Source organism: Acinetobacter sp. GD03645 (assembly GCF_029845285.1).
Lineage (GTDB): Bacteria > Pseudomonadota > Gammaproteobacteria > Pseudomonadales > Moraxellaceae > Acinetobacter > Acinetobacter corruptisaponis.
Genome location: NZ_JAOCLL010000002.1, coordinates 1 through 54,826, shown reverse-complemented (window position 1 = coordinate 54,826; position 54,826 = coordinate 1). Strand labels below are relative to the sequence as shown.

General features: G+C 44.6%; 68 protein-coding genes and 1 pseudogene (1 of these 69 cut by a window edge). 53 read left to right on the top strand and 16 right to left on the bottom strand.

The genetic code is table 11. The features are described from left to right. From N5J47_RS01780 to N5J47_RS01745, 8 genes are all read left to right on the top strand, one after another. Positions 1 to 26, top strand: the final stretch of a protein-coding gene (locus N5J47_RS01780) for an inositol monophosphatase family protein (RefSeq protein WP_279958623.1). It extends 805 nt beyond the left edge of the window; the window shows 26 of its 831 coding nt (coding positions 806–831); its start codon lies beyond the left edge, outside the window; its stop codon occupies positions 24 to 26. A 65-nt stretch (positions 27 to 91) separates the two neighbouring features. Next, positions 92 to 424 (top strand): hypothetical protein, encoded by a 333-nt coding sequence (locus N5J47_RS01775; RefSeq protein ID WP_279958622.1) that lies wholly within the window; start codon positions 92 to 94, stop codon positions 422 to 424. A 372-nt stretch (positions 425 to 796) separates the two neighbouring features. Continuing rightward, positions 797 to 2,719, top strand: a complete 1,923-nt coding sequence (locus N5J47_RS01770; protein ID WP_279958621.1) for a DEAD/DEAH box helicase — start codon at positions 797 to 799, stop codon at positions 2,717 to 2,719. A gap of 417 nt (positions 2,720 to 3,136) precedes the next feature. Then, the gene (locus N5J47_RS01765) at positions 3,137 to 3,955 is read left to right on the top strand and encodes an ABC transporter ATP-binding protein (protein ID WP_279958620.1); all 819 of its coding nucleotides are present in this window, start codon (positions 3,137 to 3,139) and stop codon (positions 3,953 to 3,955) included. Continuing rightward, positions 3,952 to 4,731, top strand: coding sequence for a lipid asymmetry maintenance ABC transporter permease subunit MlaE (gene mlaE / locus N5J47_RS01760; protein ID WP_004678635.1), 780 nt, complete (start codon positions 3,952 to 3,954; stop codon positions 4,729 to 4,731). The genes N5J47_RS01765 and mlaE overlap by 4 nt, the downstream gene beginning before the upstream one ends. Next, positions 4,731 to 5,408: an outer membrane lipid asymmetry maintenance protein MlaD gene (locus N5J47_RS01755; protein WP_279958619.1), complete on the top strand. Its 678-nt coding sequence runs from the start codon at positions 4,731 to 4,733 to the stop codon at positions 5,406 to 5,408. The genes mlaE and N5J47_RS01755 overlap by 1 nt, the downstream gene beginning before the upstream one ends. Before the next feature lie 20 nt (positions 5,409 to 5,428). Continuing rightward, positions 5,429 to 6,061, top strand: coding sequence for an ABC transporter substrate-binding protein (locus tag N5J47_RS01750; protein WP_279958618.1), 633 nt, complete (start codon positions 5,429 to 5,431; stop codon positions 6,059 to 6,061). Between the two features lie 11 nt (positions 6,062 to 6,072). Next, complete coding sequence (locus tag N5J47_RS01745) at positions 6,073 to 6,360, top strand: STAS domain-containing protein (protein WP_267980686.1); 288 nt, start codon at positions 6,073 to 6,075, stop codon at positions 6,358 to 6,360. A gap of 45 nt (positions 6,361 to 6,405) precedes the next feature. On the opposite strand, the gene N5J47_RS01740 is transcribed toward N5J47_RS01745, so the two are convergent. Then, positions 6,406 to 7,419 carry a CorA family divalent cation transporter gene (locus tag N5J47_RS01740; protein WP_267980685.1) on the bottom strand — a complete coding sequence of 338 codons (1,014 nt, stop codon included), beginning with the start codon at positions 7,417 to 7,419 and terminating at the stop codon, positions 6,406 to 6,408. A gap of 611 nt (positions 7,420 to 8,030) precedes the next feature. On the opposite strand from N5J47_RS01740, the gene N5J47_RS01735 reads away from it, so the two are divergent. Beyond that, a complete protein-coding gene (locus tag N5J47_RS01735) occupies positions 8,031 to 8,426 on the top strand; it encodes an NUDIX domain-containing protein (RefSeq protein WP_279958617.1) in 396 nt (131 codons plus the stop codon). Here the strand turns inward: N5J47_RS01735 and N5J47_RS01730 are convergent. Next, positions 8,380 to 9,063: a phosphoribosyltransferase family protein gene (locus N5J47_RS01730; RefSeq protein ID WP_279958616.1), complete on the bottom strand. Its 684-nt coding sequence runs from the start codon at positions 9,061 to 9,063 to the stop codon at positions 8,380 to 8,382. The two genes, N5J47_RS01735 and N5J47_RS01730, sit on opposite strands and share 47 nt — an antisense overlap. Further along, positions 9,056 to 11,101: an ATP-dependent DNA helicase RecG gene (gene recG / locus N5J47_RS01725; protein WP_279958615.1), complete on the bottom strand. Its 2,046-nt coding sequence runs from the start codon at positions 11,099 to 11,101 to the stop codon at positions 9,056 to 9,058. The genes N5J47_RS01730 and recG overlap by 8 nt, the downstream gene beginning before the upstream one ends. A gap of 18 nt (positions 11,102 to 11,119) precedes the next feature. Between recG and N5J47_RS01720 the strand changes: the two genes are divergently transcribed. Together N5J47_RS01720 and N5J47_RS01715 are read left to right on the top strand one after the other, a co-directional pair. Continuing rightward, positions 11,120 to 11,938: an NAD-dependent epimerase/dehydratase family protein gene (locus N5J47_RS01720; RefSeq protein WP_279958614.1), complete on the top strand. Its 819-nt coding sequence runs from the start codon at positions 11,120 to 11,122 to the stop codon at positions 11,936 to 11,938. Positions 11,939 to 12,060: 122 nt separating this feature from the next. After that, positions 12,061 to 13,041, top strand: coding sequence for a putative solute-binding protein (locus N5J47_RS01715; protein WP_279958778.1), 981 nt, complete (start codon positions 12,061 to 12,063; stop codon positions 13,039 to 13,041). 43 nt (positions 13,042 to 13,084) lie between these two features. On the opposite strand, the gene plsB is transcribed toward N5J47_RS01715, so the two are convergent. Next, positions 13,085 to 15,640, bottom strand: coding sequence for a glycerol-3-phosphate 1-O-acyltransferase PlsB (plsB, locus tag N5J47_RS01710; RefSeq protein ID WP_279958613.1), 2,556 nt, complete (start codon positions 15,638 to 15,640; stop codon positions 13,085 to 13,087). 357 nt (positions 15,641 to 15,997) lie between these two features. Between plsB and N5J47_RS01705 the strand changes: the two genes are divergently transcribed. Both N5J47_RS01705 and N5J47_RS01700 read left to right on the top strand, forming a co-directional pair. Further along, complete coding sequence (locus N5J47_RS01705; RefSeq protein ID WP_267980678.1) at positions 15,998 to 16,870, top strand: acyl-CoA thioesterase II; 873 nt, start codon at positions 15,998 to 16,000, stop codon at positions 16,868 to 16,870. Positions 16,871 to 17,002: 132 nt separating this feature from the next. Then, the gene (locus tag N5J47_RS01700; protein WP_279958612.1) at positions 17,003 to 18,244 is read left to right on the top strand and encodes a dicarboxylate/amino acid:cation symporter; all 1,242 of its coding nucleotides are present in this window, start codon (positions 17,003 to 17,005) and stop codon (positions 18,242 to 18,244) included. 52 nt (positions 18,245 to 18,296) lie between these two features. Here the strand turns inward: N5J47_RS01700 and N5J47_RS01695 are convergent, their stop codons facing one another. The 6 genes from N5J47_RS01695 to N5J47_RS01670 form a co-directional block, all read right to left on the bottom strand. After that, a complete protein-coding gene (locus tag N5J47_RS01695; RefSeq protein ID WP_279958611.1) occupies positions 18,297 to 19,241 on the bottom strand; it encodes a metal-dependent hydrolase in 945 nt (314 codons plus the stop codon). Between the two features lie 128 nt (positions 19,242 to 19,369). Further along, positions 19,370 to 20,146: a ribosome biogenesis GTP-binding protein YihA/YsxC gene (gene yihA / locus N5J47_RS01690; protein ID WP_279958610.1), complete on the bottom strand. Its 777-nt coding sequence runs from the start codon at positions 20,144 to 20,146 to the stop codon at positions 19,370 to 19,372. Between the two features lie 83 nt (positions 20,147 to 20,229). After that, entirely contained in the window at positions 20,230 to 20,682 is a 453-nt protein-coding gene (locus N5J47_RS01685; protein WP_279958609.1) for an Rrf2 family transcriptional regulator, read from the bottom strand. Between the two features lie 77 nt (positions 20,683 to 20,759). Next, entirely contained in the window at positions 20,760 to 21,971 is a 1,212-nt protein-coding gene (gene hmpA / locus N5J47_RS01680; RefSeq protein ID WP_279958608.1) for an NO-inducible flavohemoprotein, read from the bottom strand. Between the two features lie 502 nt (positions 21,972 to 22,473). Then, complete coding sequence (locus N5J47_RS01675) at positions 22,474 to 24,024, bottom strand: helicase HerA-like domain-containing protein (RefSeq protein WP_279958607.1); 1,551 nt, start codon at positions 24,022 to 24,024, stop codon at positions 22,474 to 22,476. Positions 24,025 to 24,043: 19 nt separating this feature from the next. Then, positions 24,044 to 25,237 carry a PLP-dependent transferase gene (locus N5J47_RS01670; protein WP_279958606.1) on the bottom strand — a complete coding sequence of 398 codons (1,194 nt, stop codon included), beginning with the start codon at positions 25,235 to 25,237 and terminating at the stop codon, positions 24,044 to 24,046. A gap of 167 nt (positions 25,238 to 25,404) precedes the next feature. On the opposite strand from N5J47_RS01670, the gene N5J47_RS01665 reads away from it, so the two are divergent. The 31 genes and pseudogenes from N5J47_RS01665 (at position 25,405) to N5J47_RS01515 (ending at position 42,506) form a co-directional block, all read left to right on the top strand. Beyond that, positions 25,405 to 26,133, top strand: coding sequence for a type 1 glutamine amidotransferase (locus tag N5J47_RS01665; RefSeq protein ID WP_279958605.1), 729 nt, complete (start codon positions 25,405 to 25,407; stop codon positions 26,131 to 26,133). Between the two features lie 226 nt (positions 26,134 to 26,359). Then, positions 26,360 to 26,671: a 30S ribosomal protein S10 gene (gene rpsJ / locus N5J47_RS01660; RefSeq protein WP_000070912.1), complete on the top strand. Its 312-nt coding sequence runs from the start codon at positions 26,360 to 26,362 to the stop codon at positions 26,669 to 26,671. A 57-nt stretch (positions 26,672 to 26,728) separates the two neighbouring features. After that, entirely contained in the window at positions 26,729 to 27,367 is a 639-nt protein-coding gene (gene rplC, locus N5J47_RS01655; protein ID WP_267980873.1) for a 50S ribosomal protein L3, read from the top strand. An 11-nt stretch (positions 27,368 to 27,378) separates the two neighbouring features. Continuing rightward, positions 27,379 to 27,981, top strand: a complete 603-nt coding sequence (gene rplD, locus N5J47_RS01650; protein ID WP_004683274.1) for a 50S ribosomal protein L4 — start codon at positions 27,379 to 27,381, stop codon at positions 27,979 to 27,981. After that, positions 27,978 to 28,298, top strand: a complete 321-nt coding sequence (gene rplW, locus N5J47_RS01645; RefSeq protein WP_004777441.1) for a 50S ribosomal protein L23 — start codon at positions 27,978 to 27,980, stop codon at positions 28,296 to 28,298. Before rplD ends, rplW begins: the two co-directional genes overlap by 4 nt. Positions 28,299 to 28,309: 11 nt before the next feature. Next, on the top strand, positions 28,310 to 29,134 hold the full coding sequence (gene rplB / locus N5J47_RS01640; protein WP_004678591.1) for a 50S ribosomal protein L2: 825 nt from the start codon (positions 28,310 to 28,312) through the stop codon (positions 29,132 to 29,134). 13 nt (positions 29,135 to 29,147) lie between these two features. Further along, positions 29,148 to 29,423 carry a 30S ribosomal protein S19 gene (rpsS, locus tag N5J47_RS01635; RefSeq protein WP_004678590.1) on the top strand — a complete coding sequence of 92 codons (276 nt, stop codon included), beginning with the start codon at positions 29,148 to 29,150 and terminating at the stop codon, positions 29,421 to 29,423. A gap of 11 nt (positions 29,424 to 29,434) precedes the next feature. Continuing rightward, positions 29,435 to 29,764 carry a 50S ribosomal protein L22 gene (gene rplV / locus N5J47_RS01630; protein ID WP_004683272.1) on the top strand — a complete coding sequence of 110 codons (330 nt, stop codon included), beginning with the start codon at positions 29,435 to 29,437 and terminating at the stop codon, positions 29,762 to 29,764. A 1-nt stretch (position 29,765) separates the two neighbouring features. Further along, positions 29,766 to 30,585 (top strand): annotated as a pseudogene (gene rpsC / locus N5J47_RS01625) (30S ribosomal protein S3). Beyond that, entirely contained in the window at positions 30,525 to 30,938 is a 414-nt protein-coding gene (rplP, locus tag N5J47_RS01620; RefSeq protein WP_004678587.1) for a 50S ribosomal protein L16, read from the top strand. Before rpsC ends, rplP begins: the two are co-directional and overlap by 61 nt. Then, positions 30,938 to 31,135, top strand: coding sequence for a 50S ribosomal protein L29 (gene rpmC, locus N5J47_RS01615; RefSeq protein ID WP_000849927.1), 198 nt, complete (start codon positions 30,938 to 30,940; stop codon positions 31,133 to 31,135). The genes rplP and rpmC overlap by 1 nt, the downstream gene beginning before the upstream one ends. After that, positions 31,132 to 31,389 carry a 30S ribosomal protein S17 gene (gene rpsQ / locus N5J47_RS01610; RefSeq protein ID WP_004760649.1) on the top strand — a complete coding sequence of 86 codons (258 nt, stop codon included), beginning with the start codon at positions 31,132 to 31,134 and terminating at the stop codon, positions 31,387 to 31,389. Before rpmC ends, rpsQ begins: the two co-directional genes overlap by 4 nt. Positions 31,390 to 31,481: 92 nt before the next feature. After that, positions 31,482 to 31,850: a 50S ribosomal protein L14 gene (rplN, locus tag N5J47_RS01605; RefSeq protein ID WP_004657680.1), complete on the top strand. Its 369-nt coding sequence runs from the start codon at positions 31,482 to 31,484 to the stop codon at positions 31,848 to 31,850. A 9-nt stretch (positions 31,851 to 31,859) separates the two neighbouring features. Beyond that, the gene (gene rplX / locus N5J47_RS01600; protein WP_004760650.1) at positions 31,860 to 32,177 is read left to right on the top strand and encodes a 50S ribosomal protein L24; all 318 of its coding nucleotides are present in this window, start codon (positions 31,860 to 31,862) and stop codon (positions 32,175 to 32,177) included. Between the two features lie 15 nt (positions 32,178 to 32,192). Beyond that, positions 32,193 to 32,729 carry a 50S ribosomal protein L5 gene (gene rplE / locus N5J47_RS01595; protein WP_004678582.1) on the top strand — a complete coding sequence of 179 codons (537 nt, stop codon included), beginning with the start codon at positions 32,193 to 32,195 and terminating at the stop codon, positions 32,727 to 32,729. A 9-nt stretch (positions 32,730 to 32,738) separates the two neighbouring features. Then, complete coding sequence (gene rpsN, locus N5J47_RS01590; protein WP_001074624.1) at positions 32,739 to 33,044, top strand: 30S ribosomal protein S14; 306 nt, start codon at positions 32,739 to 32,741, stop codon at positions 33,042 to 33,044. An 11-nt stretch (positions 33,045 to 33,055) separates the two neighbouring features. Next, positions 33,056 to 33,451, top strand: a complete 396-nt coding sequence (rpsH, locus tag N5J47_RS01585; protein ID WP_002049732.1) for a 30S ribosomal protein S8 — start codon at positions 33,056 to 33,058, stop codon at positions 33,449 to 33,451. Between the two features lie 13 nt (positions 33,452 to 33,464). After that, the gene (rplF, locus tag N5J47_RS01580) at positions 33,465 to 33,998 is read left to right on the top strand and encodes a 50S ribosomal protein L6 (RefSeq protein WP_267980670.1); all 534 of its coding nucleotides are present in this window, start codon (positions 33,465 to 33,467) and stop codon (positions 33,996 to 33,998) included. A 14-nt stretch (positions 33,999 to 34,012) separates the two neighbouring features. Next, entirely contained in the window at positions 34,013 to 34,363 is a 351-nt protein-coding gene (rplR, locus tag N5J47_RS01575; RefSeq protein WP_004678578.1) for a 50S ribosomal protein L18, read from the top strand. 2 nt (positions 34,364 to 34,365) lie between these two features. Continuing rightward, positions 34,366 to 34,863: a 30S ribosomal protein S5 gene (gene rpsE / locus N5J47_RS01570; RefSeq protein WP_001141025.1), complete on the top strand. Its 498-nt coding sequence runs from the start codon at positions 34,366 to 34,368 to the stop codon at positions 34,861 to 34,863. A 6-nt stretch (positions 34,864 to 34,869) separates the two neighbouring features. Beyond that, the gene (gene rpmD, locus N5J47_RS01565; protein ID WP_000849088.1) at positions 34,870 to 35,046 is read left to right on the top strand and encodes a 50S ribosomal protein L30; all 177 of its coding nucleotides are present in this window, start codon (positions 34,870 to 34,872) and stop codon (positions 35,044 to 35,046) included. Positions 35,047 to 35,049: 3 nt separating this feature from the next. Continuing rightward, positions 35,050 to 35,490: a 50S ribosomal protein L15 gene (gene rplO, locus N5J47_RS01560; RefSeq protein WP_267980668.1), complete on the top strand. Its 441-nt coding sequence runs from the start codon at positions 35,050 to 35,052 to the stop codon at positions 35,488 to 35,490. 45 nt (positions 35,491 to 35,535) lie between these two features. Further along, the gene (gene secY / locus N5J47_RS01555; RefSeq protein ID WP_267980872.1) at positions 35,536 to 36,855 is read left to right on the top strand and encodes a preprotein translocase subunit SecY; all 1,320 of its coding nucleotides are present in this window, start codon (positions 35,536 to 35,538) and stop codon (positions 36,853 to 36,855) included. Between the two features lie 20 nt (positions 36,856 to 36,875). Further along, on the top strand, positions 36,876 to 36,992 hold the full coding sequence (gene rpmJ / locus N5J47_RS01550; RefSeq protein ID WP_000867907.1) for a 50S ribosomal protein L36: 117 nt from the start codon (positions 36,876 to 36,878) through the stop codon (positions 36,990 to 36,992). 107 nt (positions 36,993 to 37,099) lie between these two features. Next, complete coding sequence (gene rpsM / locus N5J47_RS01545) at positions 37,100 to 37,456, top strand: 30S ribosomal protein S13 (RefSeq protein WP_000090815.1); 357 nt, start codon at positions 37,100 to 37,102, stop codon at positions 37,454 to 37,456. Between the two features lie 19 nt (positions 37,457 to 37,475). Continuing rightward, positions 37,476 to 37,862 (top strand): 30S ribosomal protein S11, encoded by a 387-nt coding sequence (gene rpsK, locus N5J47_RS01540; protein ID WP_001040166.1) that lies wholly within the window; start codon positions 37,476 to 37,478, stop codon positions 37,860 to 37,862. Between the two features lie 12 nt (positions 37,863 to 37,874). Next, positions 37,875 to 38,501 carry a 30S ribosomal protein S4 gene (rpsD, locus tag N5J47_RS01535; protein WP_004678568.1) on the top strand — a complete coding sequence of 209 codons (627 nt, stop codon included), beginning with the start codon at positions 37,875 to 37,877 and terminating at the stop codon, positions 38,499 to 38,501. A gap of 18 nt (positions 38,502 to 38,519) precedes the next feature. Beyond that, positions 38,520 to 39,527, top strand: coding sequence for a DNA-directed RNA polymerase subunit alpha (gene rpoA / locus N5J47_RS01530; RefSeq protein WP_004660372.1), 1,008 nt, complete (start codon positions 38,520 to 38,522; stop codon positions 39,525 to 39,527). An 18-nt stretch (positions 39,528 to 39,545) separates the two neighbouring features. Next, the gene (gene rplQ, locus N5J47_RS01525; protein ID WP_004641032.1) at positions 39,546 to 39,911 is read left to right on the top strand and encodes a 50S ribosomal protein L17; all 366 of its coding nucleotides are present in this window, start codon (positions 39,546 to 39,548) and stop codon (positions 39,909 to 39,911) included. A gap of 466 nt (positions 39,912 to 40,377) precedes the next feature. Further along, entirely contained in the window at positions 40,378 to 41,868 is a 1,491-nt protein-coding gene (locus N5J47_RS01520) for an NAD(P)/FAD-dependent oxidoreductase (protein ID WP_279958603.1), read from the top strand. 137 nt (positions 41,869 to 42,005) lie between these two features. Continuing rightward, on the top strand, positions 42,006 to 42,506 hold the full coding sequence (locus N5J47_RS01515) for a DUF2059 domain-containing protein (RefSeq protein WP_279958602.1): 501 nt from the start codon (positions 42,006 to 42,008) through the stop codon (positions 42,504 to 42,506). A gap of 51 nt (positions 42,507 to 42,557) precedes the next feature. Here N5J47_RS01515 and N5J47_RS01510 read toward each other — a convergent pair whose 3' ends face one another. Next, positions 42,558 to 43,730, bottom strand: a complete 1,173-nt coding sequence (locus N5J47_RS01510) for an acyl-CoA dehydrogenase family protein (protein ID WP_279958601.1) — start codon at positions 43,728 to 43,730, stop codon at positions 42,558 to 42,560. Between the two features lie 187 nt (positions 43,731 to 43,917). Between N5J47_RS01510 and N5J47_RS01505 the strand changes: the two genes are divergently transcribed. The 8 genes from N5J47_RS01505 to N5J47_RS01470 all read left to right on the top strand — a co-directional run bounded on the left by N5J47_RS01505 (position 43,918) and on the right by N5J47_RS01470 (position 49,828). After that, positions 43,918 to 44,175, top strand: a complete 258-nt coding sequence (locus N5J47_RS01505) for a succinate dehydrogenase assembly factor 2 (RefSeq protein ID WP_279958600.1) — start codon at positions 43,918 to 43,920, stop codon at positions 44,173 to 44,175. Further along, positions 44,162 to 44,557, top strand: coding sequence for a hypothetical protein (locus N5J47_RS01500; RefSeq protein ID WP_279958599.1), 396 nt, complete (start codon positions 44,162 to 44,164; stop codon positions 44,555 to 44,557). The genes N5J47_RS01505 and N5J47_RS01500 overlap by 14 nt, the downstream gene beginning before the upstream one ends. A 207-nt stretch (positions 44,558 to 44,764) precedes the next feature. Continuing rightward, complete coding sequence (locus N5J47_RS01495; RefSeq protein ID WP_279958598.1) at positions 44,765 to 44,989, top strand: hypothetical protein; 225 nt, start codon at positions 44,765 to 44,767, stop codon at positions 44,987 to 44,989. A gap of 344 nt (positions 44,990 to 45,333) precedes the next feature. Next, positions 45,334 to 46,410, top strand: a complete 1,077-nt coding sequence (locus N5J47_RS01490; RefSeq protein ID WP_267980660.1) for a hypothetical protein — start codon at positions 45,334 to 45,336, stop codon at positions 46,408 to 46,410. Positions 46,411 to 46,485: 75 nt separating this feature from the next. Then, the gene (gene rrtA, locus N5J47_RS01485; protein WP_279958596.1) at positions 46,486 to 47,067 is read left to right on the top strand and encodes a rhombosortase; all 582 of its coding nucleotides are present in this window, start codon (positions 46,486 to 46,488) and stop codon (positions 47,065 to 47,067) included. Between the two features lie 180 nt (positions 47,068 to 47,247). Beyond that, positions 47,248 to 49,452 carry a TRAP transporter large permease subunit gene (locus N5J47_RS01480; RefSeq protein ID WP_267980658.1) on the top strand — a complete coding sequence of 735 codons (2,205 nt, stop codon included), beginning with the start codon at positions 47,248 to 47,250 and terminating at the stop codon, positions 49,450 to 49,452. Between the two features lie 67 nt (positions 49,453 to 49,519). Continuing rightward, entirely contained in the window at positions 49,520 to 49,669 is a 150-nt protein-coding gene (locus N5J47_RS01475; RefSeq protein ID WP_279958595.1) for a hypothetical protein, read from the top strand. A gap of 3 nt (positions 49,670 to 49,672) precedes the next feature. Further along, positions 49,673 to 49,828 carry a hypothetical protein gene (locus N5J47_RS01470; RefSeq protein WP_279958594.1) on the top strand — a complete coding sequence of 52 codons (156 nt, stop codon included), beginning with the start codon at positions 49,673 to 49,675 and terminating at the stop codon, positions 49,826 to 49,828. A 2-nt stretch (positions 49,829 to 49,830) separates the two neighbouring features. Here the strand turns inward: N5J47_RS01470 and N5J47_RS01465 are convergent, their stop codons facing one another. Both N5J47_RS01465 and N5J47_RS01460 read right to left on the bottom strand, forming a co-directional pair. Then, positions 49,831 to 50,712, bottom strand: coding sequence for a DMT family transporter (locus N5J47_RS01465; protein WP_279958593.1), 882 nt, complete (start codon positions 50,710 to 50,712; stop codon positions 49,831 to 49,833). A gap of 126 nt (positions 50,713 to 50,838) precedes the next feature. Then, on the bottom strand, positions 50,839 to 51,615 hold the full coding sequence (locus N5J47_RS01460; protein WP_279958592.1) for a helix-turn-helix transcriptional regulator: 777 nt from the start codon (positions 51,613 to 51,615) through the stop codon (positions 50,839 to 50,841). 117 nt (positions 51,616 to 51,732) lie between these two features. Here N5J47_RS01460 and N5J47_RS01455 point away from each other — a divergent pair, with 117 nt between their 5' ends. Continuing rightward, a complete protein-coding gene (locus tag N5J47_RS01455; protein ID WP_267980654.1) occupies positions 51,733 to 52,647 on the top strand; it encodes an EamA family transporter in 915 nt (304 codons plus the stop codon). 58 nt (positions 52,648 to 52,705) lie between these two features. Here the strand turns inward: N5J47_RS01455 and N5J47_RS01450 are convergent, their stop codons facing one another. From N5J47_RS01450 to N5J47_RS01440, 3 genes are all read right to left on the bottom strand, one after another. Further along, positions 52,706 to 53,149 (bottom strand): hypothetical protein, encoded by a 444-nt coding sequence (locus N5J47_RS01450; RefSeq protein WP_279958591.1) that lies wholly within the window; start codon positions 53,147 to 53,149, stop codon positions 52,706 to 52,708. 10 nt (positions 53,150 to 53,159) lie between these two features. Beyond that, entirely contained in the window at positions 53,160 to 53,366 is a 207-nt protein-coding gene (locus N5J47_RS01445; protein ID WP_279958590.1) for a YheV family putative metal-binding protein, read from the bottom strand. A 38-nt stretch (positions 53,367 to 53,404) separates the two neighbouring features. After that, positions 53,405 to 54,826, bottom strand: a 1,422-nt coding sequence (locus N5J47_RS01440; protein WP_279969909.1) for a M3 family metallopeptidase, incomplete at its 5' end; no start/stop codon positions are given.

Sequence of the window (54,826 nt, the reverse complement as noted above, 5' to 3'; positions counted from 1 at the left end):
CTGCTTGGGGCGATGCTGCAAAATAATTTGCTGAACTCTAAAAAAGCCCTCAATATTTGAGGGTTTTTTTATTTTCGAATAAGGATAAGTTGTGAAGATCATTTATGAGGATGAGCAGTTTTATATAGAAACCCATCATGAGATACAGGTGGATAAAATTGAAGAGCAAAATATTGATTTTTGGTTAACTGTTAATAGTAAGACATTTTCTGGAAGTGCTTTCACATTAGCAAATATTCAATATTTAATGACTAAAGATAATAGAATGGGTGAGTCTGCTTTTGGTTCCTATTTTGGGTGTGTAGATATGCTTATCCTTAAAGAAATGACTGTGAAATGTTTGGGAAAGGCGATTAAAGATATATTAAGTGATCAATCTTTAGATATAGAGAAGATATTTACTCAAGTAGTCAATAATCCTTAATTTTTTCTTGAGTTGTAATTAATATACAAAGAATAAAAGTGATCGAATAGAAAAAACCTATTAAAAAAGGTGACTTTTAAAATTATTCTGCTATAATCCGCCCACGCACTTAAATTCCAGTTCATTACCTGAACATTCAGTTCTATTCATATTAGCGCACGCTGTCCATAGAGAGGACCACATCTTGCGCCCAAATCGCTTAGCGATTCTTCAGGTTGAGGCAGTAATCAAGCGTGCGTTTAGTCCACATCGTCGTTATTCGGATTGCCACTGAATTGTACTTATATTCAGCTTGAGTCGCTTTGCCGCTTGTTGCCGATGTCTATTTTTTGTATTTATTAAAATGGAGCACCCATTAGGGTGAAACTCTCTATGAGCAAAACTTTTGCCGAATTTTCCTTACATGAAACCCTACAACAAGCACTTGAAGGTTTAGGCTTTACTAGCCCGACACCTGTACAGGAACAAGCGATTCCAGCTGCTTTAGCAGGTAAAGATTTATTAGTTTCAAGCCAGACTGGTTCTGGTAAAACAGCCGCATTCCTACTCCCTACATTAAATGCTTTAGCGGGTCAGGAAACTTTTGTGCCATTTAAAGAGCGCATGAAAGCAGTGACTCAACCAAGCATCTTGGTTTTATGCCCGACACGTGAATTGGCTCAACAGGTTAGCCAGGACGCGATTGCATTTGTACGTCACATGAAAGGTGTTCGTATTGCCGCAATCATGGGTGGTATGCCTTTTGGTAAGCAAATTCAACAGCTTAAAGGTGCACAAGTCATTGTTGCAACCCCAGGCCGTTTACTTGACTTGGTTAATCGTCGTCAGTTGAAACTTGATAAAGTTGAATCATTGATCGTTGACGAAGCTGACCGTATGTTAGACCTTGGCTTCTCTGAAGATTTGGAAGCGATCAGTGATCTGGCTGCAAACCGTAATCAAACACTCATGTTCTCTGCAACATTTGCGGACCGTATTATCCGTTTAGCAGAACGCATGATGAACGATCCTGAGCGTATTGCGATTGAGACAGGCCATAGTACCAATACCGATGTAACTCAAACATTGCATTGGACAGATGGTTTTGAGCACAAGAAAAAATTGCTGACTCACTGGTTGTCTGACGAATCAGTTGATCAGGCGGTTGTTTTTGCAAGCACGCAAGAAGATACCGACATGCTGGCTGAAGAATTGGCTGAAGCAGGTCACTCGGTTGTTGCGCTACATGGTGCGATGCCACAAACCGTTCGTAACCGTCGTTTACGCAGCATCCGTGAAGGTCGTGCAAAAATTCTGGTGGCAACTGACGTTGCAGCACGTGGTTTAGATGTACCAACCATTTCTCACGTGATTAACTTCGGCTTGCCAATGAAGAATGAAGACTATGTACACCGTATTGGCCGTACAGGCCGTGCGGGCCGTTCAGGTCAGGCGATTACCTTGGCGACTTACCGTGAACGCGGCAAAATTCGTGCCTTGGAAGATTATTTAGATGCGCGTTTAAATGTATCTGAAATCGAAGGTCTAGAGCCATCTCCACCTCCTGCACGTTCAGGTCGTGATGGTGGTGGTCGTGGCCGCGGTGGTAATGGCGGTGGCCGTGATGGTGGCGGTCGTGGCCGTGGTGGTTTCGGCGGTGGTCGTCGTTTTGAAGGTGAAAGTAACTTCAAACGTCGTGAAGGCGGTGATGATCGTCCACGTCGTAGCTTTGATGATAAACCTCGTGGTGAGCGTCCAGCGTTTGGTGGTGAAGACCGTCCACGTCGCGAATTCAATTCAGATCGCCCACGTCGTGAGGGTGGCTTTGAAGACCGTCCACGTCGCGAGTTTAATTCTGATCGCCCACGTCGTGAGGGTGGTTTTGATGATCGTCCAAAGCGTAGTTTTGGTGGTGAAGACCGTCCACGTCGTGAGTTCAATTCTGATCGTCCACGTCGTGAGGGTGGTTTCAATGATAAGCCACGTTTTGACGCGAATGATGACAACCGTGGCAATCGCGTAGACTATAAACCACGTCGTGAGGGTGGCTTCGGTGACCGTCCAAAACGTGATTTTGGTGATCGTCCACAACGTGAGGGTGGCTTCGGTGACCGTCCAAAGCGCGATTTTGGTGATCGTCCACAACGCGAGGGCGGTTTCGGTGACCGTCCAAAACGTAGTTTCGGTGATGACCGTCCAAAGCGCAGTTTTGGCGATGATCGTCCAAAACGTAAGTTTGGTGGTGAAGATCGTCCAGCGCGCGGCACTCGTGAGGAAACTTTCGGTGGTGACCGTCGTCGCAAAAATGACTTTTAATCGATAAAAACCGATGAAAAAACTAAGCCAGTTGTAAAACTGGCTTTTTTATTTGGGATTAGTCAGGTAAAATTGTTAAAATGTGTGCTAATTCAAATTTTGTATAAGAAATGAAAAGGGTTAATCAAAACAAAAGTCTTTTGAGTCAAATGTGGTCTTTCATATGCAATGATGGACTGCCATGCCTTTTTGTCATTTTGATGCTGTGTAATGGTCTGTTTTTCGCCTATGCACTTTTTGATGCCAATCACGCCGATTCCCTAAATGTCAATTCCAGCCAAACCACCAGTCAGGTCGTCTCAAAAAATAACTACATAAATTAATAATCTTCATACGTCGCTTATCAAAATAAAAACAACGATTTAATCTTTCAGTGTATAGTATGCGTGCATAAAAAGTGCAGGAATGAATGCCATTATGAATAACAAATCTCCTCTCGATAGCGAAGCCCTAATTGAAGTTAAAAACCTGAGCTTTAATCGAGGAGAACGCGTCATTTATGACGATATCAGCCTTAAAATTCGACGTGGTCAAATTACTGCCATTATGGGACCATCAGGTACAGGTAAGACCACTCTATTGCGTTTGATTGGCGGACAACTAAGTCCCGATCAGGGCGAAGTTTTACTGGATGGTAAAAATATTGCATCCATGTCACGCAATGAGTTGTTTGCTGCGCGTGCCCGTATGGGTATGTTATTCCAGAGTGGTGCGCTGTTTACCGATATGTCAGTGTATGAAAATGTGGCATTCCCGATTCGTGCACATACCAAATTGCCAGAACACCTCATCGCAGAACTGGTGGCATTAAAACTTGAATCAGTTGGTTTACGTGGTGCTGAGCAGTTGATGCCAACTGAGCTTTCGGGTGGTATGAACCGCCGTGTGGCCTTGGCACGTGCCATTGCACTTGATCCTGAACTGATCATGTATGATGAGCCGTTCGCAGGACAGGACCCGATTGTGATGGGAGTGCTTACCCGTTTAATCCGTTCCCTGCGTGAAGCGTTGGATTTAACAACCATTGTTGTCTCACATGATGTCTCAGAGACATTATCGATTGCTGACTATATTTATGTGGTGGCGGAAGGCAAAATTCAGGGTGAAGGTTCACCTGAACAATTAAAAAATCACGCATCGCCATTTGTGCGCCAGTTTTTAACAGGTTCGGTTGAGGGACCTGTGGAATATCAATTTACTCACCAAGCATATTTAGATAACGAGGTTCGTCCATGAATGCGATTGCCTGGCTAGGTAGACTCGTTATTGAGCGAATAAAGGGAATTGGTGCTGCGGCACTGATGCTCCTGCAAGTTTTATTTTCCATGCCATCTAAAGGTGGCTTTCAGCGTTTTGTGTACCAGATGTATCGTGTTGGGGTGATGTCCCTGCTGATTATCGCAGTTTCAGGCTTGTTTATTGGCGCTGTTCTTGGCTTGCAGATGTATAGCATTCTGGTCACCTTTGGCAGTGAGGCGATGCTGGGTACAGCAATTTCACTGACATTACTGCGTGAACTGGCATCTGTGGTGGCTGCTTTGCTGTTCGCAGGCCGTGCAGGTTCAGCACTGACCGCTGAAATTGGTTCCATGAAGCAGAGTGAACAGCTTGCCAGTATGGAAATGATTGGGGTTGATCCACTTCGTCAAATTGTTTCCCCACGTTTATGGGCAGGGATTGTCAGCTTGCCAATGCTCACCGTGATTTTTGCAACCATTGGCATTATTGGCGGCAAGATGGTGGGTGTTGATTTCTTGGGTGCTGATGAAGGTTCATTCTGGAGTGGCATGCAAAGCAGCGTGCAGTTCTGGCATGACATTTTCAATGGCACCATTATTAAAAGCATTGTATTTGCCCTGATTTGTACATGGGTAGCGGTCTATCAGGGCTATGCCTGTGACCCGACACCTGAAGGTATCGCGACTGCAATGACCAGAACGGTCGTATATTCTTCACTTTGTGTATTAGGTTTTGATTTCGTGTTGACTGCGGTCATGTTCGGAGGGATTTAATGAAATCACGTACTAGTGAGCTGGCCGTAGGTATTTTTGTCATTATCTTCGGTATCGCTCTATTTTTTCTTGCGATGAAGGTCAGTGGCTTAGTTGGTACCAATTTACGTGACAGCTACAGCATGACAGCGCAGTTTGATAATGTGAATGGTTTAAAACCACGCGCCAAAGTCACCATGAGTGGTGTCACCATTGGCCGTGTAGAATCCATTACCCTTGATCCAGTGTCACGTCTGGCAACAGTCAAATTTGACCTTGATGGTAAGTTGACCAGCTTTAATGCAGAGCAATTAAAAGAAGTGCAGAAGAACGCACTTGAAGAATTGCGCTACAGCGCTGACTATGAGCAGGCCGATGTCGCGAAACAAAAAGAAATGGAACAGCAACTCATCCGCAACATGACCTCCATCACCAGTCTGGATGAGGATGCTTATATTATGGTTGCAACCAATGGTCTTCTGGGTGAGAAATATTTGAAAGTGGTGCCAGGTGGTGGTGTGAACTACCTTAAACGTGGTGACGTGGTTTCAAATACCCAGGGTACAATGGATTTAGAAGATTTAATTAGCAAATTTATTACAGGTGGTGCTGGTAAAGCCACAACTGGTTCAACCGCAACAGAGGGTTCAACTTCGCAGCCAGCCGCCGCTGAAGCAGAACCATCTTTCGCTGAGTAATTTAGGTTAGGAGATTGTCCGTGAACACATTATTGAAACAAACGCTAACAGCAAGCGTATTATCGGCTATGCTTGCAACCACAGCATTTGCAGCGCCAACAGAAACTCCACCTGATTTTGTCAAGCGTGTCGCTGATGGGCTGATTACCCGTTTAAAGGCAGATAATGCGAAATTACAGAATAACCCAGCTTTGGTAAGAACGATTATTCGTCAAAATCTTGACCCATATGTAGATTCACAGGCGTTTACACGTATTGTGTTGGGTACTTATGCCAATAACCAATATACCAATGCTGCACAGCGCGCCCAGTTTGAGAAAAACTTCCGTGAAGTAATCATCGAAAACTATGGTGGTGCTTTCGCGAAATACACCAACGAAAGCTACACCATGCGTCCTTATAAAGCGTCGAACAGTAAAAACCCTGTGGTGACGCTGGATTTCCTGCACAATGGTGAAAAGATTCCTGTGTCGTTCCAGTTAACCGACAAGGGTGATCAGTGGAAAGTACGTAATATCAATGTGTCTGGTATTGACCTTGGTTTACAGTTCCGTAACCAGTTTGCGGCAACTGTTCAGCGTAATGGTGGTGATATCAATAAAGCGATTGCAACCTTTAAACCAGATGCAGATGCTGCCGTAAGCAAAAAATAAGGTGGTGACGGGTGATTCAGTATATTGACCAGCAGTTAGTTGTTTCCAAGACGATTAACTTTGAAAATGCGGAACAGGTTTATCAGGCTGGATTAAAGCATATTCAACAGCACAAGGCTTTCCCCTTGGTTGTTGATTTGGCTCAGCTTGAAAATGGTAATACCTTGTCTTTGGCGGTATTGGTGCAATGGTTGCGCCAAACACCTGAGAACAAAGGCCTGCATTTTAAAAATGTCTCTGAGAAGATGCTGAAAATCATCCAGGCCAGCCATCTACAGGATGACTTGAAGTTAATTTGATCAAAATCTTGTCGAAATAAAAAAGCACCGTCAGGTGCTTTTTTATTAAATCCATTTTTTCCAGCGGAAATACACCATCGGCAACACCAGAAATGCCATCAGAATACCTGTGACTATCCAGAAACTGAGATTGCCATGTGCAAAGGGAAGCACGTCAGTGTTCATACCATAAATACTGGCGATCAGCATCGGAGGGGCAAGCATACTGGGTAAAATCGAGAATCGACGAATCGTGTCGTTCTGTTCGGTGTTAATGAACCCAGAGGTGGTATCCAGCAAGAAGCGTACTTTCTGGAACAGGAAAGCGTCATGTTCAACCAGCGAGCGAACATCCTCACTTAACTCGCGAATATCGGCATCATAAATATGACTGCCCAAGGCACGTGGACGAGATAAAAAGGTCAGTACCCGACGTAGGTCAATCAAACACAGCTGGGCTTTTCCGAGCATGTCTTCCTGCTGTGCCAGACGCGTAATCATGTCATCCAGATCCAGTACCTTTTCACGGTGATGGTTATTCAACACTTCGGTTGAGTATCTTTCCAAGTCTTTGTGGATATCTTCGAGGATATCCGCAAGTTCATCCAGCTTTGCCTCAAGCAGGCCCAATAAAATCCAGGTCGGATCTTTATAGTCCATGTCATAGTCATTGCGCCGCGCACGCGCACGGAACGCACGGAACGCCACCAGCTTTTCACCACGCAGGGTAAACAGGCGGTCTTTATGCAAAATGAACGCAACCGTTTGCACCATTGCCAGCATGTGGGATGATTCTTCCGCATCTCCATCCACCTGATAGTTTTTATTCTTTGTTAAAAAATAGGTGCTGATATGTAAAATACCATCGTCATCACGGTAAAATCGCGCCGATGAGGAAATGTCTTCAAGTGACTTTAAGGTGGGCAGGTTACGGTCATAGGCATCCAGCACCCATTGTTGTTCTTCCTGCGAGGGGGCGATGAGGTCAATCCACACCAGTTCAGGGTGCAGATCAAAGCTGCCGTTGATGGTTGCATCTTCTAGACTACCGCGCTCTGTGGCATAAAAGGCTTCAAGCATGTCTTTTTTCCTTGCGCAGTCAATATCAGACTTTCTGCTTTCATAGAAAGTCAGCGTGTATTTTAGACAAGGATCGGCTGAAAAACACTTGCCTAAACGTTATTTTGTTAAAAATCTTGTTACATAGTCTACTTTAGCAGCATGACAGTTATATAAAACGGTTTTAATTGTATGAAATCTAGGGTCTGTTGACATTTCAGCCATGCCTTGAGTTATCGGCTAAAACGACATAAACAAGGCATGAAACGCAGGCAATGGCGACCCCCTTGTCAAGTTTCATAACGCAGTTTAGGGAAGTTTTAGCCATAACCCTACGGGACAGGGACATTTTTTGCCGCTACTGCGTTATGTCTTGCTCACTTAGAGTCACTAAGTTTCGCAAAACATGCCTTGTATCGTCTAAAAAATGTCCTCTGTCGCAAGCATCTGTGAAATTTCAACAGACCCTATATATGTTTTCTGTGTGAGGCTGCCAAATTACGGTCCTATTGATCTAAAGAATTATCGTTGTCCAGATGAGTCATGGCTGAGCAGGACAATACCGAATCTATGGTTCTTTAGTTCGATTGTAATGAATGCATCAGTTGAAATTTAAGTGTGAGGAAAGGGTATTGAAAACGATTACTGTGGCTGCCGCTGTCATTTTAAATGAGCAGAATCAACTGCTTTTAGTGCGTAAACAGAATACGCAGGCGTTTATGCAGGTGGGTGGAAAACTGGAACTGAACGAAGCACCTGAACTGACCATCCAGCGTGAGATTTTGGAGGAGATTGGCTGTGAATGTAAGATTAAACAGTTTATTGGACAGTTTGAAACCGCGGCGGCAAATGAACCGGATCATGTTCTGGTGAGCTATGTTTATTCAGTTGAATTAAAGCAGGTTCCACAAATTGCGGCTGAAATTGCTGAGATGAAGTGGATCAATTTGGATGATCAGTCCACAGTATTGGCACCACTGACTAAAGAGGTGGTGATTCCATGGTGTCAGCAAAACCTTGTAAGCTAGACTCGCGATGTTGTGCGGCTGCCAAACATACACTATGGATCTGTTGGCAGCCGAGCTGTTCCAGCACTTTCGACAAGGCGGTAATGGAACTTCCTGTAGTCACCACATCATCCACAATCAGCACCTTTCGATAGCGGACTTTTCCTGATGGGTCGGCAATAAATTGCTGCTCAATATCTTCCAATCTCTCTAGACGTGAAAAGCCTTTTTGTGAGTGTTGTGCCAGACGTTGTACAGGCTGCCAGACAGGAACATTCAGGTTATGTGCCAGCACTCTCGCCAATAGTAGGCTCTGGTTAAAACCGCGTTCTACCAAGCGATCTGTGGAAATTGGCATTGGCACTATGGCCTGGACTTTGGGAAGCTTGAGCTGTAGCAGCAGGCCATTCAATAAACGTTGATGATGCAATTTTTGCTCATATTTAAACTGTTGAATCATGCGGTCAATTGGATATTGATAATGGCAGGCAACAAATACCTGCTGCTGATTACGGGTAATGTGCTGTCTCAACCACGGCAGTTGTTGCCAGCAACTTTGGCAGACACCGAAATGCTGTTTTACACCAATGTCACACAGGCTGCATGGAGTGAAATAATCAAAAACCTGTTGGGCTGATGTGCCAAGTAATTTAAACATAAGCGTATCTTGGTGCTTCAGGCAGCCAGCGTTTGAGCAGGCCGTCAGCATGTTGTGGGTAATCCTTGAGGATTTGTGCCGCCACATAGTGGGCCTGATTAAGCAAATGGTCATCACGTTCTAAACGGGCCACGCGAAAGCCCATCTCACCTGTCTGTTTGGTACCCAGTAATTCACCTGGGCCACGAATTTCAAGGTCCTTTTCAGCAATCACAAAGCCGTCATTGCTTTCCCGTAAAATGGAAAGGCGTTCCTGTCCATTCTGTGACAACGGGGTTTTATAGAGCAGGGCGCAGAAACTTGCAGTTGCGCCACGACCCACCCGACCGCGGAGCTGATGCAGTTGAGACAGCCCCAGCCGTTCTGCATTTTCAATCACCATGATGGATGCATTGGGTACATCCACGCCGACCTCAATCACTGTGGTGGCAATCAGCAGTTGCAATTCATTGTCCTTAAAGGCCTGCATAACGGTCTGTTTTTCATCCGCTTTCATTTTGCCATGCACCAGCCCAATATTGAGCTCAGGAAAACGTTGCTTAAATTCCTGATAGGTGGCCTCGGCCGCCTGGGCATCCAGCGTTTCAGACTGTTCAACCAGCGTGCAGACCCAGTAGGCCTGCTTACCCTCACGACAATTTTTTGCAATACGTTGCAGAACCTCTTCGCGCCGATCCAGTGGAATGGTCACGGTTTGGATGGGGGTACGTCCTGGTGGAAGTTCATCAATCATGGAGGTGTCCAGATCACCATAGGCACTCATGGCCAGCGTGCGGGGGATTGGGGTTGCAGTCATCACCAACTGATGGGGTGTGAACTGGTCTGCACCTTTGTTGCGTAAGGCAAGCCGTTGATCAACCCCAAAACGGTGCTGTTCATCAATAATCACCAAACCGAGTTTGGAAAACTCCACATTGTCCTGAAATAAAGCATGGGTTCCCACAATCAGCTGGGCATGACCCTGCTTGATCTGTTGTTCGGCCTGGGCGCGTGCCTTGCCTTTCTGCTTGCCTGATAGCCATGCCACCTGAATGCCTAACGGTTCAAACCAGCGTTTAAAGTTTAAGTAGTGCTGCTCGGCAAGAATTTCTGTTGGTGCCATCAAGGCCACCTGCCAGTCCGCTTCCAGCGCATGACAGGCAGCGACCGCGGCAACCAGCGTTTTACCTGCCCCCACATCACCCTGTACCAGACGCAACATTGGCTGATCCTGTTTGAGGTCGTGCAATATTTCCTTGGAAACCCGTTTCTGGGCATTGGTCATCTGGAATGGCAGGCCATCCAGTAATTGCTTTGCCAAAATCTTGCTGCTGTTAAAACGGGGGGCGGCAATCTGGCGGATATAGGCACGGCGCGTCAACAAACTGACCTGATGGGCAACCAGCTCCTCAAAAATCAGACGTTGCTGTGCAGGATGGGAACCCTGATTAAGCTGCAACATATTGGCATCGGTTGGCGGTTCATGGATGTAATGCAGGGCCTCTTTCAACTCATAGCCGTTACTGTATTTTTTAGGCAGCAGTTCAGGCAGGTCATCACTATGGTACTGTAAAGCCTGACGTACATATTCCCGTAGTTTGGGCTGGGTCAGGCCCTCGGTACTTGGGTAGATTGCGGTAAGCTGGGTTTTGGGTAAGGCGGTATGTTGCTGAATCACCTGAATTTCAGGGTGATACAGTTCCAGACCGCGTGCACCGACCCGAACCTCGCCAAAAATCCGCAGGCGTTGCCCAATCTTGATACGGTCAGTCAGACCCTTGTAAATATGATAAAAACGTAAAGTGACCTTGCCAAAATCATCCTGTAGCAATGCTGCAAGCGACTTCTTTTTGCCAGGCGGAAAATCAACTGACCTGACTTCACCCTCAAGCAGGTAACTGCGCCCAACCACCAACTGATTCATTGGAATAATCGTGCTACGATCTTCATAGTCACGCGGAAGATGAAACAGCAGGTCATCCGTGCTAAAAATGTGGAGCTTTTCTAGCAGGGTCGCTGCGGCAGCACCAACGCCTTGTAATTGCTGGACTGAGTTCATCTTTGGTCAGGGATATGTATGCATATTTTATTTATTGGTTATGGTAAAACATCTCAACGTGTTGCTAAACACTTATTTGAGCAAGGTCACCACATTAGCACAATTAGTCGCAGTGCAAAAACAGATTGTTACGCGACACATGAGATACAGGATATTCACCAGCTCGACCTGACCGTATTTGCTCCGATTGATGTGGTCTATGTGCTGCTTGCGCCCTCACAAGGGGGAATTGAGGCCTACCAGCATACCTACGTGGACAGTGTTGAACCGATTGTTCAGGCATTAAAGTCACACCCTGTTCAGCGTGTCATTATTGTTTCATCCACCCGTGTGTATGGTGAAAATGCAGGGGAGAGGATTGATGATGAGTCCTTGATCCAGCCTGCCGATGAGCAGGGCAAGCTGTTACGGAAAATGGAGTTGTTGTGGCAGATGCATTATTCCCAGCAGAGCATCATCGTCCGTCCAACAGGGATTTATGGGACATCGGTTGCCCGTCTGCAAAGAATGGCTGAGCAAACGTCAACCTCCCCAGCCATTCACTTGAGTAACCGTATTCATATTGATGATTTGGCAAGGTTTTTGGCTCAACTTGTGGATATGAAGAATGCACAACCCAGCTATATCGTCACCAATAACATGCCTTTACCCATGCATGAAATCCTGCTCTGGTTCCAACAACAGCTTGGCCTGCCTGCTTTGAGGCTGCTCTCTGAGCAGCAGACAGGGAAACGCATTTATGCCACCAGACTGATGGAAATGGATTTTAAATTTGACCATTTGATTTGCTTTAATGACTATGCGGCGGCCTTGTCGGCACATGGCAATCCAGAATAATTCGATTAAACTGCAAGCGTTTTGATTCGGGGTATGGCTTTTATTGCCATTAGATGTCAGTGTATCTTCCAGATGGCTTGGATTATGCACATGGATTGCAGGAAAATGAGCAAAGGTCAACGATGAAAAAAATAATATATACAATGCTTCTCGGATTAATTGCGACAAACAGTTGGGCGGGTGAACAGACCTGGTGTGTATTTGACCCTGTGGGAACTCAGGGGGATATTAGCCGCAGGTTGCAGGATATTCGCCTGTATGCACAGCAAAGCCAGGTCCAGTTGAAATTTAAAACCTTTAACAATGAAAGTGAGGCCATCCAGACATTTGACCAAGGCAAGTGCTCGGGCCTGGTTGCCTCAAATTTCAATACTTACCGTTATAACCGTTTTATGGGCAGTACGGGCGGAATTGGCCTAATTTCAAATAACCGTGTGGCGCGAATGTTGCTGCAACTGTTCAACCATCCCAATGTGGAAAGGCGCATGGTGGGGCCAGATTACGAAGTGCTCGGCATGATTCCGATTGGTACAGCCTACATGATGATGAACACCCAGCAGATCAGCAAGGTCTCCCAGTTAAAGAACAAGAGAATCGGGATTCTTGAAAACAATCCGCCACAACAGGCATTGGTGCAGAGTGTATCAGCCCAGCCCGTCTATGTGGACTTCTCCAATGCGGTGGATTTATTCAAGCAAAAGAAGATTGATATTCTGGCCGCACCCGCTTATGGCGTATTGCCTTATAACATGAAAAAGGAATTTGGCGCTTCAACACAGGTGGTCAACTTTCCTGTCGCCTATTTTGCAATCAATATCGTGATTCGGCCCCAAAGCTATCCCACAGGTTTTGGCCATCAAATCCGAAGCTGGTTTGTAAAGAATAGCAATGTGCTGGCGGCACAGGCAATGCAGTGGGAAAACCATTTGCCCGCTTATTACTGGGCGGATATTTCAAGTTTTGAGAAACAGGGCTATGAAGCATTGGTGGCAAAAATCCGTAACCGCTATGTCGATTCAGGCTACTACGATGCCTATTTTGTTGACCTGATCAGACGACTGCGTTGTCTGGATGATCCGCAATATCTGGAGTGTCGGAAATAAAAAAACCTCAAGGCGAAGTTGCTTTGAGGTTTTAATTGCAATATTAAGCTTTTTTACGTTTCAAGCGGCGTTTGGCCTGTTGTGAAGCCATTGCCTCCAGCGCTGTCGCCAGTTCCTCATCACTGAATGTGGTGATGTGCTGCAACATCTGCAAGGTCGCTTCGTCAAGCACCAACTGGGCACCTGCCGCCATTTCACTAAAGTTGTCATCATATTCAATGAAGCCCTGTTCATTGTTGCGAATATAATTCTGCTGGGTCAGCACCTTAATAAAGCTTTGGAACAGTGCCTTGTCAAAGAACTCTGGTGAATTAAATTCATAGAGCACAGACAGGCGTTGACCCAATAAGTGGCTCAGCTCCTCAACCTGTTTGGTGGAGATATTGCCAGAACCACGCTGGGTAATCAGCGCAAGCGTCATGTAATAACGTTCCAGGCTCTGTTTCACAGGCAATGCCAAGGTCACAAGTTTCTGGTGTTCTTCGCTATTTGGTGTTGGGCTGAACAGGTTGCCATCATGGTCCTGAAAGATCAGGCCAATCTGTACCAGAGCATTGATGTAGCTATCAATATGCTGTTGCAGCTCAGTTGGCTGCCATTTCATGAACAGTTCAGCTTTCAGGAATGGATACAGGGTACGGATAACGTTGCTTAAATCGGTCTTGTTAATTTTACCGTTGTGCTCAACCAGTGACGCAACCAGTGATGGCAGTACGAAAGCATGTAGGATATTGTTGCGGAAATAGGTGAGCAGGACCGCCTGATTCTCCTCAATCGCAATAATATCGCCCAATACATGCTGTACGCGCTTGATCAGTTTGAGCTTCATGCCATAGGCAATGATTTCCTTGCCCGATAATGAGGTGACTTGAGTCCGCTCATCATACGGTTGCTGGGTGGCCAGATCACGGTAAATGTCGAGCTGTTTTGCACAAATCTCTTCATCCAGCGTATGTTTTGGCGTTGCCAACAAAATCAGTGAAAGCAGGGAAACAGGGTTGACCACCACTGCACGGTTGATATTTTCCAGAATCAGGTTGGCTGAGCTTGAGACCACACTGGAAATTTCTGCTGGAGTCGGTGCATCATTCTTTTCAATCTGGATATGGTCTGCATTGTGCTGTTTCAGGATGTCATCAAGAAAAACAGGTTCACCAAAGTTGACATGCACCTTACCGAAAATACGCTCGATTTTACGCAGTGTTTTCACAATACCAAAGATTGACTCAGCCTCTTTTGGCTTGCCTTGCATCTCACCCACATAGGTTGAGCCTTCCATTAGGCGTTCATAGCCAATGTAGGTTGGAACAAAAACAATTGGCTTGGCCCGACCGCGTAGATGACCATGAATGGTCATCGCCAGCATCCCTGTTTTTGGTGGTAGCAGGCGACCTGTACGCGAGCGTCCACCCTCGATAAAGTATTCAATCGGTGTGTTACGCGACAGGATGCTGTACAAATATTCTTTAAATACCGTGGTATACAATGCATTGCCACGGAAAGAACGGCGGATAAAGAATGCGCCACCACCACGTAGTAACTGGCCTACAAAAGGTAGGTTCAGGTTGTCACCCGCAGCAATATACGGAATCATCAAACCACGTTTATAGATCACATAGGACAGCAACAGGTAGTCGATATGGCTACGGTGACATGGCGTATAGATAATTTCGTAGTCTTTTGCCAGCTCACGCACGGTGCTGAAGTTATGCACCTCAACGCCGTCATAAAGCTGTGTCCATAAACGTGTCAAGGCCATGTCGGCAAAACGTACCGCTGATGCCGAGTAGTCAGAAACGATTTCATTGACATAGCCAATGGCACGGCGTTCAGCCTCCAGCATGCTGATTTTATGCTGAATACTTTCACGGCGAATGGCATCCTGTACATCTGGTGCCTTAATGACAGATTGCATCACGTTGCGACGGTCAGACAGGTCAGGACCAAGCACCACCTCGCGTTGCTGGTCAAGATAGGTGTCCAGTGAGCTTGCGATATAGGTGGCGGGAGAGATGTTTGGGTGATGCGCTTTGGCATAATCTACCAATTCACGCAAGGATTGTGGTTCATGGAACTCTAAATAGGACTGGCGACCATGCAGGCCAATATTGACCAGTTGTTTGACCGTACCTGGTGTCGCCCATGTATCGGAGAACAACAATTTAAACCATGAATCTTCTTTATCTGGCGAACGTCCCCACAGTACGGTCACAGGAATAAGCTGCACCTCAATTTCAGGCTGCTGTTCCAGCGCCTCAATCAATTGTAAAAGACGCGGAGGGAAAGTCTGGGTGTTAAATAAATTATTTTCATTCTGATGCAAAAACAGGATTGAGTTTTTTTCGTGGTAGGTCCCAAAACTCAAGGCATCCAATGCAGGCTTGAGATGAAGACGGCGGGTTTCCCCATCCACAACCAGTGCGTTGCTGCGTGAATAGTTTTGTAGGACATAGCAGACCAGCTTGTTTGAATCCTGGTTTTTTTGCTCTACTGCGGTGGATTCTGTAGGAACTTCACCAAGAACATGCGGGGTTACCACAAGGTCAAGCAACTTACTCGAAAGTTGGCGATACATTTGACCAAATCCAGTCTTGGACATTACAAACTCCTAAATCATAATCCTGACAGTAAGTCATGATGAGCACGACATTCTGCGTTATTCTGACATAAAACGATATGTTATTTTCTGACAAAATATAGCGTATTTGGTAGATTTTATCGTTAAAAATCGTATTTTTAGCGGTTATAAATAAGAATGACGTGACGGACAAATCATTTTATCCTGAGCATATTTATTGGAATTTATGGCACAATCAAGTCAGGCTGCTCATGACGGTTGATCTGAATTGTCCTGACTTCGCCCTGTGCATGAGCTAAAAACAGTGTTTTATTGTGGCACTATAACTGTCCTCATGCCTGGGTTGATTTCTCCTCATTGGTGTTGGAAGGTGGTTATATGAATGCTTTGACTCAAGAACTCGTTGAATTATTGACGCTGGAACGGATTGAAGAACATATCTTTCGGGGCAACAGCCGCAATCTGGTCGGTAAACGGGTATTTGGCGGGCAGGTGCTAGGGCAGGCGTTAAGGGCCGCATCCTACACCACAGATCGTCCAGCACATTCACTGCATGCCTATTTCCTTTATGGCGGGGACGTGAATGCACCCATCATTTATGAGGTTGATCCCCTGCGTGATGGAAAGAGTTTCGCCAGCCGACAAGTCAGGGCGATCCAGCATGGACGTACGATTTTTTCTGCAATGGTATCTTTTGCCAATCCAGAAGAAGGATTGAACTATCAGCATAAAGAGCCAGAGTACCCTGCGCCAGAGGAGCTAAAGTCTGAAAAAGAACTAAAAGAGAGCATGATCAACTTTGTGCCTGAAAATGTCCGTGCCAGTTTTATGCGTGAGCGTCATGTGGAAATTCGGCCAACTCAATTGGTCAATCCATTTGCCCCACAACCAGAGGCGCCGTATTACGCACATTACATTCGTACCCATGATCAAATTCCTCAGAACATTGACGAAATTTCGTTACATCAGGCCATCGTTGCGTTCTATTCAGATTTTACCTTGATGACCACGGCATTGCGTCCACATGGTCTTTCATGGATTTCTCCAAATCTACAATGTGCCAGTATTGACCACACCATTTATTTCCATCGTCCACTGCGTGCAGATGACTGGATGCTCTACGATATGGAGGCAACCATCAGTGCCAGTTCGCGTGGGCTAAACTTTGGACGGATGTGGCAAAATGGTCAGTTGGTCTGTAGCACAGTGCAGGAAGGCTTGATTCGGCTCAGGGAAATTGAAACCCAGTAACATATGAATTGATAAAAGAAGACCATCATTTTGATGGTTTTTTTAATGATAAGCATGTGACAAAAAATTGCTCGATTCTTCAACATGGGCGTGCCATAGTACCAATAAGTTAAAAATGCCTTATCCATCACAATGAATCTAAATACGCAAATTTTAATTGCCGCGATACTGGGTGTGGCATTTGGTTTCCTGTTGATTGCCTATCCACAAACACTTTTCTTCGATTACAGCCTGTACGGTTTGGGCATATTAAGCAGCATTTTTATTGGCTTGTTGAAAATGCTGCTGATTCCCCTGATCTTTAGCTCAATTGTGGTTGGCGTTTCCAATTTACAGGCAGGCGGACAATTTGGACGGGTCTGGAAAATCACTGTATTGTGCTGTTTTACCACGACCACACTGGCACTGATTTTAGGGATTGGCTGTGCGCATCTGTTTGAGGTGGGCAAGGGCATTGACATCAGCCTTTTTCAGGCAGAAATCCAGAACCACCAAACCCCTGATACCCTGACCCCCTCCAGCTTTTTTACCAACTTTATCCAAAACACCCTGATTAATCCCTTTAAGGCATTTAGTGAGGGCAATGTACTCGCGGTTGTGCTGTTTGCATTGTTCATTGGCGCGGCATTGGTCAAGGGTGGGGAAAGTTTTGCCCAGGTGCGGAAGCTCAGTCAGCAATTCTTCAACATTATGATGCTGCTGGTGAGCTGGGTGATGCGACTTGCGCCAATTGGGATTTTTGCCCTGCTTGCCAAGCTGATTGCAATCGAAGACCTTTCCGTGCTGAGCCGTCTGGCTGAGTTTGCAGTGGTGGTGACGGGCACCACGATTTTCCACGGCGTGGTGGTTTTACCTGCCTTGCTGTGGATTTTTGGAAAGATGAACCCGATGACCTTTTTTCGCGGAACCCGTACCGCCTTGGTCACAGCATTTGCAACCAGCTCAAGTTCCGCAACCATGCCACTGAGTATGCAATGTGCCCAGGAAAATTTGGGCGTACGACCACAAACTGCGGGTTTTGTCATTCCCTTGGGCACACAGCTCAACATGGATGGTACGGCGCTGTATGAAGCTGCCGCTGCCTTGTTTATCGCCAACCTGATGGGTTTGGACTTGAGTTTGACCCAGCAAATTATTGTCTGTCTAACCGCCATGATCGCATCTTTGGGTGCACCAGGTATTCCAAGCGCAGGCATGGTCACCATGATTATGGTATTGCAGTCGGTTGGACTACCTGCGGAAGCCATTGCGATTTTACTACCGATTGACCGTGTGCTGGATACAGTACGTACCGTGGTCAATGTGCAGGGTGACATGATGATCAGTGTGGTGGTTGATCGTTATGCCAAACAGGCAGAGGCTGAATCAAGTTAAATTCTGGCAATAAAAAAGCAGGAGATGACTCCTGCTTTTTTATTTGAATTAATTATGCTGCTGGCTGCAAGGCACGTTTTGCCGCTGGTGAGTTATTGAGATAATTCACGGCATCCTGGGTATTGCCCTCTTTTACAGGGTCGTACCACGGCATGAGGTAATCAAGCTGCTGGGCGACCAACCAGGCTGGACCTGGCAGAATCTTGGAATCCTGAAGCGCAATCTTTGACCATTCGATCCAGATCCACGGTTTGAACAGGCTTGGTTTTTTATCTGCAAAACGCGGGTCCTGACTCATGATGTGCGCTGCACCATCCACCCACAAGCCCAGTACACCAATAATCACGGCAACACTGAGGTAGTAGCGTGCGACATAACCACCGCCCAAATGACGGTAAAGGTCAAATGCAACAGTACGGTGCTCGATTTCTTCAGAACCATGCCACTTGATTAAATCCAGCATTTCAGGGTCTGCACCAAGTTCCGCCCAGCGCTTGTTGTAAAGCGCATATTTACCCAGTACACAGGTCATGTGTTCGACGGTTGCGATTACACCCAGACGGAACAAGTCCCATTGATGGTCAAGGGCCTTTGGAATTTCCTTGCCAAATGGTTTGTCTGCCAAAGCCTTGGTGAACAGGAAGTCCATAATGTCGAGGTTGCGCTGAATATCAATATTGCGCTGGCTGAGATATTCCTTGTTCGCAGAGGTGTGCGCCACAGCGTGCATAGCTTCCTGACGAATAAAAGCCTGAACATCTTCCTTTAATTTTTCATCAGTGATTTGCGGAAGCACCTTGTTGTACAGGCGGCAAAACCAGAACTCACCAGCAGGTAGAATGTTATTAATCTCATTAATAAAATAACTGGCAAAAGGCTGGTTAGGAATCCAGTCTACTGGCGTGTTTTCCCAGTCAAACTTTACCTTGCGTGGGAGAATTTTATAGTCAATCGAAGAACCAAGAACTTTGTTCTTCACAAATGATAGTAATTTCATCGTTTAGTCCTAATCGATAGTGCAATGAACCAACACTAGCAGTATATGAAAACATCCATGTAGTTGTGTTTAGCAATTCAGGACAATTAAAAATTATTTTATGCATCAAGTTGCATGAAATGCATTTTTTACTCTTGAATGTCCGTTTCTGATGCTTCAGGGATCTGGCTGAGGTCAAATTCAGCAGTTTGATTGAGGGTATAGTTTAGACGGCCTGCCATCACACTGGCGAGCTCTTCCAGGCCAATTCGGTTGAGGGAAGAGAACAATTGAATCGAGAAGTCCAGTTTCATTTTCTTCAATTGCTGTTTGACTTCCAGCAGGGTCTTGTTGGCAGGGCCACGATTCAGTTTATCGGCCTTGGTTAAAAGAATATGCACAAATAAATGACGTGAGTGTGCCCATTCCAGCATCATCAGGTCGAAATGTTGCAATGGATGGCGGATATCCATCAACAATACCAAACCCTGTAGGCTTTTACGGTGGATGAGGTAGTTTTCCAGTTCTTTCTGCCAAACGATCTTCATCGCTTCAGGTACAGCCGCATAACCATAACCAGGTAAGTCAACCAGACGCTGCTCTGGATTGCCCAAGCTAAAAAAGTTGATCATCTGGGTACGGCCAGGTCTTTTAGAGGCACGCGCCAACTGCTTTTGATTGGTCAGTGCATTGATTGCACTCGATTTTCCAGCGTTTGAACGGCCAGCAAATGCAATTTCGTAGCCTGTATCTTCTACGCATAAAGCCAGTTTTGGCGCACTCATTAAAAATTCAGCTTGGCGTAACCAATTTAAAGACTGGACTGCATATTCGGTGATAGCAGGGTCCATCTTTTTTTCATAACTGATTTTTTGCTTAGGTGCGAGTCTGGCTTTGGTATCTTTCGATTTTTCACTACGACGCATAGAAGCTTACTTTTGAATTGAAATAGCAATGACTATTATAGAGGATGTCAGCGATTGGTGCGAATCTCATCGCCAGATTGTGGCTAGGCTTTTTGAATCAGCTGTAAAAAATCAATGTTTGAGCTTGGCGAGGAGGGCAGGATACTGTGTTGCAGGACTTCATCCAGCGTGTACTGGTCAAGACTCTGATAAAAACATTCCAGTGCCTGATCCAGTATACCTTTCAGACCACAGTGCGAACGTAGCACACAAGGAGGAGTGTTACATTCTACAATTTGATGGTTGCCCTGCAAGATACGAACGATTTCACCTAGTTTAAGCTGTCTGGCTGCTGGATTAAGACGGATGCCACCGCCCTTGCCACGCGTGGTGACAATCCACTGCTGTTTGCCCATGAAGTGAACGATTTTAACCAGATGGTTTTGTGACACATGCAGGTCTTGCGCAATATCGGCAATCGTGTACGGTACATCACTCGGGCGAGCGATATACATCAAAATTCTGAGCGCATAATCAGTAAATTTATTGAGTTGCATGGTTTCACTCAATCGATTGCTTGAAATAGAAAAGGCTAGTCTATCACAGGCTAGCCTTATACAAAACGCAGGACAGATTAGCTCAATCGAACCCCACCTGTACCGAATGCCTCGCTATGAATGTTTTCGGCAGGAATACCACGGGCAACCAGTGCCTTATGCTGTTCCGCCATAAACGGCATTGGACCACAGAGATAGTAATCTGCATTGATTGGCAGTAAAGCGGCATCCATCGCTGCTAAATCCAGACGGCCAGCAACATCATAATCTTCAGCCAGTACATCGCCCTCATGTGGAAACTCATAGGCAGTAAATGTGCTCAGGCGTGGATATTTTGCCTTTAATTCATGAATATGCTGTTTCATGGCATGCACCTGACTGCTACGGCAGGCATGAATAAAGCTGACAGGTTGAGGCATATCTTCTGTCACCAATTGATTCAGCATGGCAATCATTGGAGTTAAGCCAACACCACCACTGATAAACACATTACGTTTTTTGCTATCAATCAGGTAGAAGTTGCCTGTAGGTGCAGACACCTCAATTTCTGAACCCTCAGCCAAGCCATGTAAAGTGCTTGATACCCAACCACCTGCCAAATCACCTTTTTCATCTTCACGCTTGACTGAAATACGTAGGTAGTCTGCTTGTGGACTGGTTGACAAGGTATATTGACGTGGCTGTCTTAAACCCAGTTCCTCAACAAATACACGTACTGAAATGTATTGACCCGCTTCATATTTTGGCAACTCACCACCATCGACAGGTGCAAGGTAGAAAGAGGTGATTTCATCACTTTCAACCACTTTCTTGGCGATTTTAAAAGTACGCCAGCCTAACCAACTGCCTTTGGTTTGTTGATGCTGGTCATAAATGGCTTTTTCAGTGTTGATAAACAGTTCAGCCAGTTGACCATAAGCCGCAGCCCATGCCGCAATCAATGGATCTTCCATTGAAATGCTGAGCACTTCACTGATTGAATGGAGTAGGTTTTCACCCACAATACCGTAGTCAGGTGACTGAATATTCAGGCTGACATGCTTGTGGGCAATGAGTTCAACCACAGGCAACAGCACAGATGGATCCTCAATATTTTCCGCGTATGCCAACACAGCGCCTGCAAGAGCCTGAGCCTGGGCACCACTGCGTTGGTGTCCCATGTTAAAGGTTTCCTTTAAATCAGGATTATTGCCCAACATGCGGTTATAGAAATAACCAGTCAGTGCCACACCGTTTTCACGAAGTACAGGTACAGTTGCTTTTACTAGGTCAATTTGCTGTGGAGTCATTTTTGATCTCTCTTGGCTATCATCTATAAGATGTATTTAAAATACATTTTTAAATATGGATTTGCAATATATATTTAAATAAAAACCATAATTTTTTTATGGAATATATTTATAACATTGTTTTTGATGGAAATTAAGAGGATTTATTGGAATGGCTGGCAAAGAAGAGCCTTAATGTATGGAGGAATCGGTTGAAACAGGATGTCATTTTGAGATCAAGATTGCCTTGCTTTTGTTTAAAGTGATCGATATATCGTGTATTGGTTTTTATTTGGAAAGATAATTGGATTCAATTTGCCACGGTTGTCCTGATTTTGATCATATCCAGACTGGTTTCTGTCGCACCACGGTTGGCATTAACTGTATTGCTGGTACTGTTTTGGGTGGAAATGGGTTGAGATGATGATTTTGCTATTTGAAATCTCAGGTTGTTAAGGGGACTTAAAAGTAAACCATCATCTCATCAAAATTACCAACAGACTTTTGACGTGGTTTTTCTTATTTAGCGTTTACCAAATAATGACCCCAGCAAACCCCGTACAATTTTTTGACCAGTCGAACCACCCAGACTACGTGCAGCACTTTTGGCAAAGGTTCCAACAATATCCTGCGTCAGTTTCTCTCGGTCACGCTGGGCTTTTTCAGCGGCCTTTTGCTGTTCTTTTGCAAAACGTTCCTGTTCCTTGGCTTGTTGTTTAGCTAAAGCTTCCTGTTCCTTGGTCTGCTGTTTTGCCAACTCATCCGCCTGCTTCTGTTGCGACTGCTGCAATACTTTTTGTTGTAATCGTTCATAGGCACTATCCCGATCAACAGCCTGATCATAAACACCTGCGACAATGCTCTGACCAATAATCACCTGACGCTCTTCAGCGCTAATTGGACTAAATGCAGAGTAGGGTGGCATGACCCAGCCACGTTCCACAATCTGTGGTGTGCCTTGTTCGTCCAGACAGCTAATTAAAGCTTCACCGACTGCCAGCTCGGTAATGGCCTGATCAACCCTAAATTCAGGATTGGCACGGAAAGTATCAGCCGCAGTCTTCACTGCCTTTTGGTCTTTTGGGGTAAAGGCACGTAGCGCATGTTGCACACGGTTACCCAGTTGGCCCAAAACGCTTTCAGGCAAATCCAGTGGGTTTTGGGTAATAAAATAAATCCCCACACCTTTGGAGCGAATCAGGCGAACCACCTGTTCGATTTTCTGTTGCAAGGCTGGACTGGCATTGTCAAATAACAAATGAGCCTCATCGAAGAAGAACACCAGTTTCGGCTTATCCATATCACCAACTTCTGGAAGTTGCTCAAATAGCTCAGAAAGCATCCATAATAGGAATGTGGCGTAGAGTTTGGGGGTATTCATCAATTTATCCGCAGCGAGGATATTGATATAGCCCTGACCATTGCTGTCTGTCTGGATAAAATCCAGAATATTCAGGCTAGGTTCACCAAAGAATTGCTCACCGCCTTGATCACCTAAAGCCAGTAAATTACGTTGAATGGCCCCAAGACTGGCTGGGGAAAGGTTGCCATACTCAGCTTTCAGTTCAGCCGCATTTTCACTGACGTAACTCAACATTGCCTTGAGGTCTTTAAAATCAATCAGCAATAAGCCCTGATCATCTGCAATACGGAAAACTGCGGAGAGCACACCCTCCTGGGTGTCATTCAGATTCAGCATCTGCGCCAACAATAACGGACCAATTTCCGAAATGGTAGTGCGAATTGGATGACCCTGCTGACCAAACAAATCCCAGAACATCACGGGTGATGCAGCAAAAGGCACCGATTCAATATTCAGCGTTTTTAGGCGTTCATCAAATTTGGGACTGCTTACACCTGCCTTGGCTAAACTGGAAACATCTCCTTTGGCATCAGCCAAAAACACAGGCACACCAAGACGGGAGAAACTTTCAGCAAGCACCTTGAGCGTCACGGTTTTACCTGTTCCTGTCGCCCCTGCAATCAAACCGTGCCGATTGGCAAATTGCGAATGTAAAACAATATCTTGAGTGGTATCAGTGGTTTTTTTAGCAATAACAATGGGTGTACTCATTCTTCACCTATTCTTTATCTCATTCGAGCTGTTTTAATGCGTTTTGAATATCTTGGATTAAATCTTGTGGATGTTCTAGTCCTATACAGAAGCGAACCAATAAACCTTGTTGTAAATGTGTATTTTCAAGCGTACGCATCTGTTTTAAATCATAAAGCATGACAAGGCTGACAGGGCCGCCCCAGCTAAATCCAAGTTTAAACAGCTTGAGGCTGTCGCAAAATTTACGGATCGCGGTAATATCAAATTCAGGCTTAAAAATAACACTGACCAACCCCGCACTTTTACCTGTGGTGCAAACCTCTGTCCAGAATGAATGACCTGCGGAATCGGGCTGGGCTGGATGCAGCACCTGACTGAATTCGGGTTGTTGCTTTAACCAGCCTAATAAGGTTAAGGCACTTTTTGACTGCTGTTCATAACGTAGTGACATATGTGCCAGACTACGCTGGATTTGTGCGGTATCATCACCAGAAACGGAGATACCTTGAATGGCGTGCATACGATAGAGTTTATGATGCAGATGTTGGTCAAGCGTGACCACTGAACCCATCAGCATGTCGCCACCACCGCTGGGGTATTTGGTCAATGCATGAACCGTCATATCAACAGCAAGATGCTCATCAGAGAAATCAAAGGCATTAAAGGCCAGTCCAGCACCCCATGTGTTATCCAAAGCAGTGAGAACATTGGCCTGTTTGGCTTTTTTAACCAGATTTTTGAGATCTGGAAATTCCAGCGTGACTGAACCTGCTGCTTCAAGCCAGATTAGTTTACTTTTTTCTGTTGGCTGAAAGCTTTCCGCATCAATTGGGTTGTAAATCTTGACCTGAATAGCATAGCGGTCTTGCAGGTTGTTTAAATGCTCAAGGTTTGGTCCATAAATATTGTCTGCCACCCAAACTTCATCACCTGAGCTTAAAAAAGCACTGTTTACCAAATTAATTGCAGATAAACCACTGGGTGCAAGCAGGCAATATTTTCCACCCTCAATCTGGGCAATATTGTCTGCCAAGGTGAAAGTGGTCGGGGTGCCATGTGTACCATAACTATAGTCGTAGGGATCGGTCCAGTGACGGTCAAAAAGGTGCGCCGTGGTTTTAAAAATAATGGTGGATGCACGAAATAGGGGAGGCTGGATGGTTTCTATATATTGAGGGGCTTGGCGTGGTGCATGGATGAGATCAGTTTGGGCATGATTGTGTGTCGTCATGGGGCAAAATCTAGGCAATATAATGGTTTAGGTTAAGAGAAAATACACAATCCTGCCAGTGGTTTGCATATTTTGTACAGAATCGGTACAGAGTAGGGAGTCAGCACAAAACTGGCTTTATTCTTGCTAAGACTAATTATCATTCTAACGACAACAGGTTTTGGCGCATGAAGTCGCATTTAAGAGTGCATTATTTTCAGCACATTGCAGGCGAGGGTTTTGGAAGTTGCTATAGCTTCCTGAAAGCACATAAAGCAAAAATTACCGCTACAGAATTCTTTGCCTTGCCCGTTGATTTACCCCTTGAGTTGGAGGCATTGCCTCGTGTGGATGAGGTTGACCTGTTGATCATTATGGGTGGAACCATGAGTGTCAACGACGAGGCAAATTATCCTTGGCTCAGGCTGGAGAAACGCTGGCTACGTCGCTATCTGGCCGCAGGCAAGCCCGCGATAGGGTTGTGTCTGGGTGGGCAGCTCATTGCCAATGCACTGGGCGCGGCGGTGAGTCGCAATCCTCAGCAGGAACTGGGCTGGATGGATGTGGGACGGGCATCTTCCGTTCCAGAACATTGCTTTCAAATTCCCGAGAAAATTAACATTATGCAATGGCATAGTGAAACCTTTGAAATCCCTAAAGGTGGTGTGCGTCTAGCGGAAAACAGGGTGTGTCGTAACCAGCTTTATCAAATAGGGCGGAATGTTCTGGGTTTTCAGTTCCATCCAGAAATGACACCGCACGCTTTGCAGCTATTGATTGAAAATGAGGAGGATATGGCGGTATTTAATGGGGAGTATGTACAATCCATTGCAGAGTTGAAAAAATCCAATCAAAGCAAATTCGAACAGGGCAATATCCTGCTGAATCAGGCGATTGACTATGTGGTGAGCGCATAGGCGGGCTTTAAGGCCAAAAAAAGAAAAGAAGAATTGCATAAGACTTAAACAATCGCTACAATGGGCGACCCTCAAATGGAGGGCGTTTTCTACGAAGAAAGTAGTCAACGCATTACAGTCCTGGCATCGATCACGACCTTAGTGAATTTCACTGCCCTTGACACTTGCCAAAAGGTGAGGTGCGTCATGGGTGATTCTTTATATATTTGGCTTGGAGTTTACTGGTATGTCTAACCAGAGAATTCGTATCCGTTTGAAGTCTTTTGATCATCGCCTGATTGATCAATCTGCTCAAGAGATCGTAGAAACCGCTAAGCGTACTGGCGCACAGGTGTGTGGTCCAATCCCGATGCCTACTCGCATCGAACGCTTCAACGTTCTTACTTCACCACACGTCAACAAAGACGCTCGTGACCAGTATGAAATCCGCACTTATAAACGCCTGATCGACATTGTTCAACCAACAGATAAAACTGTTGATGCATTGATGAAGTTGGATCTTGCTGCTGGTGTTGATGTTCAGATCGCTTTGGGTTAAGGCTTTCGGTTAATTAACTCTAAGTTAATTAGGCCGCTTTTTTAGAGGTTTATGCACATGGCTATTGGTTTAGTCGGTCGCAAATGTGGTATGACTCGCATCTTTACTGAAGCAGGTGTTTCTGTTCCAGTAACAGTGATCGAAGTCGATCCAAACCGCATTACGCAAATCAAAACACTTGAAACTGATGGTTATCAAGCAATTCAAGTAACTACTGGTGAACGTCGCGAATCGCGCGTAACTAACGCTCAGAAAGGCCACTTCGCGAAAGCGGGTGTTGCTGCTGGTCGTCTGGTTAAAGAGTTCCGTGTTACTGAAGCTGAGCTTGAAGGCCGTGAAGTTGGTGGTTCTATCGGTGTTGATCTGTTCACAGTGGGTCAAATTGTTGATGTCACTGGTCAGTCTAAAGGTAAAGGCTTCCAGGGTGGTGTTAAGCGTTGGAACTTCCGTACGCAAGACGCTACACATGGTAACTCTGTATCTCACCGTGTATTAGGTTCTACAGGTCAAAACCAGACACCTGGTCGCGTGTTCAAAGGCAAGAAAATGGCTGGTCACCTAGGTGATGAACGCGTAACGGTTCAAGGTCTTGAAATCGTATCTATTGACGCTGAACGTTCTGTTTTAGTTGTTAAAGGTGCAATCCCTGGTGCAACGAATGGTGACGTGATTGTACGTCCTACCATCAAAGCGTAAGGTGAAATAGAATGAATTTAAAAACTGTTTCTGGCGCTGCGGTTGAATTATCAGAAGTTGCTTTTGGTCGTGAATTTAACGAAGCTCTTGTACACCAGGTTGTTACAGCTTATCTAGCTGGTGGCCGTCAAGGTACTCGTGCTCACAAATCACGTGCAGATGTTTCTGGTGGTGGTAAAAAGCCATTCCGTCAAAAAGGTACTGGTCGCGCTCGTGCGGGTTCTATTCGTAGCCCAATCTGGGTTGGTGGTGGTAAAACTTTTGCTGCTCGCCCACAGGATTGGTCTCAAAAAGTAAACCGTAAGATGTATCGCGGTGCAATGCAATGTATTTTGGCTGAACTTGTTCGCCAGGATCGTCTTGTATTGGTTGAAGAGTTTGCTGTTGCTGCTCCTAAAACCAAAGACTTGCTTGCTAAATTGAACGACTTGAATGCAACTCGTGCATTGATCGTTACAGATGCTGTAGATGAGAACTTATATCTTGCAGCGCGCAACCTTCCACACGTTGATGTGGTAGATGCAACTGCAATTGATCCTGTTAGCTTGATCGCATTCGATAAAGTTGTCATGTCTGTAGCTGCTGCTAAGAAAATTGAGGTAGAACTCGGATGAACAACGAACGTCTATATCAAGTCCTACAAGGACCAGTATTCTCAGAAAAAGCACAAGTTTTAGGTGATACTGCTGGTGTTCAGGTGTTTAAGGTTGCATTAAATGCAAACAAGCTTGAAATCAAGAAAGCAGTTGAACAACTCTTTGGTGTTGAAGTTGTTAAAGTAAACACAACAATCACTAAGGGTAAAACAAAACGCTTTGGTAAGACATTGGGACGCCGTTCTGATGTTAAAAAAGCATACGTCACCCTGAAAGCTGGCCAAGATGTTGAAATGGCTGACTTGGGCGATACCGCTGACAACGCAGCGGAATAAGGACGAAAATTATGCCAATTCAAAAATGTAAGCCAACGTCTCCAGGACGTCGCTTTGTAGAGAAAGTGGTTCATGACCATCTTCACAAAGGCGCGCCTTATGCACCGTTGGTAGAAGCTAAAAAACGTACTGGTGGTCGTAATAACAATGGTCACATCACTACACGTCACGTGGGTGGTGGTCATAAACAAAACTACCGTATTGTTGACTTTAAACGTAACAAAGATGGTATTCCAGCGACTGTAGAGCGTATCGAATACGATCCTAACCGTACAGCGCATATTGCTTTGTTGAAATATGCTGACGGCGAACGTCGTTACATCATTGCGCCTAAAGGCCTGCGTGCTGGTGATAAAGTTCAATCTGGTAACGATGCTCCAATTCGTCCAGGTAACTGCCTGCCACTTCGCAACATGCCAATCGGTTCTACTCTTCATAACCTTGAACTTAAAATCGGTAAAGGTGCTCAGTTAGCACGTTCTGCTGGTACTTCAGTTCAATTGTTGGGTCGTGATGGTTCTTACGCTATCGTTCGTTTACGTTCTGGTGAAATGCGTAAAATCCATGTTGAATGTCGCGCTGTCATTGGTGAAGTTTCTAACCAGGAAAGCAACCTGCGTTCATTGGGTAAAGCTGGTGCTTCACGCTGGCGTGGTGTTCGTCCTACCGTACGTGGTATGGCAATGAACCCAGTTGACCACCCGCACGGTGGTGGTGAAGGGCGTAGCAAGGGTATTCAACCTGTAAGCCCATGGGGTCAAAAAGCGAAAGGGTACAAGACACGTACCAACAAGCGTACGACTAAGATGATTATTCGCGACCGTCGCGTCAAGTAAAGGAATCTGACTAATGCCTCGTTCATTAAAAAAAGGTCCATTCGTCGACGCGCACCTGTTCGCTAAAGTTGAAGCGGCAATTGCTGCAAACAACCGTAAGCCGATCAAAACTTGGTCACGTCGTTCAATGATCCTGCCAGACTTTGTTGGTTTAACAATTTCTGTTCACAATGGCCGTAACCACGTTCCAGTGATCATCACTGAACACATGGTTGGTCATAAACTAGGTGAATTCGCGCCAACTCGTACCTATCGTGGTCACGGTGTTGATAAGAAGTCTAAACGTTAATAGGTGCTATGATGGAAGTAACTGCAAAATTACGCGGTGCCGCTATCTCGGCACAGAAAGCACGTTTAGTTGCTGATTTGATCCGTGGTAAATCGGTTGCGCGCGCGCTAGACATTTTAAACTTCAGCAACAAGAAAGCGGCTGTGCTTGTTAAAAAGGCACTTGAGTCTGCAATCGCCAATGCTGAACACAACAACAGCTTAGATGTTGATGACCTTAAAGTAACTACGATCTACGTTGATGAAGGCATGAGCCTTAAACGTATCCTGCCACGTGCCAAAGGCCGTGCAGACCGTATTACTAAGCGTACTTGTCACATCACCGTTAAGGTAGGGGTTTGATATGGGTCAGAAGGTTCATCCAATCGGTATCCGCCTGGGTGTTGTGAAACGCCATAACGCTAACTGGTATGCGAGTCCGAAACAATACGCTGAATACTTGCTTAAAGATCTTCAGGTTCGTGAGTTTTTAACTAAAAAACTTAAGAACGCGATGGTAAGCAACATTCTTATCGAACGTCCTACAGGCGCTGCTAAGGTAACAATTAGCACTGCTCGTCCTGGTATCGTGATCGGTAAAAAAGGCGAAGATATTGAAAAATTACAGCGCGAACTCACCAACATCATGGGTGTTCCAGCGCAAGTCAGCATCAATGAAATCGATCGCCCAGACTTGGACGCACGTCTAGTTGCTGAAGCAATCGCTTCTCAATTGGAAAAGCGTGTAATGTTCCGTCGTGCTATGAAGCGTGCGGTTCAAAACACCATGCGTGCTGGCGCAAAAGGTATCAAAGTTGAAGTTTCTGGCCGTTTAGGTGGTGCAGAGATCGCTCGTACTGAATGGTATCGTGAAGGTCGTGTACCTTTGCATACGCTTCGTGCAGACATCGACTATGCAACTATGCGTGCAGAAACAACTTACGGTACGATCGGCGTTAAAGTATGGATTTTCCGTGGTGAGATCCTGGGTGGCATGAAACAAGTCATGAACCCTGCTCCTGCTGAAGAACGTCCAGCTAAACGTGGTCGTGGTCGTGGTGAAGGTCAGGAACAACGTCGTGGACGTCGTAATGACCGTGCTGCTGACAAGGGAGAATAATCCATGTTGCAACCTAAACGTACCAAATTCCGTAAAGTGCACAAAGGCCGTAACACTGGTCTAGCGCATCGTGGTAGTACAGTATCATTTGGTTCGATTGCAATTAAAGCAACTGAACGTGGTCGCATGACTGCGCGTCAGATTGAAGCTTGCCGTCGTACCATTAGCCGTCGTATTAAGCGTGGTGGTAAAATCTTCATCCGCGTATTCCCAGACAAACCAATTACCGAAAAGCCATTAGAAGTTCGTATGGGTAAAGGTAAGGGTAGTGTGGAATACTGGGTGTGTCAGATTCAGCCAGGTAAGATCCTGTACGAAATTGAAGGTGTGAGCGACGAGTTGGCGCGTGAAGCTTTTGAATTGGCTGCCGCTAAACTCCCGTTTAAAACCACTATCGTGACTCGGACGGTGATGTAATGAAAACTAAAGATCTACGTGAAAAGTCGGTAGAAGAGTTGAAAGCGTTGCTTGATGAGCAACAGCTTAACCAATTCCGTCTTCGTATGGCGAAAGCAACTGGTCAACTAGGCAAATCGCACGAAGTGCAAATTGCTCGTAAAACAATTGCTCGTATCAAGACACTCCTTACCGAAAAACAGGGGAACGGACAATGAGTGAAAAAACAGTCCGCACGTTAACAGGCCGTGTTGTAAGCGACAAAATGGACAAGTCTATTGTTGTGCTTATTGAACGCCGTGTTCAACACCCGTTGTATGGCAAATCAATCCGCCGTTCAACTAAACTACACGCTCATGATGAGAACAATGTTGCTAAAACTGGCGACTTGGTGACCATCAAAGAAAGCCGCCCAATTTCTAAAACTAAAGCTTGGACTTTAGTGGAAGTCGTTGAAGCAGCTGCTGAGTAATTAGACGTTCTTGTTGCATCATCGGACAATTTCGAGTACTCTTTGAGCCTTTCGAAATTGCGACCGGTGATGCTCGGTTTTGGAGTAGGGCAATGATTCAAACCGAAAGTATGCTCGACGTAGCAGACAACAGTGGTGCACGCCGCGTACAATGTATCAAAGTACTAGGTGGTTCACATCGTCGTTATGCTTCTGTTGGCGACATTATTAAAGTTACTGTAAAAGAAGCAATTCCACGCGCACGTGTTAAAAAAGGTGACGTGATGAATGCTGTAGTTGTTCGTACAAAATTTGGCATCCGTCGTCCAGATGGTTCAGTGATTCGTTTCGACGATAACGCTGCTGTTATTTTGAACAACAACAAAGCTCCGATTGCGACTCGTATCTTCGGACCAGTGACTCGTGAACTTCGTACTGAACAGTTCATGAAAATCATTTCATTGGCTCCTGAAGTTCTATAAGAGGCAATCATGGCTAAGATTAAAAAAGGCGATCAAGTAATCGTGATCGCAGGTAAAGAAAAAGGCAAACAGGGTACTGTTTTGTCTGTTTCTGAAGACCGAGTTAAGGTTGAAGGCCTTAACTTAGTGAAGAAGCATCAAAAACCAAACCGTGCTACTGGCGCTGAAGGCGGCATCGTAACACAAGAGGCGACGCTTCATATTTCAAACGTGGCAATTTTTAATGCTACAACCCAAAAGGCTGACCGTGTTGGTTACCAAACGATTGATGGCGTGAAAACTCGCGTTTATAAATCAAATGGTGAATCAGTGGCGGCAGCGAAGTAATAGGTTGAAAAGGCAATGGCCAGACTTAAAGCACGTTACAATGACGAACTTAAAGCGAAGTTAAAAGAAGAACTTGGCATTAAGAATGTGATGGAGATTCCTCGCATCACCAAAATCACCCTGAACATGGGTGTAGGCGCAGCTGCAACTGATAAGAAATTATTGGAAGGCGCTGTAGCTGACATGCAACTCATTGCTGGTCAAAAGCCAGTTGTGACCCTTGCGCGTAAATCAATCGCTGGTTTCAAAATCCGTGATGGTTGGCCAATTGGTTGTAAAGTTACTTTACGTGGCGACCAGATGTACGAATTCCTGGATCGTTTGATCTCGATCGCAATCCCTCGTATCCGTGACTTCCGTGGTTTTTCTTCAAAATCATTTGATGGTCGTGGCAACTACTCAATGGGCTTAAAAGAGCAGATCGTTTTCCCAGAAATCGATTTTGACAAAATTGATCGTATCCGTGGTTTAGACATCACTATTACGACCACTGCTCGTAGCGATGACGAAGGCCGTGCGCTTATGCGTGCATTCGGCTTCCCGTTCAAATAAGAGGTCGATATGGCTAAGAAAGGTATGATTAATCGCGAATTGAAACGCGAAAAGACAGTTGCTAAATACGCTGCAAAACGTGCTGAATTAAAAGCAACGATTGCAAATGTAAACGCAAGTGACGAGGAACGTTTCGAAGCGATGTTAAAGTTACAAGCATTGCCACGTAATGCATCTCCAGTACGTCTTCGTAACCGCTGTGGTTTAACTGGTCGTCCTCATGGTTACTTCCGTAAGTTCGGTCTAAGCCGTAACAAATTACGTGACACAGTAATGCAGGGTGATGTACCAGGCGTAGTTAAGGCAAGCTGGTAAGGAGCGACTAAATGAGTATGCAAGATACCGTTGCCGACATGCTAACCCGTGTTCGTAACGCACAAATGGCAAAGAAACAAACTGTTTCTATGCCTTCTTCTAAGTTGAAGGTTGCTATTGCAAACGTACTTCAACAAGAAGGTTATATTTCAAATGTAGAAGTGGCTCAAGAAGAGACAAAATCTACTTTGACTATTACGTTAAAATATTTCGAAGGCAAACCAGTTATCGAAATGGTTAAGCGCGTAAGCCGTCCAGGTCTTCGCCAATACCGTGGTAAAGATAAACTTCCAAGCGTTAAGCAAGGTTTAGGTATTGCAATTGTTTCTACAAGCAAAGGCATCATGACTGATCGCGCTGCACGTGCTGCGGGCGTTGGTGGTGAAGTTATTGCTTTTGTTTCTTAATAGGTGATTCCTCATGTCTCGTGTGGCTAAAGCCCCAGTAACTGTACCTAATGGTGTAACAGTTACTCAGAACGGCCGGCAGGTCGAAGTGAAAGGCAGCAAAGGTACATTGTCTTTCAACCTGCATGCGCTGGTCGAGCTTAAACAGGAAGAAGGTAAACTTCAACTTGCTCCAGTGAAAGAGTCGAAAGATGCCTGGATGCAGGCTGGTACTGCTCGCGCTGTATTGAATAACCTTGTAAAAGGTGTTAGCGAAGGCTTCGAACGTAAGTTACAGCTCGTTGGTGTTGGTTATAAAGCTGCGGTGAAAGGTGACGTTGTTAACCTAGCACTCGGTTACTCACACCCAATTGACTACGCTTTACCTCAAGGGGTAACAGCGGAAACTCCAACTGCGACTGAAATCATCCTGAAATCAGCAAACAAGCAGTTGTTAGGTCAAGTGGCAGCGGAAATCCGTGCGTACCGTTCTCCTGAACCATATAAAGGTAAAGGTGTTCGTTATTCGGATGAAGTTATTCTTCGTAAAGAAGCTAAGAAGAAATAAGGCGCGAGGTTCTTATGAACGAAAAGAAACAATCCCGTTTGCGTCGTGCGAAAAGCACACGCTTGCACATTCGTGCATTGGGTGCGACTCGTTTGTGTGTCAACCGCACGCCGCGTCACATCTATGCACAAGTTATCTCAGCAGATGGTGGCAAAGTTTTAGCGCAAGCTTCAACTTTGGATGCATCATTGCGTAGCGGTGCGACTGGTAACATCGATGCAGCAACAAAAGTTGGTGCTTTAATCGCAGAACGTGCGAAAGCAGCAGGTGTAACGAAAGTTGCATTTGACCGTTCTGGTTTTAAATATCATGGTCGTATCAAAGCCTTGGCTGATGCTGCCCGTGAAGGCGGCTTGGAGTTCTAATCATGGCGAAAGTTGAACAAAACGAAGGTCTCGTTGAAAAGCTGGTTGCCGTTGATCGTGTAGCCAAGGTTGTTAAGGGTGGTCGTATCTTCTCTTTCACAGCATTAACTGTTGTGGGTGATGGTAATGGTCGTGTAGGTTTTGGTCGTGGTAAGGCACGTGAAGTTCCAGCTGCTATTTCTAAGGCGCTTGAAGCTGCTCGTCGCAACATGATCACTGTAGACCTCGCGGGGACTACTTTACAACACCCTGTGAATGCTCGTCATGGTGCAAGCCGTGTATACATGCAACCTGCTTCAGAAGGTACTGGCGTAATCGCTGGTGGTGCTATGCGTGCCGTTCTTGAAGCTGCAGGTGTACATAACGTACTTGCTAAATGTTATGGTTCTACTAATGCTGCCAACGTGGTAAACGCAACTTTCAAAGGTTTGCGTGATATGACTTCTCCTGAGAAAGTCGCTGCGAAACGTGGTAAGTCAGTAGAAGAAATTCAAGGGTAATCAATCATGAAAACGATTAAAGTTACCCAGACTAAATCTTCTTCGCATCGTTTAAAAAATCATAAACTTTGCCTACAGGGTTTAGGTCTGCGTCGTATTGGTCATACTGTAGAAGTGCAGGACACGCCTTCTAACCGCGGTATGATCAACAAAGTCTACTATATGGTTAGTGTAGAGGAATAAGCCATGACTCTGCGTTTAAATGAACTTGCACCTGCAGAAGGTGCTAAGCGTGAACACCGTCGTCTGGGCCGTGGTATCGGTTCTGGCGTTGGTAAGACTGGTGGTCGTGGTATCAAGGGTCAAAACTCACGTAAAAGTGGTGGTACTCGTCCAGGCTTTGAAGGTGGTCAAACAGCACTTTACCGTCGTTTGCCTAAATTCGGTTTCACTAGCCAAATCGCTTTGAAAACTGCTGAAGTACGCTTGTCTGAGTTGAATAAGGTTGAAGGTGATGTTGTTAGCCTTGAAACCTTAAAAGCTGCGAATGTTGTTCGTCGTGACCAAACTCGTGCTCGCATCGTGCTGTCTGGTGAAATCACTCGCGCGTTCACTGTACAAGGTGTTGCGTTGACTAAAGGCGCTAAAGCTGCTGTTGAAGCTGCTGGCGGTAAAGTCGAGGAGTAATCTCGAGTGTCTATGACTCCTAGTTCTACTGGTCATGTAAACATGATGAAAGGCCAACCATTTCATGTGAAATACCGTGAAATTATTCGTCGATTAATGTTTTTGATTGGCGCGTTATTGGTCTTTCGACTAGGAGCGCATATTCCGTTGCCAGGTATTGATAACGTAGCGCTAGCACGGTTTTTTAAAGCTAATGAAGGTACTTTCTTAGGTTTATTTAACATGTTCTCTGGCGGTGCGTTGGAACGCATGTCAATTCTGGCGTTGGGAATCATGCCGTATATCTCTGCATCGATTATCGTGCAGTTGATGTCAACTGTGGTTCCTTCGCTGGAAGCTTTGAAAAAAGAAGGCGAACAGGGCAAGCGTAAGATCAATCAATATACGCGTTACGGCACCCTGCTGCTTGCACTTGTGCAAGGGGTGGGTATGTGTGCTGGCCTGATCAGTCAGGGAATTACCCTGACTTCAGGTCTGGCATTCTATGTTCCAGCAGTCACTTCGTTGGTTGCGGGAACAATGTTTTTGATGTGGCTAGGGGAGCAGATTACCGAACGTGGTGTTGGTAATGGTATCTCCATGATCATTTTTGCGGGTATTGTGGCAGGTTTGCCAAATCTCGTGATTCAGTCGTTTTCGTCTGTTCAGAATGGTCAAGGCAGTTTAATTGGTTTGGCTGTATTCGGTTTATTATCGTTGGCAGTCCTCGCTGCGATTGTGTTTATTGAAAAGGCACAGCGTCGTATTCCAGTAAACTATGCTCAAAAGCAGCAAGGTCGTCGTGTATTTACTGCACAGCAAACGCATTTGCCACTAAAAATTAATATGGCGGGTGTGATTCCAGCAATTTTTGCAAGCTCATTGTTACTATTTCCAGCGAGCTTGGGACAATGGTTGGGAAGTGCTGATCCAAATGCAGGGATTGTAAAACGTAGTCTGCAAGATCTGGCATTGGTGTTATCGCCTGGACAGCCGTTGTATTTAATGCTCTTTGGCGCGTTAATTATTTTCTTCTGTTATTTCTATACTGCGCTGGTGTTCAGCCCGAAAGAAGTTTCAGAAAACTTAAAGCGTAGCGGAGCATATGTGCCTGGTATCCGCCCAGGTGAGCAAACGGCTCGTTATTTAGATCATATTCTTAACCGTTTGACATTTATTGGTGCAATTTACATTACAGTCGTATGCTTGATGCCGATGGTACTGCAAAGTTCATTTGGTATACCATTCCATTTGGGTGGAACATCGTTGCTGATTGTGGTGGTTGTGGTAATGGACTTTATGGCGCAACTTCAGGCGCACCTTACCTCGCATCAATATGATGACCAAACGTTAATGAGAAAAACGACTGCTCATCCTAAGGGATAAGCGCACTTAGAGGTTTCATCATGAAAGTACAAGCTTCTGTAAAGAAAATTTGTGGTAGCTGCAAAGTTATCCGTCGTAATGGGGTTATTCGCGTGATTTGTAGCGCAGAACCTCGTCATAAGCAGCGTCAAGGTTAATTTAATTAAGACCTGTTGATTTCAGTAGGCTAATTAGGTTATTATCCGCCCCTCAAGATTTTTGTGGGGCGGTTGATTATCTTGACTGCCTTTTTGGAGAAAATTGAATGGCTCGTATTGCCGGTGTAAACATTCCGGATAACAAGCATGCTGTTATCTCTCTCACGTATATTTTTGGTATCGGTCGCCACACTGCTAAGAATATCTTAGCTGCTGTAGGTATCACTGAAACCACGAAAATTCGTGAATTAGATGATGCTCAGCTTGATGCGATTCGTGCAGAAGTTGCCAAGGTTCCGACCGAAGGTGATTTACGTCGCGAAATTTCCATGAACATCAAACGTTTAATGGATTTAGGCTGCTACCGCGGTCTTCGTCATCGTCGCAGCTTGCCTGTTCGCGGACAACGCACCAAAACTAACGCACGTACCCGTAAAGGTCCGCGCAAACCGATTAAAAAGTAAGATTTCTGGAAGCTAAAAGATGGCTAAAGATACTCGCACACGCAAGAAGGTCACTCGTACCGTCTCTGAAGGTGTTGCACACATTCACGCGTCTTTTAATAACACCATTGTAACGATTACCGATCGTCAAGGTAATGCATTGGCTTGGGCCACTTCAGGTGGACAAGGCTTCCGTGGTTCACGTAAATCAACTCCGTTCGCTGCTCAAGTAGCTGCTGAAGTTGCTGGTAAAGCAGCTTTGGATTACGGTTTGAAAAATCTGGACGTCCTTGTGAAAGGTCCTGGTCCAGGTCGTGAGTCTGCGGTTCGTGCATTAGGCGCAGTGGGTTATAAGATTAACAGCATTACCGATGTGACTCCAATTCCTCACAACGGTTGCCGTCCACCTAAAAAACGTCGCGTGTAAGGAGAAACATTCATGGCTCGTTATATTGGTCCAAAATGCAAACTCTCTCGTCGCGAAGGGACAGACCTGCAACTTAAATCAGGCGTTAAACCGTTTGATGTAAAAACTAAAAAAGCGAACAAAGCACCTGGTCAACATGGTGCGGCTCGTGGTGGTAAACAATCTGAGTATTCACTACAATTACGTGAAAAACAAAAAGTACGTCGTATGTACGGTGTGTTAGAGCGTCAATTTAGTAACTACTATAAAGAAGCAGCTCGTGTTAAAGGCGCAACAGGTGAAAACTTGTTGAAATTGCTTGAAAGCCGTCTGGACAACGTTGTTTATCGCATGGGTTTTGGTTCTACACGTGCAGAAGCTCGTCAGTTAGTTAGTCACCGTTCTATTACTTTAAATGGCCGTCGTGTAAACATTGCGTCTATTCAAGTAAAAGCGGGTGATGTAATTGCGGTTCATGAAGGCGCTAAACAACAATTGCGTATCAAAAATGCAATTGAATTAGCTGCTCAACGTGGTCTCCCTGCTTGGATGGAAGTTGATCATTCTAAGTTGGAAGGTACGTTCAAAGCTGCACCTGATCGTTCTGATCTACCTGCTGAAATCAACGAAAGCTTGATTGTAGAATTGTATTCTAAATAATCCTTGAGGTAGCAATAAATGACGCGTACTGCAAACGAGTTTCTAACTCCGCAAGCGATCAAGGTCGAAGCGGTGAGCGGGACCTCGGCAAAAGTGATTCTGGAACCTTTGGAGCGTGGCTTTGGTCATACTCTAGGTAATGCTTTACGTCGCATTCTATTGTCTTCTTTGCCTGGCGCTGCTGTGGTTGAAGTAGAAATAGAAGGCGTCGAGCACGAGTACAGTACTTTAGAAGGCTTGCAGCAGGACATCGTCGAGCTCTTGCTGAACCTAAAAGGATTGTCTATTAAGCTGTTCGATCAAAACGAAGCATATTTAACATTGGAAAAGCAGGGTGCAGGTGACGTAACAGCAGCTGACCTCCGTTTGCCTCATAATGTTGAAGTGGTTAACCCTGATCATTTAATCGGTACTTTGAGTTCTTCTGGTTCATTGAAAATGCGCCTTAAAGTTGCTCAAGGTCGTGGTTATGAAACATCTGACTCACGTTTCCCTGAAGGTGAAACACGTCCAGTAGGCCGTTTACAGTTAGATGCGTCTTATAGCCCGATTAAGCGTGTGTCTTATACCGTAGAAAATGCGCGTGTAGAACAACGTACCGATCTTGATAAACTCGTAATCGATCTTGAAACCAACGGAACAGTTGATCCTGAGGAAGCGATCCGCAAAGCGGCAACAATCTTGCAACAACAAATTGCAATCTTTGTTGATCTTCAGAAAGACCAAACTCCTGTGGCTCAGGAACCGCGCGAAGAAGTTGACCCAATCTTGCTTCGTCCAGTAGATGATCTCGAGCTAACTGTTCGTTCTGCTAACTGTTTGAAGGCAGAAAATATTTACTACATTGGTGATCTTGTTCAACGTACTGAGGTTGAGTTGTTGAAAACTCCAAACCTAGGTAAAAAATCGTTAACAGAGATCAAAGATGTTTTGGCATCGAAAGGTTTACAACTCGGCATGCGTTTGGAGAACTGGCCACCAGCTAGCCTCCGTATGGATGACCGTTTTGCCTATCGTAGCCGTTAATTAAGTAGGACTATCACCATGCGTCATCGTAATAGTGGTGTGAAATTAGGCCGTACAAGCAGCCATCGTAAGGCGTTGTTCCAAAATTTAACAAATGCTTTGGTTGAGCATGAGTTAATTAAAACAACTTTGCCTAAAGCGAAAGAACTTCGCCGCGTTGCTGAGCCTTTAATCACTTTAGCTAAAAACGATACAGTAGCAAACCGTCGTTTAGCGTTTGCTCGTACTCGTTCTGCAGCAACTGTTGGTAAATTATTTACCGTTCTTGGCCCTCGTTACAAAGAGCGTAACGGCGGTTATCTACGTGTTCTTAAAGCGGGCTTCCGTGCAGGTGATGCTGCACCAATGGCTTACGTTGAACTTGTAGACCGTGAAGTAAAATAATACTTTCACGTCCAAGAGCAGCTCAGTTGTTCAAAAAAGGTCGGTTTTTTAACCGACCTTTTTTATTGGTCATTTAAAACAGGAAATAAAGCTTAGCTTTTCTGCTTCATATGATTATTACATCAGATTAAATTGATCATTTTCTTTGATTGGCATCTATATCAATCTAATGTTCAGCTAAAAAATCTCTTATTAAAGCTGGAACTGTAGTCGTCTGTTCTACGTAGTGAATTTTATGATAAGAACCATGTGATGATGCCACAACTTATTGGTAGATGTATTTTTTGATATAGCAAACGTTCCCAAAAACTTAAATCCAAGCAAAAATCTCAAGATTTTTTTCACCCATATTTCTTTAAAATGTCCCGAACTGATATAAAAAAACCGATGAATGACTAAACTTGACATTGTGTATTGTCAAATTTGTGCTTTAATAAAGACATGATTTATACAGGGTATAAAAACAATGGAAAAGCAAGTTGATGTATTAATTATTGGTGCTGGTATCTCTGGGATTGGGTTAGCCGTGCATCTTTCTAAAAACTGTCCACAACGTAATTTTGAAATTCTAGAGCGTCGTGAAAGCTTTGGTGGAACTTGGGATCTGTTCCGTTATCCTGGTATTCGTTCTGATTCTGATATGTCAACTTTTGGTTTTAATTTTAAACCTTGGGCCAAAGAGAAAGTTCTTGCAAGTGGTGCTGAAATTAAAGGCTATTTAAGTGACGTCATCAGCGAAAACAATCTGAAAGATAAGATTCATTTTGGTCATCGTGTCCTTTCAGCTAACTATGATTCAGCTAAGAAAAAATGGTTTGTAGAAATTGAAGACAATAACAACAAGAAGCAGACTTGGTCGGCTAACTTTGTTATGGGGTGTACTGGTTACTATAACTATGACCAAGGCTATGCACCGAAGTTTCCGAAACAGGAAGACTTTAAAGGCCAATTCATTCATCCACAACACTGGCCTGAAAACCTAGATTATACAGGCAAGAAAGTGGTCATTATTGGTAGTGGCGCAACAGCAATTACCTTGGTACCGTCAATGGTGAAAGGTGGAGCAGGGCATGTCACCATGTTGCAGCGTTCACCAACATATATTGCAACAATTCCTTCAATCGACTTTATTTATGAAAAAACACGTAAATTTATGTCTGAGGAAACAGCCTATAAGTTTACCCGTGCACGTAATATTGGTATGCAACGTGGTATCTATGCGCTGGCGCAAAAATATCCAAAAACAGTACGTCGTTTATTGTTGAAAGGTATTGAGTTGCAGTTGAAAGGTAAAGTGGATATGAAGCACTTTACGCCAAGCTACAACCCTTGGGACCAGCGTTTATGTGTTGTACCAGATGGTGATTTGTTCAAGGCATTACGTGAAAGTAAGGCAAGTGTTGAAACAGATCAAATTGAGAAGTTCACTGCGAATGGTATCCAGTTAAAATCAGGTAAACATTTGGAAGCAGATATCGTTATTTCTGCAACTGGTTTGGAGATTCAGATTTTAGGTGGTGTGAAAGGTTCGATTGATGGCAAGCCAATGAATACTTCACAACATATGCTGTATCAGGGTGTGATGGTGAGTGATGTGCCGAATATGGCAATGATCATTGGTTATATCAATGCTTCATGGACACTCAAGGTCGATATTGCTGCGGATTATATCTGCCGTTTAATCAACCATATGGACAAGAATGGTTATGATGAAGTGATTGCTCATGCAGATCCGTTACAACTTGAGCAAGACACCATTATGGGTAAAATGTCTTCGGGTTATATTGCCCGTGCAGCGGATGTGATGCCAAAACAAGGTAAACAGGCACCGTGGAAGATCACCAACAACTATCTTGCTGACCGCAAGGAATTGAAAGACGCTAAATTTAATGATGATGTTTTACAGTTCCACAAACGTGGTGAACAGGAAGATCGTAAGCCAAAGCTAGTGTCATAATCTGACATAGGTGAAATTGAGAACCTCATGTAAATACATGGGGTTTTTTTATTGATATGGCTTTGGATATTCTTTCAATCAGAAGAATATCGCGTATATTTGATGACATTAAAAAATTGAAAATCAGGGAAAGAGTGATGAAGCAATGGGTGGTTTTAGGGGCATTATTGTTCAGTACCGCTGTTTTGGCAGATGATGTAAAACAAAAGGAATTGATTGCACAGAAGCTTGTTGAGGTAGATGGAACGGAGCAGGGGCTGGAAGCGACAGACAAGTTGATCCTGGATCAAATTAAAATGCGCTTACCCAAAGATATCCCAGCAGAGTTTTATACAGATTTAACCAAGAATCTCAATTCTGAACAAAGAAAACAGTTCATTGTGCAACGTTATGTAGAAACATTTAGCCAGAAAGAGCTACAGGCTGCACTCTCATTCTATCAGTCTGCGGAAGGCAAAGCCTGGGCCAAGAAAGCCAGTGAAATTGGCAGTGAAGTGGCACATTACACCACTCAAAATGCGCGTACCGCACTCAACACCACCATGCAGCAGCATGTGGAAAACCCAACAGTTAAACAGTTGATGGCCCGCATGAATCCAGCACCTGTTCAGCAACCTGAAAAAACTGAACAGAAATAAATAAAAAAGGGAATAGTGAATCAACACTATTCCCCTTTTGAATTTTTAAGCTTATAGGGTACGGGAAATCAACTCTTTCATGATTTCGTTGGTACCTGCATAAATACGGTTGGCACGGTTGTCGATATAGGCACGGGCAATTGGGTATTCCAGCATATAGCCATAACCACCATGTAATTGTAGGCAGTCATCCACAACTTTTGAGAACATATCCGAGAGTTTATATTTTGCTGCTGCCGCTGCATCCACGCCCAAGCTTTCTTCCAGCTGGAGTTCCATGCAACGATCCAGATAAGTACGGCAGAAATCAATTTCTGTACGCAATTCTGCCAGCTTAAAACGAGTGTTCTGGAAAGTGCCGATTGGCTTACCGAATGCCTTACGGTCTTTGGTGTATTGTACTGTATGTGCAAACGCTGCTTCAGCACCTGCCTGACAGATAATCGCCACCAGCATACGTTCCCAAGCCAGCTCTTTCATCAGCATGATAAAGCCCATGCCTTCCATGCCCAGTAAGTTTTCTTTGGGTACACGGACATTGTCAAAGAACAGTTCACAGGTGTCCTGACCTTTCATACCGATTTTATTTAAAGGCTTGCCTTTACTAAAGCCTGCGCGATCAGCTTCAACGATAATGAGGGATAAGTTAGCAGAACCTTTTTCATTGTTGCCTGTTTTGCAGACCACAATCGCCATATCGCAGAGATAGCCATTGGTGATGAAGATTTTAGAACCATTAATCACATATTCATCACCATCCAGTACCGCAGTGGTGCGTACGGCCTGTAAATCTGAACCTGTACCTGGTTCAGTCATTGCAATGGCAGTAACAGTTTCACCTGTCGCCATTTTAGGCAGCCATTTTTGTTTTTGCTCTTCATTACCAAAGTTGTTGATATAGTTGGCAACGATGTCTGAGTGTAGGGAAAAGCCTGTACTTGAGTCCATGGCATAGGCCTGCTCTTCAATCAGGATCATGCTGTATAGACGATCCACACCTGAACCACCATATTCTTCAGGCATGGTGGTGCAGAGCAGGCCCAGCTCGCCCGCCTTGTTCCATAAGTCACGGTCAACATGCTGTTGTTTCTCATATTTCTCAATATTGGGAACAACTTCTTTTTCATAAAATTTACGGACTGTTTCGCGGAATGCTTCATGCTCAGAAGTAAATAGCTTACGCGGTAACATATTTGGAATTGGACGAATTGCACCTGATTGCATTTGTTATTTTTTCCCTAGAGTGTTGGATTTAAACATTCATTGCCACGATACAAGAAATTGAAAATAGTGGACAATGTGATCAATGCTCAATTTGACTGATGTATTTGGTCACTTGGGAAAAATCCCAGCGAAATTCTTGAGGGGATCGGGTAAACTAGGCCCAAATAGTTGCATAGTGGAATAAATGATGTCCGATGAAATGACACTTGAAGAACGTAAGGTGATTTATCGTTCACGTCGTGGTTTAAAAGAAATTGATGTGTATTTTGATCCCTACGTCAAAAACTATTATCTCAGTGCAGACCCAGCAGAAAAGGCCTTGTTTGCCGAACTGGTTGATCAGGAAGACCCTGACTTGCTGGACTGGTTTATGGAAGTGGGTGAAGCGCCAAGAGCTGAAATCAAGGAATTTATCCTAAAATTAAAACAGTATGTCCACGGCTAATCGTGTTTTTGAGTTGCAAGCCAGTCGCTTTATGATTGTTTTGCAACTGTTAATTTTTATTTTCCTGATGATTTTACTCTATCAGCTATTAGCTTTGGGGATTTGGCTGCTGTGTCTGGGGATCATGGTCATTGCCTGGTTCAGGTTTTTGCAGCAACCTCAAGTCAAGCGTTTTGAACATCTGGAAGATCAAGACTGGTCATTTGAGTTTGCCGTTTCAGATCTGCCGATACAGCGTCGGCAAATTGTGAAAATGATCGACCACCACTGCTATGTTGTCCTCTATTTTTCTGCTTCTCATGACAAAACCTGCATCATTTGGTGGGATCAATTGTCAGTTACACAGTGGAAAAGCCTTAAACTACTGGTAAAATTGCTCTAATTGTTTGACAATTCTACAACTGTATAAAATTAATAAGCATATATATATCAACTGTTTAATCTATTTTTGAATAAAATTTAATGAAATTGTTAGATTAAATACTCTAAAAATTCGTGAAAATTATGATTGTCAGACAATCCAGACCTGAACTCGCGTTCCTTTTCGTTAAAGTACAAACACCAACGTAAAGTATGGTGGAGGTCCAAAATGATGGAAATTCCAACATGGTCGTTTCTGGTGATTGCAGTGGTTTTCGCAATCGTTATAGGAAGAGCAGGAACTTTACTCAGGGAACTTCTTGAATCACGTCAATCCAGGGTTGCTGTGAACAAGAGAAAGAGATTGAAAGTGTCATCAATATACACACTCCCAGTGAATAATGATGATGAACGCCAATCTAGTGTCCACCAAAAGTGGATACGCAAAGTGTAGGAGGTCTCTATGGAGATTTCAATGTGGATGTTTCTGGTAATTGCAATCGTTATGGCGATTGTGGTAGGAAGAGCTGGAACATTACTCAAGGATTATTTTCAACAAAACTAGAATATAAAGAGTTTCACGTTTTTACCAGTTAATAAGTAGCATGTGCTGAACCGTCGCAATGCTACTTTTTTTTGCCTAAAATTTTTGTATTACCAATCATCTGTCAATTCGCTTATCTGTGAAATGTGTCAAAATGTCCGCGTTAAAATTAGAGCAATTACTCTTTAATTCAGGTATTGCATCTGATAAGGTACATCTAAAAGGAAAAACAAATTAATTAGAGGACAGGAAGAATGTCTAAACTCCATAAAATTGGACAGGGTGTGGCGGTTGCGTTACTTACAACTTCAATGTTATCAGGCTGTTCTTATGTAATTAAAACGGGCGCCAATGTTGCATTAAGTTTTAGTGAAAATCATATTGTACCACCGATTTTGGCAATGGATGATGCTGAAATGGTGTGTAATTCTGGAAATGCGCTAACACCAGCAATCATGTCCACCAAGGACATGGGGGCTGATCCAACCCGTATGGCGGTATTACTGTATTCAGCGGCGGGAATGTGTGCGGAGAATGAGGCACTGGAAGCAGAATTGCGTTATTTGCGTGCATCCAAGGCGGGGCAGGTTACTGAGGCCCAGGATGCGCGTATTGAGCAGAAACGTTGGGCGGGTATTGCGGCTGAGCGTCAATATGCGGGTTACCAACTGTTTGCAAACCGTTGGGAAGCAAAATACAAGTATAAGCTAGGTGACTCTTGCCCAACCATGCGCAATGACCTTGACCAGACCGTTTACCTATTGGGTATGGTGAGTGGTTTGCAGGCCATGACCAATGACATTAACTCTGGTGGTGCAATCAACGTACCTAAAGATATTGCGGGTATTGTTGAGCGTGGTATGGCGTGTCTGGACAATGAAAAATTCTGGGGTGCACCGATGGCAACCCGTGCCGTGATCTGGACATTGTTGCCAGGCGCGGGTGACGGCAAGCCTGAACCTTATGCAACCATGAAGGAATCCATGCAGATTGGTGAGAAGAAAGGTGTACGTCTGGCTCATGCCCTGTATGCGGTTGCGGCACAGGCAAGTGGTGATGATGCTAAACTCCGTGATGCGTTCCGTTCTTATGCGGCGGCATCCACTGAAGATAAACCTGCAAATCCCCAGTTCCGCCTGATTGATAAAATGGCTGGTTTGATGGTACGTGGTATTGCAGACCGTTACTGGACTGAAAATACAGGTGTGAGGGCAGGTGACGAGGGTCTAACCACGTTCTGGGATGACAAACAGGAAGACTCATCTTTAGATGACTTATTTGATGGCGGTAGCGGAGCGGAAGCTCCAGCAGAAAACCAGCCTGCTGAGTAACCTGAATTAAACGACCTTTTACATGAGAACCATCTAAACTTGTAAAAGGTCTGTTTTTTCATGAGGTAGATATAAATGAAAGATCAAATATGGATAGGGAAAGTCATTTTGATCGCTGTATGTATTTCAGTGTCAGCGTGCCTGCAAGTCTTTGCTGATCATTTCATTTACTGGAAACCAAGTTTACTGGCAGAGTTCTGGCGTCTATGGACGGCACACTGGGTGCATGTTGGATGGATGCACTTCTTTCTGAATATGTTGGCATTTTCTTTCCTTCCCTTTATCTTTCCCCATGCCCGCAACTGGCATTTAGGTGCATTGCTGTTGGTGTTGCCACCATTTATTAGTCTAATCTTTTATTTTTACCTGCCTTATATAGAGGCCTATGCTGGTCTTTCTGGCGTGTTGCATGGTTTATACACCGCAGTCAGTCTGGTGTATTTGCAGTATCCACATGAACGTAAGTTTGCAATATTGGTTCTGGTGCTGATTGCGGCCAAAATTATTTGGGAAAACACTTTTGGCCAGACAGGAACAGCACAACTGATTGGTAGTCCCGTATTGACCGAAGCACATTTAATTGGTGCCATTGGTGGTGTGTTATGTGGTTTAGGTTATTTATTGGTAAAAAGGAAATATAGAGAACACACAAATTGATAAAAACAACCAACAAAAAAGTGATTGTAGTCATTCTTTTTTGAAAAAGTTTGCTGCAAATTTAGGCGGTTTAAAAAGGGATTGGTTACGACGAGGGTAAATTCATTTATCTATCAACCATGGACATCGCATGATTCAACATCTTTGGATGGGTGTTGATAACAATAAACTGGAATAGACATGCAAAATGATCAAGAGAAAAAGTCTGGGTTAGCCCGAATAGGCTATATCTGGAATGATTGGATATCAACATTCATCATTCTTGCTTTGTTGCTAATGACTTTGCTTATTGGTACTGGCGAGATGATTCACGGTCAAATGCTCCGCATGGGGGAGCGTCTTTACGGTGATCAAACAACAGGGATGCAGTACTCGTTTTTACGGGCTGAACCCGAAAAACCATCTTGTGATCGACATCCTGATATTGAGACACAAGTTCAAGAACAGATGAAAGCCAATGCGGCGGACGAGTTTGCCAGCATGTTCGGTGCTGCATCTGAGTCTGACGTACGTGCGTCCTTATTGGCCGCACAACAACAGTGTGAAGAGAAATACCAGTTCTATGATAAGGCAATGAAGCACTTGGAAGCTCATCCAAGTATTCGTACTTACCGTACAATGGAAACCACATTCTTTGGTGTCTTCAAGCTGGGTTCTGAAAACCAGACCGTTCTTTTATTGGTCATGGTGCTGTTTGCTTCTATTACCGCTTCGTTACGTTATCATCATATTGGTTTGCGCGCGCCAAAAACCAAAATGGACTATCGTGTTTATTCAGCATTGATGGTGGCGGGTAACGCATTACTGAGCTACTCAGTTATTAGTCAGTATCACTCTGTACTGAACTCGGGTGTAGAGGTTGCTGGAAAAACATCGGTTTTATACTGGTTGTGGATTGCACTCTTTGTTTCCTTGACTGTGATCAGTATTTTCCAGTTCTTCGTGATTCCTAAAACGGCACAACCAAAAGGTAATTTTGGTCTGGCACTGTTAAGTGTCCCGCTTTACGCATTCATGTCGCTGGTGACAGGTATCGTATTCACATTCTTCATGGACTATCCAATGGGGCAAGGGATCTACCTTGGAATCCTCGTTGAGTTCTCAGGGATCTTCCTGAATCTTGCATTGTTTATTTGGGCAGGTATGTTGCTCACTCAAACACGTGTCATGGATTTGTTCCTGAATATCCTGCGTCCGTGGAATCTTGCACCTGAAACCTTAACTTGGTTGATCCTGATTGCAGCAGCAATTCCAACAGCATACACAGGTGCTTCTGGTATCTTCGTTATTGCAGCGGGTGCGATCATTTATAAGGAAGTGTGGAACTCTGGTGCACGTCGTCAATATGCATTGGCTGTATCTGCAATGTCAGGTTCTTTGGGTGTGGTGATTCGTCCATGCTTACTGGTTATCCTGATTTCAATGCTCGATAGTCGTCATGTCACCTCTACAGAGTTGTTTGACCACGGTATCTATGTATTCTGGCTCACAGCATTTATTTTCCTTGGCGTATCCTTGATCCTTGCTGAAGAAAAGTTCCGTGTGAACTCACCTAAGGTTGCGGTTCCTGGCATGTTGCGTGCCTGCGTACCAGTGATTCCATACGTGATCATCGGCTTCGCTGTGGTGATGTTCTACAAGTTGGCTTTGGACACTTCAATCAACGAATTCACCGCGCCAATGATTTTGCCGTTGGTGTTGATTGCAATGATTTTGTTTGACAAGCTGTTTGCATCAAAAGTTGCGCCTGCACCAGTGGTTGATCCAGCCCATGAGGCGTTGGTACGTGAGCATGAGAAAAAATCAGAATTCCTAAAAAGCCATGATCCGCATGGTGCAAAAGGTTTTGGTTTTGGTGGTGCACTACGCTTTGCAACTTCGGAAACCGTTGGTCATATTGGTGCGTTAATCCTGCTTATGGCATTGTCTGCAAGCGTGGGTGGCTTAATCGAACGTGCTGAAGTCGTTGAATTGTTACCAACACACTTGGGTAATATCTATATTTCACTTGCCTTTATTGCATTGTTGCTTGCAATCATTGGTATGACAACCGATCCATTTGGTGCGGTGATTCTGGTTGCGGCGACAGTTGCGCCTGTGGCCTACGAGAATGGTATCCATCCGATCCACTTCTGGATGATCGTACTGGTTGCGTTCGAGTTTGGTTATGTAACACCACCTGTAGCCCTCAACCACTTACTGACGCGACTCTCCGTCGGGGATGAAGAGGTCTCGGCCGCTGATAAGGAAGCGAAAGAGAAATACACAAGCTTCTACTTCCGTTATGAGCGCTGGTTACTGCCAATTATCGTGTTGTTCTCATCATTGGTGTTGGTGACCTATGCACCATATATCTTCCAGATGTTTGGCTGGTATAAGCACTAAGTTGAAACCTAAAGAAAAGCAGCTTCGGCTGCTTTTTTTATTGTTATTTTATCGAATAGGTCAAGCCATGAGAGAATTGAGTGAGAAAGAGTATCAGGCCACCTTTTTTCCTCCCATGCTGGATGTTACAGAGACTGCTGAGGAAATTGTGGATTTATGGGATTATGCTGATCCTGTGATTGAACAGCTTTATCATTCCTGTACTGCATGGGAATGATATGTGAAACATATTTATGAAACTGGGGATGGGCAATTCCAGCATCTTAATATTCCAGTGCCTTTAGACAATACCTATCTTGTCGTGATTGTCGATAAGCCCAAACAGAAAATTCTGGGACACTATGTACTGGATTTACATCCTTACCCAAGACACTGAGTTTATCGTACTGAAGCTTTTGCTCTTTGTATTAAAGGGCTGGATAGGGTAATTGCAATCAGGATAAAGCCAAAACCAATTACACTATATAGATCTGGTATTTCATTCCAAAGTAAAAATCCCCAAATACCTGCAAAGATAATCGCCATATAATTGACGGGCGCGATTTGACCAGCAGGGGCAAGACGGTAGGCATGAGACATAAAAATCTGGCTGACATTTGCCAGTACACCCGCCGCAATTAAAAAGAATAATTCTTGTAGATGATAAGGCCGCCATACCCAAAACATCGGAATAATAGAAAGTAAGCTACCAATAAAACAGAAATAAAATACGATTCGCTCAGGTGGTTCGGTCTGGGTGAGTGCCCGAACGGTAACAAATGCCATGGAGGCCAATAGGCTGGAAGCGATGCCAACCATTGAAATCCAGTTCAGCAAACCTTGATCAGGCTTTGCCACACAAAATACCCCGATAAAGCCCAAGGCTGCGGCACAGAGCATTGCCGTGGTAATCCGTTCCTTTAAAAACAGCCATGCAATCAGTGGAATAAAAATAGGGGAGGAGTAGGTAAACACCATGGCATTGGATAATTTCAGGTGGGCAATCGCATAGAAAAATCCATACATTGCAGCAAGCCCAACCACACTACGCCATGTATGCATCCATAGTTTTTCCGTTTTCACAAAACCAATTCCCTGCTTGAAGATAAAGGGAAGAAACAGGATTAATCCAACCACATTACGGAAAAACACAATGGTGTAGTTATCAACACTATGGGAGGCATATCGGATACAAATACCCATTACTGAAAAAAGCAGTGCGGAAATGGTGAGACAACCAATCGCCAGAAACAGGTTGCGATCAGCTTGATGAGAGTTCATATCGAATGCTGGCTGGGAGAAACTGAATGTATTGTATGCTTCTCTGCAAGAGAAAGAAATGAGCTGTGAATTTCGTTTACCTAGAGAGGTTGGGATTTTCCCATCCACTTAAATGGATTGAACCAACTACTCATTTTCCTGAAACTGGTTGAGATAATCACTTGGGGTCATGCCTAGTTCACGTTTAAACATGGCACTAAAGGCACTTGGGCTGTCATAGCCCAAATCAATCGCGACATTGAGAACAGGTTTTTTCATGGCTAAATCAATCATGGCCTGCATTAGTTTGGCCTGTCGAACCCAATGTGAAAAATGTAGACCTGTTTCCCTTTGGAAATGTCGTGCAAGAGTCTTGCTACTGATATGTAGCTGTTGGGCGGTATCTTCCAGATTCCAGTTCAAATCCAGATGATTTTTTATGTTTAGACAAAGCTGTTGCAGCCTTGGATTTTGAGGATCGGGTAGGTTAAAGGCAAGGGCAGGCAATATTCGGACTTCATCCAAAATTAGCTGGAGCAGTCTTTCATTGCGGGTGTTGGGTTGAATGGTCGTCTGTATCTGCATTGCGCTGCTCATCAACTCACGCAACAAGGCAGGAATCGCCACCACACGACATTGATTGATGAGGTCAGTATCGGCAGACGCTTCAATAAAAACGCCCCGTGCCTTGACATCACCACTGCTGAGTAGGGCATGTTTTTTTTGTGCTGGAATCCAGGCACCACGTCCAGGTGGGATGATCCAAATCCCTTCATGGGTCTGTATGCGGATTACACCCGTCAAGGTATGGATTAACTGGATGCGGTCATGGCTATGCCAGTCTTCCATATGTCCATGTGGATAATTTTCTGAAAAGGCATAGACTGGATAATCCAGAAAGCCATGTTTAAAGTTCTTTCCCATTTTTAGTCTGGACCTGAATAATCTGTCTGTTTTGCGATAGTTTTAGTCTTTTTATCGAGAAACGATGTACTGATTATTTTTTAGCATGATCTACATACCCATGTATAGGTTGAGACCATGTTTCAGAAAGCTTATTTTTATCCCTTATTCGCCATTTTGTTCTGGGCGGGTAATGTGGTGGTTTCCAAAATGGCAAGCCATGCCATTTCTCCTGTTGCGATTACCTTTTATCGTTTGGTGCTTGCACTCGCAGTGATGAGCACTTTTGTGCTGGTTCCTGTCTGGAGAAACAGGCAAACCATCAAACAGTATTGGAAACAGTTGGCATTGGGTGGTTTTCTGTCGGTGTCTTTATTCCAGTTTTTGTCCTATCAGGCTGCATCCACCACTACTGCAACCAATATGGCGATTGTGACTGCATTGATTCCCTTACTCACCATGATGTTGAGTAGCGTGGTTCTGAAAGACAAAATCAGTTATGGCATGTTGTTTGGTGGTGCCTTGTCATTTTATGGGATTCTCTACTTGTTGAGTCATGGCAGCATTTCCCAGATTTGGCAACAGGGTGTACATTTGGGTGATGGCCTAATGCTGATTGCGGCTGCGGGTTACGCTTTGTATGGGGTGTTGCTGAAACGTTGGAAAATGCCGATTCCCGCATGGCAATCCAATTTTGTGCAATCGAGTTTTGCCATTTTATATGTACTGCCTTTTTTTGTATTTTTACCTGCTTCGGGACGGTTGTTGAATCAGCACACCATTCCATTGATTGTATATGCCAGTATTTTCTCGTCTGTATTGTTATCTTATTTATGGATTGAGGGTGTCAGACATTTAGGGCCGAATCGCAACAGTATTTTTATGAACTTACTGCCGTTATTTACCGCATTGATTGCAGTGGCGCTATTGGGAGAGCATTTACAGGTGTTTCACTATATCGGAGGTGGTTTAACGCTGTTGGGAATCCTGATTGCCCAAACCATTCAAAAACCGATTCAATTCAAGCAGGATGCAGGTCAAATTGTGGAATAAAGCATACGGCAATAAAAAGCTTTAACTGAGGTTAAAGCTTTTGTCATTTCATTTGGGCTTATTTCTGTGCCGCAATTTGCGCTTCCAGAAGCTTGACCTGTTCCTCTTTGAGCTTAAGCAGTGCATCGACATCATCATGCTGCTGCTTGAGTTCCTGCTGCTGATCCTTAAGCTGCTGATGAATATCATCCAGCTTGGCAATCTCCTCTTTCGCCAAGCTGTCATTTGCTGGAAGCGGCTCTTTAATAATTGATTCCTTAACCAACTGGATTGGTTCGGCAACTTCGCTGCTGACTGCTGTTGGTTCAGGTGTAACAGTGGTTTGCTGTTTTACCGTCGCAACTGGTTTTGCTGCAACAGGTTGTTTCTGTGTGCTGGTTGACTGCTGATCCTTTTGTGCCAAAAACCATTGCACAGCAAGAAACAGCACCACCACAACACTAATTCCACCAATTATCATCCATAATAATCTGGAATTTTCTGTTTGGTATGTGGACATCATTTTTAACCTTCTAGTCAAAATGACGAGGTTTGAACTGTATCACCCCAATTTCATCTGGCTCAGCGGGCTGCAGTTCTTCCACATGGGTCGGACGTTTTTCACTATAAGCACAGTCGATACATTCAATCCACTCGTCATCCACAGTGATGATCTTAACCACACGATCTAACGCTCCGCATTTGGGACATTTTGCACCCGCGATGAACTGTCTTTTCATGTCAGTTAATACCATCCTGTGAACAATAATGACGTAGTTTAAGCGGTTTTATCCGTGTTCGTCCAACCTTGATGGCGTAATAATGCATCTATTTTGGGGTCTCTTTTGCGGAAATTGCGAAACGCATCAAGCGCCGTATCTTTTCCGCCAACTGCTAGAATAAACTTTCTAAACTCTTTGCCAGTCTCGGTATTAAAAATACCCTCGCTTTCAAAGCGGTCAAAGGCATCACTGGCTAAAACCTCAGCCCATTTATAGGAGTAATAGCCCGCAGCATAGCCACCCGCGAAAATATGGCTAAAACTATGCTGGAAACGGTTATAGGGAACCGTTGGCACCACTGCAAATTTGGCCCGAATATCGTTCAGCGTTTCCTGAATCTGCTGACTGTTTAAGGCTGGTACTTTGCGGTGAATTGTTAAATCAAACAGGGCAAATTCAATCTGACGCAAGGTTTGCATACCAGACTGGAAGAAACGTGCATTGAGCAGGGCAGATAGCAATTCTTGTGGCAATGTTTGCTTGGTCTCGGTATGTTCACTGAGCACATCAAGGCTTTCATTGTCCCATGCCCAGAATTCCATAAACTGACTTGGTAACTCCACTGCATCCCAAGCGACGCCGTGCGTCCCTGCAACTGAGATATTGTCCACTTCGGTCAGCATATGGTGTAAGCCATGACCAAACTCATGGAACAAGGTAATCACTTCATCATGGGTCAGTAGGGCAGGTTGATTACCAATCGGTGGGGTAAAGTTGCACACCATATAGCAAATTGGTTTTTGTAGACCATTGGCTGTTTGTACACGGGAACGGAAACCGCTCATCCATGCACCGCCACGTTTGCCATTGCGGGCATATAAATCGAAGTAGAAGCCACCGACCACTTGGCCTTGATCTTCAATTTCAAAATAACGCACATCATTCTGCCAAACAGGCGCCTGGCGTTCAACGATCTGGATACCGTAAAGGCGCTGCACAATCTGGAATAAACCTTGAACCACTTTTGGGGCAGGGAAATAAGGTTTGAGTGCTTCCTGAGAAAGGTTGAACTGTTGTTGTTTTAGCTTTTCAGAGTAATAGGTGGCATCCCAGGGTTTTAATTCATCAACCCCATCCTGTTGGGCGATGCTTTTTAGTTCTGCAATTTCAGCCAATGCAGGGGTGCGAGCATGTTCTGCCAGATCGACCAGAAATTGATTGACGGTTTCTACATCAGGTGCCATTTTGCTGGCAAGGGAGTATTCGGCAAAATTATTGAAGCCGAGCAGTTGTGCCATTTCCTGACGTAAGCTCAGGATTTCTTCCATCACAGGCGTGTTATCAAACTCGGTTTTATCCGATTGATCTGATGCACGGGTGACATAAGCCTTATACAGTTCTTCTCTTAATTCACGGTCATCGGCATAAGTCATAATCGCAAAATAAGCAGGGAAATCCAGTGTGGCAACGGCTTGATC

Excerpts from the sequence above, each read along its gene's own strand:
- N5J47_RS01770 (WP_279958621.1), top strand. The coding sequence starts at position 797 with ATGAGCAAAACTTTTGCCGAATTTTCCTTACATGAAACCCTACAACAA.
- N5J47_RS01765 (WP_279958620.1), top strand. The coding sequence starts at position 3,137 with ATGAATAACAAATCTCCTCTCGATAGCGAAGCCCTAATTGAAGTTAAA.
- mlaE (WP_004678635.1), top strand. The coding sequence starts at position 3,952 with ATGAATGCGATTGCCTGGCTAGGTAGACTCGTTATTGAGCGAATAAAG.
- N5J47_RS01755 (WP_279958619.1), top strand. The coding sequence starts at position 4,731 with ATGAAATCACGTACTAGTGAGCTGGCCGTAGGTATTTTTGTCATTATC.
- N5J47_RS01740 (WP_267980685.1), bottom strand. The coding sequence starts at position 7,419 with ATGCTTGAAGCCTTTTATGCCACAGAGCGCGGTAGTCTAGAAGATGCA.
- N5J47_RS01730 (WP_279958616.1), bottom strand. The coding sequence starts at position 9,063 with ATGTTTAAATTACTTGGCACATCAGCCCAACAGGTTTTTGATTATTTC.
- recG (WP_279958615.1), bottom strand. The coding sequence starts at position 11,101 with ATGAACTCAGTCCAGCAATTACAAGGCGTTGGTGCTGCCGCAGCGACC.
- N5J47_RS01720 (WP_279958614.1), top strand. The coding sequence starts at position 11,120 with ATGCATATTTTATTTATTGGTTATGGTAAAACATCTCAACGTGTTGCT.
- N5J47_RS01715 (WP_279958778.1), top strand. The coding sequence starts at position 12,061 with ATGAAAAAAATAATATATACAATGCTTCTCGGATTAATTGCGACAAAC.
- plsB (WP_279958613.1), bottom strand. The coding sequence starts at position 15,640 with ATGTCCAAGACTGGATTTGGTCAAATGTATCGCCAACTTTCGAGTAAG.
- N5J47_RS01705 (WP_267980678.1), top strand. The coding sequence starts at position 15,998 with ATGAATGCTTTGACTCAAGAACTCGTTGAATTATTGACGCTGGAACGG.
- N5J47_RS01700 (WP_279958612.1), top strand. The coding sequence starts at position 17,003 with ATGAATCTAAATACGCAAATTTTAATTGCCGCGATACTGGGTGTGGCA.
- N5J47_RS01695 (WP_279958611.1), bottom strand. The coding sequence starts at position 19,241 with ATGAAATTACTATCATTTGTGAAGAACAAAGTTCTTGGTTCTTCGATT.
- yihA (WP_279958610.1), bottom strand. The coding sequence starts at position 20,146 with ATGCGTCGTAGTGAAAAATCGAAAGATACCAAAGCCAGACTCGCACCT.
- N5J47_RS01685 (WP_279958609.1), bottom strand. The coding sequence starts at position 20,682 with ATGCAACTCAATAAATTTACTGATTATGCGCTCAGAATTTTGATGTAT.
- hmpA (WP_279958608.1), bottom strand. The coding sequence starts at position 21,971 with ATGACTCCACAGCAAATTGACCTAGTAAAAGCAACTGTACCTGTACTT.
- N5J47_RS01675 (WP_279958607.1), bottom strand. The coding sequence starts at position 24,024 with ATGAGTACACCCATTGTTATTGCTAAAAAAACCACTGATACCACTCAA.
- N5J47_RS01670 (WP_279958606.1), bottom strand. The coding sequence starts at position 25,237 with ATGACGACACACAATCATGCCCAAACTGATCTCATCCATGCACCACGC.
- N5J47_RS01665 (WP_279958605.1), top strand. The coding sequence starts at position 25,405 with ATGAAGTCGCATTTAAGAGTGCATTATTTTCAGCACATTGCAGGCGAG.
- rpsJ (WP_000070912.1), top strand. The coding sequence starts at position 26,360 with ATGTCTAACCAGAGAATTCGTATCCGTTTGAAGTCTTTTGATCATCGC.
- rplC (WP_267980873.1), top strand. The coding sequence starts at position 26,729 with ATGGCTATTGGTTTAGTCGGTCGCAAATGTGGTATGACTCGCATCTTT.
- rplD (WP_004683274.1), top strand. The coding sequence starts at position 27,379 with ATGAATTTAAAAACTGTTTCTGGCGCTGCGGTTGAATTATCAGAAGTT.
- rplW (WP_004777441.1), top strand. The coding sequence starts at position 27,978 with ATGAACAACGAACGTCTATATCAAGTCCTACAAGGACCAGTATTCTCA.
- rplB (WP_004678591.1), top strand. The coding sequence starts at position 28,310 with ATGCCAATTCAAAAATGTAAGCCAACGTCTCCAGGACGTCGCTTTGTA.
- rpsS (WP_004678590.1), top strand. The coding sequence starts at position 29,148 with ATGCCTCGTTCATTAAAAAAAGGTCCATTCGTCGACGCGCACCTGTTC.
- rplV (WP_004683272.1), top strand. The coding sequence starts at position 29,435 with ATGGAAGTAACTGCAAAATTACGCGGTGCCGCTATCTCGGCACAGAAA.
- rplP (WP_004678587.1), top strand. The coding sequence starts at position 30,525 with ATGTTGCAACCTAAACGTACCAAATTCCGTAAAGTGCACAAAGGCCGT.
- rpmC (WP_000849927.1), top strand. The coding sequence starts at position 30,938 with ATGAAAACTAAAGATCTACGTGAAAAGTCGGTAGAAGAGTTGAAAGCG.
- rpsQ (WP_004760649.1), top strand. The coding sequence starts at position 31,132 with ATGAGTGAAAAAACAGTCCGCACGTTAACAGGCCGTGTTGTAAGCGAC.
- rplN (WP_004657680.1), top strand. The coding sequence starts at position 31,482 with ATGATTCAAACCGAAAGTATGCTCGACGTAGCAGACAACAGTGGTGCA.
- rplX (WP_004760650.1), top strand. The coding sequence starts at position 31,860 with ATGGCTAAGATTAAAAAAGGCGATCAAGTAATCGTGATCGCAGGTAAA.
- rplE (WP_004678582.1), top strand. The coding sequence starts at position 32,193 with ATGGCCAGACTTAAAGCACGTTACAATGACGAACTTAAAGCGAAGTTA.
- rpsN (WP_001074624.1), top strand. The coding sequence starts at position 32,739 with ATGGCTAAGAAAGGTATGATTAATCGCGAATTGAAACGCGAAAAGACA.
- rpsH (WP_002049732.1), top strand. The coding sequence starts at position 33,056 with ATGAGTATGCAAGATACCGTTGCCGACATGCTAACCCGTGTTCGTAAC.
- rplF (WP_267980670.1), top strand. The coding sequence starts at position 33,465 with ATGTCTCGTGTGGCTAAAGCCCCAGTAACTGTACCTAATGGTGTAACA.
- rplR (WP_004678578.1), top strand. The coding sequence starts at position 34,013 with ATGAACGAAAAGAAACAATCCCGTTTGCGTCGTGCGAAAAGCACACGC.
- rpsE (WP_001141025.1), top strand. The coding sequence starts at position 34,366 with ATGGCGAAAGTTGAACAAAACGAAGGTCTCGTTGAAAAGCTGGTTGCC.
- rpmD (WP_000849088.1), top strand. The coding sequence starts at position 34,870 with ATGAAAACGATTAAAGTTACCCAGACTAAATCTTCTTCGCATCGTTTA.
- rplO (WP_267980668.1), top strand. The coding sequence starts at position 35,050 with ATGACTCTGCGTTTAAATGAACTTGCACCTGCAGAAGGTGCTAAGCGT.
- secY (WP_267980872.1), top strand. The coding sequence starts at position 35,536 with ATGAAAGGCCAACCATTTCATGTGAAATACCGTGAAATTATTCGTCGA.
- rpmJ (WP_000867907.1), top strand. The coding sequence starts at position 36,876 with ATGAAAGTACAAGCTTCTGTAAAGAAAATTTGTGGTAGCTGCAAAGTT.
- rpsM (WP_000090815.1), top strand. The coding sequence starts at position 37,100 with ATGGCTCGTATTGCCGGTGTAAACATTCCGGATAACAAGCATGCTGTT.
- rpsK (WP_001040166.1), top strand. The coding sequence starts at position 37,476 with ATGGCTAAAGATACTCGCACACGCAAGAAGGTCACTCGTACCGTCTCT.
- rpsD (WP_004678568.1), top strand. The coding sequence starts at position 37,875 with ATGGCTCGTTATATTGGTCCAAAATGCAAACTCTCTCGTCGCGAAGGG.
- rpoA (WP_004660372.1), top strand. The coding sequence starts at position 38,520 with ATGACGCGTACTGCAAACGAGTTTCTAACTCCGCAAGCGATCAAGGTC.
- rplQ (WP_004641032.1), top strand. The coding sequence starts at position 39,546 with ATGCGTCATCGTAATAGTGGTGTGAAATTAGGCCGTACAAGCAGCCAT.
- N5J47_RS01520 (WP_279958603.1), top strand. The coding sequence starts at position 40,378 with ATGGAAAAGCAAGTTGATGTATTAATTATTGGTGCTGGTATCTCTGGG.
- N5J47_RS01515 (WP_279958602.1), top strand. The coding sequence starts at position 42,006 with ATGAAGCAATGGGTGGTTTTAGGGGCATTATTGTTCAGTACCGCTGTT.
- N5J47_RS01510 (WP_279958601.1), bottom strand. The coding sequence starts at position 43,730 with ATGCAATCAGGTGCAATTCGTCCAATTCCAAATATGTTACCGCGTAAG.
- N5J47_RS01505 (WP_279958600.1), top strand. The coding sequence starts at position 43,918 with ATGTCCGATGAAATGACACTTGAAGAACGTAAGGTGATTTATCGTTCA.
- N5J47_RS01500 (WP_279958599.1), top strand. The coding sequence starts at position 44,162 with ATGTCCACGGCTAATCGTGTTTTTGAGTTGCAAGCCAGTCGCTTTATG.
- N5J47_RS01495 (WP_279958598.1), top strand. The coding sequence starts at position 44,765 with ATGATGGAAATTCCAACATGGTCGTTTCTGGTGATTGCAGTGGTTTTC.
- N5J47_RS01490 (WP_267980660.1), top strand. The coding sequence starts at position 45,334 with ATGTCTAAACTCCATAAAATTGGACAGGGTGTGGCGGTTGCGTTACTT.
- rrtA (WP_279958596.1), top strand. The coding sequence starts at position 46,486 with ATGAAAGATCAAATATGGATAGGGAAAGTCATTTTGATCGCTGTATGT.
- N5J47_RS01480 (WP_267980658.1), top strand. The coding sequence starts at position 47,248 with ATGCAAAATGATCAAGAGAAAAAGTCTGGGTTAGCCCGAATAGGCTAT.
- N5J47_RS01475 (WP_279958595.1), top strand. The coding sequence starts at position 49,520 with ATGAGAGAATTGAGTGAGAAAGAGTATCAGGCCACCTTTTTTCCTCCC.
- N5J47_RS01465 (WP_279958593.1), bottom strand. The coding sequence starts at position 50,712 with ATGAACTCTCATCAAGCTGATCGCAACCTGTTTCTGGCGATTGGTTGT.
- N5J47_RS01460 (WP_279958592.1), bottom strand. The coding sequence starts at position 51,615 with ATGGGAAAGAACTTTAAACATGGCTTTCTGGATTATCCAGTCTATGCC.
- N5J47_RS01455 (WP_267980654.1), top strand. The coding sequence starts at position 51,733 with ATGTTTCAGAAAGCTTATTTTTATCCCTTATTCGCCATTTTGTTCTGG.
- N5J47_RS01450 (WP_279958591.1), bottom strand. The coding sequence starts at position 53,149 with ATGATGTCCACATACCAAACAGAAAATTCCAGATTATTATGGATGATA.
- N5J47_RS01445 (WP_279958590.1), bottom strand. The coding sequence starts at position 53,366 with ATGAAAAGACAGTTCATCGCGGGTGCAAAATGTCCCAAATGCGGAGCG.